This is a genomic window from Verrucomicrobiales bacterium (assembly GCA_016793885.1).
In the GTDB taxonomy this organism is placed as follows: Bacteria; Verrucomicrobiota; Verrucomicrobiia; order Limisphaerales; family UBA11320; genus UBA11320.
This window is the reverse complement of sequence record JAEUHE010000107.1, coordinates 1-57,079: the sequence shown is the minus strand read 5'-3', so window position 1 is coordinate 57,079 and position 57,079 is coordinate 1. Positions and strand designations below refer to the sequence as shown.

Sequence of the window (57,079 nt, the reverse complement as noted above, 5' to 3'; positions counted from 1 at the left end):
CATGCGGTTGCGCAGCAGGTTTTTGCGAAAACCGAGGCGTGAGGAGCGAGCGTATTGAGCGAAATACGTAAGCGACGAACAACGAAGGATTTCGCAAAAAAATCAAGCAAACGCGTGCTGAACGACTGCATGGATTGGGCTAAAGGCGGAACTCCGTACAGAAGACCAAGCCTCACTCGGAAAAAGCACACCTCTCCGCATCCCGCGACGACTTTTCGGATTGCTCCTCGGTCCGCTTCTTTTCAGGCTGTGGCTTATGGCAGCAATTGAAGTGGATGTGGCGATTATCGGCGGCGGCAGCGGAGGTTACGCGGCGGCTCGGACGGCGGTGAGCCGAGGTCTCACCACCGCAGTGGTAGACGGTGCCGCTCAGCTTGGCGGGCTCTGCATTCTTCGGGGCTGCATGCCCACCAAAGCGCTGCTTCATGCCGCGGAGGTCTATCACCAAATGCAGCGTAGCCAGGTATGGGGACTGCGCGCGGGGGAGGTAGGCTACGATTTTGCGCGGGTAATGGAGCGGAAAAATCGCCTGATCGGCGACTTCGCTGCCTATCGCCAACAACAATTGACGGAGGGGAAGTTCCGGCTGCTGCGGGCGCCCGCTCGTTTTCTGGACCCGCACACGCTGGACTTGGGACCGGCGGGCACCCTGCGCGCTCGAGCGTTTGTGATAGCCACCGGCTCTGTTCAGGCTCCGGCTCCCTTGCCGGCACTGGACCAGGCCGATTGCCTTAACAGCGATGCGGCACTCGAGCTTAAGCAGTTACCCAAGTCGATGGTGGTGTTAGGGGGGGGAGCGGTCGCCATCGAGTTTGCCCAGTTCTTTGGTCGATTCGGAGTGCAAGTGAGCGTGGTCCAGCGTTCCAGTCGCTTGCTCAAGGATTTTGACCCCGATGCGGGAGCCGTGGTCGAGTCGGTTTTCCGTAAGGAAGGCATCCAGGTTTATACCGGAACTCGGCTGTTGGACGCTGGTCAGGACGGGCAGGGGAAGTATGTGGAGTTTGAGCACGAGGGCCAGCGTCGTCGGATTCAAGCCGAGGAGATCTTCAACGGTCTGGGGCGTGCGCCCAACACGGCTCACCTCAACCTGGAAGCCGCCGGTGTGAAACTGGAACGCGGGCGCATCGTGACCAACGACACCATGCAGACCTCGGCTCCGCACATCTTTGCGGCCGGCGATTGCACCGGGCCCTACGAGCTGGTGCATCTCGCGGTGACCCAGGGAGAGGTGGCCGGAGCCAACCTGCTGGCCCCGGCACCGACGAAACGAATGGACTATCGGCTCCTGACATTCGTGGTGTTTTCAGATCCGCAGGTGGCGACCGTCGGGTTGACAGAGGAGGAGGCCCGCCGAAGTGGTATCGCCTATCTGGCGGCGAGCTATCCGTTCAATGATCACGGAAAGTCCTTGATCATGGAGGCGTTGGACGGGCACGTGAAATTGCTGGCGGATCCCAAGACCGGTGAAATCCTGGGCGGTGCCTGTGTCGGTCCGGGCGGCGGTGATTTGATCCACGAGATTGTGGTGGCCATGGCGGCCCGAATGACAGTGCAGCAGCTGGCAGCCGTGCCGCACTACCATCCGACACTCGCAGAGATCTGGACCTATCCGTCGGAAGACCTCGCCAGCCAAATCAGCGGCTAACGACTCGTAAAAAGGCGGCCCGTTCCGAGGTGGGAATTCGCGTGGTCCGTTCGCATCCCACGGGGGCGCCGAGGTCTGTCCAAGGTCCGTCGATCGAGCTGCGCTGTTGGAGCTGGTATTCCGACGCATTGCCGGTCCAGCCCAGCACCAAGGATCCCTCGTTGAGCTCGAGTTTGGTGATGCGGATCTCGGGGCTGGAGATGGAGTAGGTGAGAGTTAAGGTGGGCACCTGATCCGGCGTGGATTCCTTGGAGCCCAGTCTTCGGGCGGTAGCCCCGGCCTCCTCGCGGTTGCTCACCAGAACCCAACCGAAGTTGGAGTCGGGGCGGCAGATCCAGGACTGCACGTCCGCCACCAGGGCAGCGGTGCTCTCGATGGTGTAGTCTCCGGGGAGATCCATCTCGATGTCACTGCTGACAGCGGAGGCAAACTCGACATCATCCAGCGCGCCGCCGGGCCCACTCCAGGGTTCGCTTCCGACGCTGCGCATGGTCCAGGTGGGTTCCCCATCGGTTCCCCGGCCTCCGGTATTGCCCCCGCCTTTGGAACCCTCGATCCAATCGACCAGCACCCGGTGCAGTCCAAAACGGGAAGCGGGAGAGACGGTACCGGGAGGCGCTTTGAGCACGGTCAGTTTCAGAGTGGCGCTTTCGATCACTGCTCCATCGGGAAGCGCCCCGGAAACGTCGAAGCGGATGAGAGCCCGCGTCTTTTTGCCATTGGCGACGGACCCGGATACCAGGTTCACCATGGCGCCGGTGTTGTTGTCGGGAACAGTCTCCATCAACGAAGTGTCCCGGGAAGGGGTCAGCTGGAGGGTGGCTCCCTCGGAGATGAAAGCGACGCTGGCCAGGAGGGCTGTCACCAGGGGAACTCGGCGGAAGAGCGGGGTTGTTTTCATGGGTGTGGGGTTCTGATTGGGTGTCTGGACGTGCTCTGAGCTTTTTCTCTCTGCGCCCGCGACACGCACTGCCGGGCCGCGAGACTATCCGCCTGGGTTTTCGTGTCCCAGCGGATTTCCTCTCTACTTAAACTCTTCCTGGGCCGCGCGAGCTAGCCAAAAATTGCGGCGCCTGGGGCAGTCATGGGCTCAACGAGATTAAAACGATCAGCTCTGCCAGGCGCACATGGGCCCTCCGCCAGAGCCCATCCCCCAGAACCACCGTAGGTTTAAGGAAATCGGTTGCGCCTTTCGGCAGAATTGCCTTACGTTCGCAACACTTTGCGCATGAAAGTGTTTATCGACGGCAAATTCTACGACGAGAAGAACGCCAAGATCTCGGTGTTCGATCATGGCCTGCTCTATGGAGACGGGATTTTTGAGGGCATTCGGGCCTACAATGGGCGGGTGTTCAAACTGAAGGAACACATCGACCGCCTCTTTTGTTCCGCCAAGGCGATTCTCCTGGAGATCCCGATGTCTCATCAAGCGATGATGAAGGCTGTCGTGGATACCTGTCGACGCAACAAGCTCCGCGAGGGTTATATCCGGTTGGTGGTGACCCGGGGCGTCGGCACCCTGGGGTTGAATCCCAATCGATGCGAGCGTCCCTCCGTCATTGTCATCGCCGGTAAAATCAAGCTTTACCCCCAAGAGATGTATGACGACGGCATGGCGATCGTGACGGTGGCCACCACCCGCAATCTGCACAATGCGGTGAATCCGGCCATCAAGTCGCTGAACTACCTTAACAACATCCTGGCGAAGATTGAGGCGAACAACGCGGGTGTGGAGGAAGCGATCATGCTTAACTCCGAGGGCTATGTGGCGGAGTGCACGGGCGACAATATCTTCATCATCAAGGGCCGTCAGTTGTTGACTCCCCCGTTGTCTGCGGGCGCGCTTTATGGCATCACGCGAAATGTCGTGATGGACTTGGCGCGGCAGAGCGGATTGGAAGTGGGTGAACCGAATTTGACCCGGTACGATGTCTACAACGCCGACGAGTGCTTTCTGACCGGGACGGCTGCCGAGGTCATTCCCGTTGTAAAGGTGGACGGTCGCGTGATCGGGAAGGGCCAGCCGGGGCCTCTGACGCGGCAGCTGCTTCAACGTTTTCACGAACTTGCCAACCGGACTGGCGAGCCCTTGGCATGACTTGCCCGGGCGGCGTTTACGGGTCGCAGCGCCGACCCGAACCTCCGTCCGAAGCTGGGCTGGTGGAAATCACAGGATGGGTTATCTTATGATCGTGAGTGCCGTTGAAATTCCCCACAAACAGGGTCTTGACTCCTCCCGGCGCAGAGCCGATATACGGGTAGCTTTATGATCTGCTGCTATTGCAAAGAAAAGCAAGCGACGGTGCATCTCACTCAGATCACCGGGGACAAGATGCAGAAGGTTGATCTGTGCGAGGAATGCGCCAAGAAGAAGGGTGTCAACGACCCTACTGGCTTCTCGCTGGCCGACCTCCTCTGTGGCCTGGGCGCTTCCACGGAGATGGAGCAGGCGAGTGGCGAGGTGCGCTGCCCGCAGTGCGGCTTCACCCAGGCGGACTTCAAGAAGGCCGGGCGTCTCGGCTGTGCGGAGTGTTATCGTACCTTCGCTGAGGGCTTGGAGAGCCTGCTGGAGACCATGCACAAGGGCACTAAGCATGTCGGGAAGGTTCCCTACAGCCTGCAGCAATCCCGGGAGTTAGGCGAGAAGCTGAAGCAGCTGCAGAAGAAGCTAGATAAGGCGATCTCCGAGGAGAATTTCGAGTTGGCGGCGCAGGTCAGGGACGACATCAAGTCGACCCGCGAGAAGTTGTCTGAATTGTCCACGGTTTGATGGGCACGCTCCATGCCATGAATCTCCACGAATTTCTAATCGCTCCCGATCAAGCCGCCCGTCAGCACGGGCCGCACAGCCGGATCGTCATGTCCAGCCGTGTCCGGCTGGCTCGCAATTTGAAGGCCTTTGCCTTTCCAGGCTGGGCGAAGAAGGCTGAGCGAGTGCGCGCCTTAGAGACCATTCGTCCCGCGGTGGAAGGTCTGCCACAAATGGCGGACGTTTTCGCCCAGTCCATGGACAACCTTTCCCAGATGGACAAGCAGATCCTGGTGGAACGCCATCTGATCAGCCGCGAACATGCGGCCAAGAGCGCCGGCAGCGGAGTGGTGTTGAATCGGGAGGAAACCCTCTGCGTGATGATCAACGAGGAGGACCACCTGCGCATGCAGGCCCTGCGGCCCGGCCTCCAGCTGAAGCAGGCCTGGATGGCGATTGATCAGGTCGACTCCAAGCTGGAGCGTAAGTTGGAGTATGCCTTCAGCCCGCAGCTGGGGTATCTGACTGCCTGTCCCACGAATTTGGGAACTGGCATTCGGGTGAGCGCCATGTTGCATCTTCCGGGCTTGGTTCTGGCCGAGCAGATCAACCAAATTATCCAGGCGGTCAACAAGCTGGGGTTGGCGGTGCGTGGCCTCTACGGCGAGGGCACGGAGGCCTTGGGCAATGTGTTCCAAGTTTCTAACCAACGAACGCTCGGGGAGACCGAGGCGGAGATCGTGGAGCGTCTCAACAAGGTTTTGGCTCAGATTATCGAGCACGAGGAAAACGCCCGGGCCGGTTTGCTCGAGAAAAAGCCCAAGGTCGTGTTCAACCATATCGGCCGGGCCTACGGCATCCTGGCCAACGCGCACAGCATCTCGTCCAAGGAGACGATGAATTTGCTCTCCCTGATGCGTCTCGGAGTGGATCTGAACATGTTCCCGGACCTGGATCGCGCGCTGGTGGATGAGCTGTTCGTCATCACTCAGCCGGCGCATCTCCAGAAGCAATTTTCCGAGAAGCTGGGGGCCGATGAACGCGATTTGCTGCGGTCGGACATGCTTCGCGACCGGTTGCGAAATGTGCGGAGGCCGGTGCCCAGTCCATTGGTGCCGGCGACCCCTCCCGTAGCTGAGAAGCCCCCGGGCGGGGAGTAGCTGTCGCTGCCGTTCAGCGCCTCCACCGGCACCGGTTGGCTGTGCCTCCCTAGGACGGAGGCGCGGTGGTCGCGTTGGATCCCGGGCTGGAACTCGGAAGACAGCAAAAACAGCACGGACCTAAATTCGTGCTAAACATTCGGACGGAATTCACGATTAGATCTGCATAAGTGGGGTTCCTGAGGCCGGGTCTGCGGACGGAAGCCAAGCCGCAGTCACAGTGTCAGAGTGACTTCACTGGACAAAAAACTCTGCGGATGCATTTATTCCCTTACGTATGAGCGATGACGCCATGAACAACTTCACTCCTCGCGCCCAGCAGGTGCTCGCCTTGGCGCGCAAGGAGGCGGACCGATTCAACCACAACTTTGTAGGGACTGAGCATCTTCTTCTGGGCCTGATCAAGCTGGGCCAGGGCGTTGCGGTGAACGTTCTGCAGAAGCTAGGCTTGGATCTCGAGACGGTTCGGATGGAGGTTGAGAAGCAAGTGGGCACCGGCACCGATCAGAAGATGATCGGAAATATCCCGTACACCCCGCGGGTCAAGAAGGTCCTGGCCCTTGCGGCCAAGGAAGCCAAGCAGCTGAACCATACCTACGTCGGAACCGAACATATCTTGCTCGGCCTCCTGCGCGAGGGCGATGGTGTTGCGGCCCGAGTGCTCAAGAATCTGGATGTGGATATCGAGCAGACACGCCAGGAAATCCTCAAGGAGCTGGACCCCAATTTTGCTGCCCAGGAAGAGGCTCCCGGCGGAGCTGATCCTGCCCCCGAGAAAGGTGGCACCGAGAAGAAGAGCGACGTGAAGACGCCCGCTTTGAAGGCGTTCGGCCGTGACCTTACGGAGATTGCGCGCAAGGCCGAGATGGATCCGGTCATCGGGCGCAAGAACGAGATTGAGCGCGTCATTCAGATCCTGTGCCGACGCACCAAGAACAACCCGGTCCTCCTTGGTGAGGCTGGGGTTGGCAAGACTGCCATTGTGGAAGGTTTGGCGCAGGAGATCGCCAAAGGGAACGTGCCTGAGATCCTGCGCGAGAAGCGCGTTGTGACCCTGGATTTGGCGCTCATGGTGGCGGGGACGAAATATCGCGGACAATTCGAGGAGCGAATCAAGGCCGTGATGGATGAGATCCGACGCGCCAAGAACATCATTCTCTTCATCGATGAGCTTCATACCATCGTTGGGGCTGGATCCGCCGAAGGCACCATGGATGCCTCGAACATCATCAAGCCGGCGCTGAGCCGCGGAGAGATGCAGTGCATCGGTGCGACTACCCTCAACGAGTATCGCAAATACATCGAGAAGGATGCCGCTCTGGAACGTCGTTTCCAAAGTGTCAAGGTGGAGGCTCCGTCGATCGAGGAAGCCGTGCAGATCCTTAAAGGTCTGCGGCCGAAGTACGAGGAGCATCACAAGGCGGAGATCACGGATGCCGCCGTTGAGGCAGCCGTGAGCTATTCCGATCGCTACATCACCGACCGTTATCTGCCGGACAAAGCCATTGATTTGATGGACGAAGCGGGCTCACGGGCGCGGATTGGCGCCATGACGCGGCCTCCGGAGCTTAAAGACATCGAAGGCGAGATCGAAGAGATCAAGGTTCGCAAGGAAAAGGCGATCAAGGATCAAGACTTCGAAGCTGCCGCCTCCATGCGGGATAAGGAAAAGCAGGCGAAGGAGAAACAGGAGTCTGTTCTTGCCGCCTGGAGAGCCAGCCGCGAGGAGAAGCGGGTCAAGGTCGACGAGGAGGATATCCTCCAAGTTGTTTCCAAATGGACGGGTGTTCCCCTGAAGCGGATGGAGCAGGGCGAGGCCCAGCGTCTCCTGGATATGGAGAAGGAGATGGAGCGGGTGGTGATAGGTCAACGCGAGGGCGTGTCCGCCATCTGCCGCGCGTTGCGACGCTCCCGGGCCGACTTGAAGGACCCGCGGCGTCCGATCGGTACCTTCGCCTTGCTGGGACCGACGGGTGTCGGCAAGACCCTGCTGGCCAAATCGTTGGCGGAGTCGATGTTTGGCGATAGCAAAGCTTTGATCCAGCTGGACATGTCGGAGTACATGGAGCGGCACAACGCATCGCGCATGGTGGGCTCACCGCCGGGATATGTCGGCTACGAAGAAGGTGGCCAGCTCACGGAGCAAGTGCGGCGACGGCCGTATTCGGTGGTGCTTTTCGACGAAATCGAGAAGGCGCATCCGGATGTCATGAACATGCTGCTGCAGATCCTGGAAGAAGGCAAACTCACCGACAATATCGGTCGAGTCGTCAACTTCCGGAACACCGTCATCCTGCTCACTTCCAATGTGGGTGCGGAGACCATTAAGAAGAGCAGCATGGGTTTTGCTCCGACGAGCGACGAAGCGAATTACGAGAAGATGCGGGAGAAGATTCTGGACGAGGCCAAGAAGGCGTTTCGCCCGGAGTTCCTGAACCGTCTCGACGACGTCATTGTCTTCCGCCAGCTGACCAAGCCGGATCTTATCCAGATCTTGGATCTGGAAGTGGTGAAGGTGGTGGACCGGTTGAAAGCGAAGAACTTGAAGCTCGTTCTGGATGAGAAAGCCAAAGACTTCCTGGTCGAGAAGGGATTTGATCCCACCTATGGTGCCCGTCCGATGCGGCGCGCGGTAGAGCGTTACCTGGAAGACCCCATGGCCGAGGAGATCCTGAAAGGGACGATCCAGGGTGCTGAACCGATCAGGGTCACCGTGGAGAATGACAAGCTGAAGTTTGAACAGAGCGCCCCGGCTTCGGGAGCCCTCTCCAGCTGATTAGAGCTCCGACACCGAGTTAGTTTTCAAAAGAGGCGGCTTCGGCCGCCTCTTTTTTTGGCCCTGGGGCCGGGGAGGCCTGCCGGCTGCCCGTCGGACTCGTCCGCGACGGATGTAACGGGCTGGTATTGAAGAATTAATTCGGGGGGGGCGATCAGCGCATGCATCCATTCAGCCTTTTGTAACGTAAAGAGTGTCGATGGAGCGGTTCGACGGCGTGGAACCGTCTCTCAGGCATCATTGGCCCACGGAGGGCAGTAACTTGAATGCGAGACCACTTGTGAGATGGAATGCGGTCTGCTACACAACCGGGGCGATGATGTTTCCGAGAGGACTGGAAAGCCTCCCGGGGACGGTATCACCCGTCGCCACTTGAAATCAGATCTGGATTCGAATCGATCGGATGAGGATGTGGAGCTGCTGCGCCGAGTCGCTTTAGGGGACAAGGTTGCTTTCGCAGAGCTCTACGACCGTCTGTCTGGCGTCCTGTATTCAACGGTGATGCGAATTTTGAATGACAGCCGGGAATCCGAAGATGTGCTTCAGGAGGTTTTCCTCCAGATTTGGGACAAAGCTGGGACCTATGACAGCCAGTTAGGACGGCCTTTCAATTGGGCGCTGACGCTGACTCGCAATCGAGCCATTGACCGCCTGCGAAGCATGAGGCGTCGGTATGAGTTCGTCGCGGAGACAACTGAAACCGCGCTGTCGGCTCCCACCTATGCTCCGGATGCCGGACGTGAGGTTTACCAGCGCGAACGATCCTTGCTCGTCCGCAAAGCCCTCGAGGAGCTACCACTGGAGCAGCGTCAAGCCATCGAGATGGCCTTCCTGGGTGGCCAGACACAGAATGAAATATCCGAGCAGCTGGGTCAGCCGCTGGGAACCATTAAAGCCCGCATTCGGCGAGGAATGCTCAAGTTGAGGGAGACGCTTGGAGATTGGTTATGATTGACGAGCACCTCAAGGAACAAGCCAGTTTATATGTGGCGGGGGCACTGCCGGCCGTTGAGGCGGCTCAGTTCGAACAGGTGTTGAGATCCAATCTGGAGGTGCAGTTGCTCGTGAAGCAGCTGCGGCTTTCCGTGGATGCACTGGCGGCGGCGTTGCCCCGTCGCACTCCCCCGCCGACCTTGCGCGCCCGCCTGCTTCGGGAAGTCGAGAATCGGGCCGCCGCGGTTGTGCCTGTCGCTCCGTCATCGGGAGTTTCCTCTCTCTGGGTTCAGATGCTTCCCTGGGCGATGGCGGCTTGCTTTCTGTTTTACTGCGTGGTTTTGGCTTCGAAGAATCAGGCTCAGCGCGATCGTGTTCATCAGCTGGAAGTCGACTTGGCGGATAAGCTGAGCCGGTTGGAGCAATCGGAAAAACGGATCGAGGAGCAACGGACCGAGGCGCGCCAGCAGCGCAACGAGTTCACTCAAAAGATCCTGCAGCAGGCGGCGGATCAGTTAAAGCACCAGGCGGCCACCGAGACCCGCTATTTGGAGAGAGTGAAGCAGATCCAGCGGGAAAAGACGGAGGCGGCCGCCGCGGCGACCGGGCCTGGACGGTCAAACAGCGGCACGGTGATTGGCAACGACCCTCAAGATCCGACTCGGACGGGAGGCCTGGACACTCCGCCCGGAACTCCGGACGTTCTGCCAGGAACTGGGCTTTCTACCCTTCCCTCCACCCAAACCACCTACCTGGCGGTGCTTCGATCTCGACCCGAGTCGGGACTTTCAGCCGTTGGGGCAGTGTCCTGGGATGCACGCGATCAAAAGGGAACGGTGCTGGTCGAGCAACTCCCCGTGCCGGCCGATCGGGATTACCAATTGTGGCTTTTCACCGACGATGGTCGCGTGGTCAGCGGGGGATTACTCAAATCCGACGCTGAAGGACACGTCACCGCCACTTACCTCTGCAGCCAGCCAGTCAAAGCGGTTACTTCCTTCAAGGTCACACTGGAACGGGCGGGTGGGGTGTCGGCCCCGGGACAGGGGAGCTTGGTGATGGAGTGATGGAAGGCCAGAGCCTTCCAAGGAGGCTCGATGTCCTGCGAAGCATTGGGAATCCTAAAACGGAGAATGGGAACCACGGATCGCGCGGATGACACGGATCCGCAAAGACTTGGAAAGAAGACCCTCATCACCCTGACAGGCAGCGCGAACTCGTGCTCAAGATTGTACCAACGCCCTCTTGATCCGTGTCATCCGCGAAATCAGTGGTTAATCCAATCCCGGTTTTGGGGTAAATGGGGACGATGGTTTGGCGGCCCTCGCGGAGAGCGATTGTGCTTATTGAAGCTTCAGGCCCGAAGGGGTCGCCGGGGTTGCCGCGGGTGTGGGAGTGGACGCGGGCGCAGCCGACGCCGATCCGGCGGTGGCAGCGACATTGCCCTTATAATTCTCCGTCAGCCATTCCGCGAGCGACTTGATTTGGTCGTGGGTCAGCGGGCCCCCATGTTCAGGAGCGAACGCAGGCATGAGCGAGTTCGGTTTGCCTTCCTTGATCCAGTGGGTCCAATACTCCAGATTCGTGGGGTGCTTGAGAGTCTTCAGGTCCGTCACCATCGAAGCGCGGTGTTCGGCTTCATGACAAATTCCGCACGCATTGGCATACAGTTCTTTGCCCATCTTGCCGCGGGTGGGTTCGACGTGGCAGCGGGCGCAGTCGCCCCGGAACACGACCTGACGATCCGCCAAAGCCAACTGCATGTTCTGGGACCGGTTCATCGCTGGGTCCATGTTTGGATCTGCGGGAATGAGAGCAGCGACCAGGAGCGACTTGATCCCGGCGGTCGTGTCCACCGTGACCGTCTTGGTAAGCTTGCCGCGCTTGCCGCGCAGATCGACGGTGACCATGATCGGCCCGTTGCTTCCGGGAGCGATCCGCCAGGGCGTCTCGGGCAGTTTCGCCACGGTGCAGCCGCAGGAGGTCCTCACCGAGTTCACCAGCACCTCTTTATCGCAGACATTGGTGAGCCAAAACGTAAAATGCGCGTTGGTTTCCCCGATCTTGGCCTGATGCTCCTTCGACTCCGAATCCCACGAGAGACTGTTCGGAGGAAGCAACGGCGGGGGCGGAGTGGCGGGCACTGCGCTATAGGTGCGCGGCGGAGTCGGAGCAAGCGGAGGCTTGGGGCCAACCGTAGGACCGGAAGCGGGGAGCCCGAGATAAGGAATCGGGCCGCTACCTAACGAAGGCGCGGGCGCGGCTGGACGTGTCAAAGCCGTGCGATTGGTTCTGACCGAACTCGTGGTCGGCTGTGATCCGGCGGTCAGGAAGGGCAAGGGCGGCACTTCGGGGACCTTGGTGGTTTGACCCTCGGCCAGGTTAATACTCGCAGTCAAGCAGACGGCGAGCACCATTGCTCCTAGGACTCGGGGCGATCTGAAGCAGATACCGATGCGCAACATGGACGAAGTGTAAAGGATTTCCGGGGAAGACGCCAGTGAAAATAGACTGCCGCCGCGAAATGAGACAGTCTGGTAACGACCCCGGTCAGGGGCTCCGCGACGCGATTTTGCAATTCTCATCCCAAGCTTTTAAGGAGGCACATCGCATCTCGGAACTCATCACACCCCTTGCCCCCCTACTAGAAAAGGTTGCCGAACCGAACCTCCTCGCTATCTATGAACCCGGTGACTCGAAACAATACAACGATCGTTTGGTTCCGGACGGATCTTCGTCTCACGGATAACCCGGCAATTTATGCCGCATCCCAGCGAGGCGGTTCAGTTCTTCCCGTGTTTATCTGGGGTCCGGAAGAAGAAGGCGAGTGGCCCCTGGGGGGTGCTTCGAAATGGTGGCTGCATCAGTCCCTGGGTTCGCTCCGTCAATCCCTGGTGAGTTTGGGCACCCCCTTGATCGTGCGACGAGGCTTGGCTTTGGAAGTTCTCCGTCAACTGGTTCGGGAGACGGGCGCGACGGCGGTCGTTTGGAATCGACGGTATGAACCCGCGATCATCGCGCGCGATCGCGGGGTCAAGGAAGGGTTGAGGGCCTTGGGCATCGAAGCGGAAAGCTTTAACGGGTCGCTGCTTCGGGAACCATGGACGGTCAAGACGAAGACCGGAGGGCCGTATCAGGTCTTCACCCCCTTCTGGCGCGCATGTCGGTCGGAACTGGAACCGCCGGCGGCACTACGGCCTCCGGCCTCCCTAGTTCCCGTGGATCGGCCGGTTCAAAGCCTGACGATCACGGACCTGGGACTCGAGCCCAGGATCGATTGGGCCGCAGGTTTTACCCCCGTTTGGTCTCCAGGCGAGCGGGGGGCACAGGCGCTTCTGAACCAGTTCCTAAGTCAACGGGAGGGGGCCTACGCCCACGATCGGGACCGCCCTGACCGGGAGGGGACATCGCGCCTCTCCCCACATTTGCACTTCGGAGAAATCAGCCCGCGACAGATCTGGCTCGCTGCGGCGGCGATCGCAGCGGCGTCGGGGACTTCCTCGACGCAGTGGCAGGAATCGAGGTTTTTGACGGAGGTGGGCTGGCGCGAATTCGCGTTTCACCTGCTGTACCACTTTCCTGACACGCCCCTTGCCCCGTTGCGGCCGGAGTTCTCGCGCTTTCCCTGGCGTCCCGATGCTGCTGCGCTACGCGCGTGGCAGCGGGGCCAAACCGGCTATCCTTTGGTGGATGCCGGCATGCGTCAGCTTTGGAAGACGGGATGGATGCATAATCGCGTCCGCATGGTGGTGGCTTCTTTTCTGGTCAAGCATCTCCTGCTGCCTTGGCAGGAGGGGGCCCGCTGGTTCTGGGATACCTTGGTGGACGCCGATCTGGCGAGCAATACCCTGGGGTGGCAGTGGACGGCTGGCTGCGGCGCGGACGCCGCACCATTCTTCCGCATTTTCAATCCGGTCAGCCAGGGCGAGAAATTCGACCCTGAGGGAACTTACGTGCGGACTTGGGTTCCCGAGCTCGCTCGGCTACCGGCCCACTGGATCCATCAGCCTTGGGCCGCGCCCGCCGCCGAGCTTCGCGACCTGGGCGTGGTCTTGGGCAAGACCTACCCGCGTCCGATGGTGGAACATGCCACCGCCCGGGCTGACGCCTTGGCCGCGTATGCCGCCACCCGGGGCGGGGCCTGACCGGGGCACGGCCAGATACCACTTAAGTCGTATTGTCGGAATGGGGAAGGGTGGGCTAAGGATAGCGCGACGATCGAAATGACGATCGCTTGAGCTAAATCAACTGAGCCGACGGTATGAATCCTTCATTCAATGCTTATCCGAAAGGGCGCTGGATTACTCCCAAGCCCAGCATGCAGCCCGCAGCGGCGTCGGGGCATCACGCTTCCCTCTGCCAGCTGGTTCCGTCCCAGCCCATCGAGCCCGCGGAGGCCTCCTTGAGCGAGCTCTTCTGGAACGAGCCCGGCTTCGCTCTGTCCGAGGAGGCGCGCGCCCGAATTGAGCAGGCGTTGGAGGCAGTTCTGAAACGAGAGGTGGCGGTCTCGGTTGCGCCGTCAGAACCTCTGGTCGCTTGAGACGCTCATCCATGATTCTCTAAGGAGCGCTCCTGTGGCGGGCTGGGATTGAGCTGACTCTTTCCCGGCCTGCAGCTTCTCAGGAGCAAACAATCCACCTCGAAACCTACCAGCGGCGCGTGATGCAGCGCGCCGCTTTTCTTTTTTTACATAGCAAGGGCGGTGATCCGGCCGAAGGCTTCAGCGTCGCGTGAAGGTGCCGATAGCTTGTTCGTGGCATTGGGGACTTAAAGTTCCTCCAATTCCTTGTCGAGCTCGGCCGCACTTTGAACCATCATGCCATCCACCTTCACGCCAACTCACGCTCTCGAGCACCTGCGGGGGCGTTTGGATCACTGCGGTGACGAGTGCGCGGAGTCACTACGCGCGTTGCTCGGCTTGATTTCGCCCTCCCGACCTGATTCGGTCGAGTCCCTGGCCCACATCATTTTCGACGGTGGCATCTGGCCCCTGATGAAGCAGACGGTCAACCTGGTGGCGTACAACCCGCAAGGGACGCTGATTGATAGCCCGGAAAGCGCCGTGGCGAACGTGGGCCTGGACCGGGTCTCCCGGCTGGCTCTCTCGTTGATGGTGGAGCGGTGTTTTCGATTGCAGGTCTCCGCGTTAGCCCAGCGGGACGCGGAGGCGCTGGCGCTGGCGAGCGGGTTGCTGGTTCGCGAACTGGCGCGGCGCCAGGCGCCTTGTGATTCTGAGCTCGGAATGGTCTGCGCCATCCTCCGAAACTACAGCCGCCTGATGCTGGCCGGAATTGTTCGGGAGGACGCTGCCGAAGCGCGATCCTTGGCCGTCGCCTTGGATGACGACGAACGCTACGTGGCGATTTTCGGGCTCGCTCCTCTCGAACTGAGCCAGCACCTCTTCATCGCCGGTCGACTTCCGCGCGTCCTCAGCAGCTGTCTGTCCGAATGCCCTTCCTATCTCATCACCGCGGCCCCATTCACCTATGAGGACGAGATCATTCGGTTGACCGACTTCGCATTCAAAGTAACGGCCCTCAGCTCGGATCCCAAGGCCGATCAGGACAAGCTATCGGTTCAGATCGATCGTGTGCGGGAACTTTTGGATTTACCTCCTTCGCTGCGTGGCTGGGATGTGGAGACGATGTTAGTTACCGTCCTGCAGCAACTGACTGAATGGTGGCCGCCTGGCGGAGAAGCTGAGCGCCATTCCGCAGTCATTGACGGGCTTCGTTCGGTCTGCCACCGGGCCGTGGCTTAGTCGCGTCGCCGAATACGCGATGAGGAACCAAGACCTTGAATAGGGCTCGACGGAAAACGGAACCATAAACTTAGTCGGATCGATCCTCGATCAAGTCTCTCCCTACCGCCGTGACGAGACGCTGCGCGCGGTAGTGGGGGCATGGCTTCCCACGGCAGAGCATCGATGAGTCGGCCGTGGTGGCAACAAGGAGCCGCTTTGAGCGGCTCACCCTCCGCCATAACTCCGGCTCCGCCGGAGGTCATTGATATCCCACCGCTCCCCCAGGTTCTCTTTTTCCTCGATTACCCGTGCGCCCCGATTATGGTGCCGTCCATGCCATTTCTGCACCTGATCGCTTCCGCTGCGCGCTCTCAGAGGTCCTGGGTGTTTATTTTGCTCGGCCTGATGTCGCTGCTGCCGGAAATCGGGGCGGCGCGGGAGATCGAACTCACGCTGCAAACACGGGACCCGGAGACTGGGAAAGTTATTTTGACGCGCGAGCGGGTTGACAGCCGGCGCATCGGGGTCATCGCGGTCGACGTATGGAACTATCATTGGTGCAAGACGGCGACCATGCGCGTGGATGCAATTGTGCCGCGGATCAACCGGGCATTGGAGGCGGCCCGGTCTCTCGGGATGACCGTCATGCTCTGTCCGAGTGACGTGGTTGAGAACTATGCCGGATATGCGCAACGCGAGGCCGTTTTTGCGCTGCCCAAGGTAGTCGTTCCGAATGTCATGAATGTGACCTGTCCTCCGGTTCCGGACGCTGGCGGGTGTGCTTGTGGAAAAGAACGCTGCGCCGGGAATTACGGATGGGATGGCATGCACCCGGCTTTGAAGTTGGGCGGTGCGGATTGGATGCCTGATACGCAGGCGGAGGTGTATGCGATTTGTCAGCAGCAGGGCATCACCCATCTCATCTACGTCGGCTTTCACACCCAGGTCTGCCTGCTAGGCAAGCCCATGGGATTGCGGGCCATGAAGTCGGCCGGGCTTAAATGTGTGCTCGCTCGCGACATGACGGACGCTCACCCAGGCTATGACCCCACCCGAAATTTCACACCTGACTTGAACACCGAGCAGGTCGTGGAACACTTTGAGAAACATCTGGCGGCCACCATTCATTTCGAGCAGGAGTTGCTGGGTCTTGGTCTTTGGGATCGGGGATGGGTGCTCGATCCGGTGCGCGTCACCCCGTGGGGAACCCGGCATCGTCCGCATCTGTTCGAGCAATCTGTCACGGTGACCTTGACCACGCCACTGCAACCCGGTGCGGAGGTCCGTTACACCCTGGATGGAAGCGCGCCAGGGCCTGGCTCCACCCTTTACGAAAAGCCCTTCGTGATTTCTTCCAGCACCGAACTCCGAGCTTCTGCGTTTCGCCAAGGCAAGGCGGTCTGCTCGGAATCGGAGGCCAGCTTTGCTCACCTCGGGCCGTTTCCTCCGGCGCCCGATGTCTTGATCGGGGATCTGCAGCCGATTCGAAGTGTTGGATTTGGCCATACTTATGGGGGAACGGTTCGCTATTCAGGACAGACCAGGCCGCCCCAGAAGGACAGGTCCAACCTAGGACAGGAGCTCCGCATCAACCGCCAAGTCTACACGCGCGGAATGGGCGTGCATGCCCCGTGCGCGCTTACGTACGAATTGAAGCCGGAGTATCGGCGGTTCGTCGGGTTGGCGGGCGGGGACGAGAACTTGGTTCGTGTGAGCAACGGCTCCAACCTGGCGATGCATCAAAGCGTGGTCTTTAAGGTTTTCATCGACGGGAAGGAAGCTGCCGCCAGCCCAGTGATGCGGGTATTGTCATTGGCGTGGCGCTTCGATGTTCCCATCCCGCCTGGATCCAAGATCATTACTCTGGCCGCGATGGACGCCGGGGATGGCAGTCGGGAGGATTTTGCGAACTGGGCTGAGGCCGGATTCTTGATCAAGTGAGCGGGAACGTGTTCTCAGCATTACCTCCAAGAATGGGCGCTAGACAAGTTGCAGGGGATCCTCACGTGTTCGCGTGAGGTCCTGATGCCGAAGCCGAGAACCCTGCGGGTTCAAAGAGATGATCCGGGGCGTGGAGCGCAGCGACACCCCCGGTCTGTCGGCCCCCCAATAAACAGCACCCTGAAAGGCGTGCCACCCGTCGGCCAATGGGCTGACGAAGTGATTAGGTTCCTTGAAGCGGTTGACGCAAGTCTCAGAAGCCAGTGGCATCGCTACGCGATGCTCCGTACTTTTAACAGTTCCGGGGGTGCGAGCACCCCCGGCTAAATTTCTTTGAACCCTGCGGGTTCGGGCCTTGCCGACAAAGTGAGAAAGGCCGTCGTTGCCCAGCTTGTCTAGTCCCCATTTTTGGAGGTAAAGACGGGGACGTGTTCCCGCTCCAATCTTCCTTGTTCCCTGGATGGTAGTATGTAGCTTTTGCCTTTCACTAAACCGATCTTGTGATGGGTTCCGTCAGGGAACCTCGGCGGAGCGCCTGAAAAGCGTTGGAAATTGAATGGGAGCCGCTTAGAAACGTCGGTAACTTATGATTCGAAGCTCTCTCGTTGCTGTGTGCGCTGTCCCCCTCCTGCTCATCGATTCTCTGAGTGGGCGGTGCCGTCGCTGGATCGGGTTTGCCGCTGGGTTGCTGTTGGCCGCCGGTGCGGAGAGCGCCGTGGCTGCCGGCAAGGCTGAGCATGTCGTGGTGGTCGTGTTCGACGGGATGCGGCCTGATTTCATCACGCCTCAGTATGCGCCGAACCTCTATTCTTTGGCTACCAACGGAGTATTCTTTCGCCGCAACCACCCCGTTTTCATCAGCACCACGATTGTCAACGGAACCGCGCTGGCCACGGGCACTCACCCGGGTACGAGCGGTATTTTGGCCAACAATGACTATCGGGAGGAGCTGAACACCCAGTCGGCGGTGGCGTCGGAGGTTCTCGACACGATCCGACGCGGGGACCTGACGGCGCAAGGGAGATATGTGGATGCGGACACGTTGGCCGAGTTGATTCAGGACGCCGGCCATCACACGTTTGTGGCTGGAACAAAGAGCGTGGTTTTGCTGCATGACCGAAAGCCGAGGCGTACCGACACCCCGGCGCACAGCAACTCCGTCATTCTGGGACGTGGCCTGGTGATGCCGAGGGTGACCGGAGACCCGCTCAAGAAAGTCAACGACGACAAGGTTTTTCCGGATACCTTTACCACCCCGAACGTGGCATCGGATGGCTGGACCACCAAAGCCTTAACCAGGGGACTTTGGAAAAAGGGTGTGCCGAAATACTCGCTGCTGTGGCTGAGCGATCCTGATGTGACTCAGCATGCGAAGGGTGTGGGATCCCCGGAATCGTTGTCCGCGATCGATGCAAGCGACAAGAATCTTGGCGAGGTCATCAAAGCGCTCAAAGAAAAGGGAATTTATGAGAAGACCGATATTTTCGTCGTGTCTGACCACGGTTTCTCGGGCATCACCCGTTCGGCCGACATCGTCGTCGCGTTGAAGCGCTTCAACCTCAATGCATCTACGAAACTAGAGAATCCAGAGCCTGGGGATGTCTTGGTCGTGGGGTTGGGCGGGGCGGCGATGATCTATGTCACGGACCGCCAGCCCGATGTGGTTCGGGCGACCGCGCGAGCGTTGCAGGCCTGCGACTTTACCGGGGTCATTTTTTCGCGAACCGAGCTGGAGGGCACGTTTCCGCTCTCGAGCGTTCATTACCCGACGGAAGGCCATGGCCCCGATCTCCTGGTTTCCATGCGGTGGATGTCGGATCAGAACGAGTTCGAGGCGCCGGGCATGCTGATTGCCACCGGCGGAAGTCGTGGGGGCGGGACCCACGGATCTCTCAGCAAATTCGATATGAACAACACGCTGGTGGCCAGCGGTCCCGATCTCAAGCGAGGGATGGTGAGCGAGATCCCCAGCGGAAACATTGATGTCGCCCCCACGATCCTTCACCTGTTGGGAATTCAACCCAAGGTTCGCATGAACGGTCGAGTGTTGCGCGAAGCCCTGGTGGCCGAGGCGGGGCCCGCGCCGGAAGTGAAGGAGCGGAAGATGGAGGCCCGGTATCGATTCGGAGCTTTGGAGTGGAACCAGTACCTGCTCATCCACGAAGTCGAGGGTGCCACCTACTACACCGAGGGGAATGGCAAGATCGCTCCCGTGAAGCCTTGAACCTAAACAGGAGAATGGAAACCGCGGATTTCGCGGATGACATGGATCCGCAAAGACTTGGAAAGAAGACCCTCATCACCCTGAGACGGAGTGCGAACTCGTGCTCAAGGACAACACAAACCCTTCTTAATCCGTGCCATTCCTGAGATCCGTGGTCAATTCATTCCCGGGTTTAGGTTGAAGCTTCCCGCGTTCATCAAGTGTCGCTGCGGTCTGGACCTGCCGGCCGTCCCGCCGCGAATCGTGTGTCCGGGCTGCAATGCTGCCTATATACACGACCAGCGCACCGGGAGATGGTTTCCGTCATTCGCCTGGCCATCGTGGACGCAGGTGACTCCCGTGGTTTGTCTTACTCTCGCAGTGTCGATCTTGGCTCAATGGGGAGCCTGGCCGGCTGCTCTGGTGGCGTTCTTGATGGGGGTGAGCATCGCGCTCTGGGATCGAACCCGACGGCTCAAATTCTATAACCAAGTCACGCCCGGGCTGAGGCCCTGGTGGCTGGGCGTGGATCGGATGTTGGAAGGTTTGGACTTGATGTGGCTCGTTCTGCTGCTTGGCGCTCCGCTTGGATTATTTTTGGGCTGGCTGATCTGGAGAGCGTGGTTCGCTTAGCGGAGGCAGAAGAGGTGTTTGTCACCTCGGACAAGCAGCGTATCACCTGCGGGCACCGGCGAGGAAACCACCCGCTCGCCGAGCGGTGTTTCGCCCAGGAACTCAAACTTATCCCCTACTTTGGCGCTGAACAGAACGCCGTCCTCCCGGGCCGCGTAGAGCACTCCATTCGCGATGAGCGGGGAGGCATAGAACGGGGCTCGATCCTTCGGTAGAGCTTCGCTCCAGACCGTCTGTCCGGTGGCGGGGTTCAGGCAGACGATCTCTCCGCGATGGCGCAGGAGATAGACTCGCCCGCCGTACTCGGCAAGCGCGGTCACGAACACTCCCAGGTCATCCCGTTTCCACGCCCGGTGAGTAGCGGAGACATCTCCGGAGCCACCCAGCTTGATTCCCTGAAGCTGGGCTTGGCGCGGCCGATCGTCACGTCCGACCGGAACCACGGCGATGCCGTTGGCGATGACGGGGGTGGAGATCGCCGGCCAATAAGGCGTGGCGTCGGGATTAAATCCACCTGCGGACCAGAGCAGCTTTCCATCGGTCGCCGAGTGAGCTGTCAGATGATCGGCTCCCCAGACGAGCAGCGCTTTCGATCCCGAATGGTCGAATAGGACCGGGGTGGTGTAACCATTGTCATTCTCGTTGGGCACCTTGAAGTTACGGGGTTCCTTCCATTCCATGACGCCGGTGTCCTTATGAAAGGCTGCGATCCAGGACTCGCCTTGATGGAGTCGGGACAAAATGACGTGGGAACCGTTCAGCACGGGCGAGCTGCCTTGATCCCAAAACAGCTGCTCCGTGCCAAATTTCTCACTCAAGTTGATCTTCCATCGGATGGAGCCGTCGCGCTCAAGCGCCACCAGATGTCCGCTGCGGAAGTAAGCGAAAATCCCTTTGCCGTCCGTGACGGGCGATGAGTTGCAGCTTGATCCGAGGGTCCGATGCTTGGGCGGGCTTTCGGGGCCGACCTTGGTGAGCCATTGCTGTTGTCCCGAAGTATCGAGGCAGAGCACCGCGTCCATTCCTTCGGCCGGGGTGGTGAGGAAGATGCGACCGTCCCACACGATAGGAGAGGAGCCTCCTTTGCCGGGGAGAGCCACTTTCCAGGCCAAGGCATTGGTGCCGGTCTTGACGGGGTGTTTGCCCACGGCGGTGCTCCCATTGGAATCTGGCCCGCGCCACGCCGGCCAGTGCGCTGAGGCGGCACCCTGGAGTCCTCCGGCGAGCGAGAGCGAGAGGGCGGCGATCCCCAGGACACAGCGGAGATCGGCGAGCGAGTTGGTGAAGTGCCATCTTGGCGCCGTTGTGGAATCCAATGCATTCATAAATAGGTGGTCCTGCCACGGTGCAGACTTTGGTTGGAGTTAAGCGCTGAACTGGGCCCGAGGCAATTCAGAATGCGCTCACTCTGCGAGAATGCGATAGAATCGGATGCCGGTGGCCGGGTTGGGGTCGGACACCACAATCCCGGCACCGGTACCCTTGAGTTGAGTGGCGCCGGGAACCGGCACCCAGGGTGACGGGGACAGGATGGGTTTCGATTCGACCGTGTAGCGCAGACGGTTCAGACTGCTGAACGTCAGGGTAACACGCTGATTGGACAGGCTCAGCGAGGTGATGGTTGGCTTCACCAAAATGCGCAGTTCCGCCAGAGAGCTGGTGGCGAAACCGAATGCATTGGTCAGTCGCACCGAGTAAAGACCGCTTTGTGCCAGGGTGGGTGTCGTTAGGGTCAGTGTCGAATTCGTTGCCCCAGCGAGGGGCGTAGTCGCGTTGAAGAACCATTGGTATCTGATGGGTGCGGTGCCGCTGGCGGTTACCGTAAACGCGGCAGAATCCCCGTTGTTGATAGTGACATCCTGCGGCTGCGTCACCACGGCCACCGGAACGTTGCCATTCGCGACGGTGAGCGTCGCAGGGGAGCTATTGGTAGTCCCCACCGGGTTCGAGATCCGGACCGAATACCTGCCCGCGTTCAAGGGCTGGACATTCTGCAGTCGCAACGTGGCATTGGTGGCCCCACTCAGCGCCGTGTTCCCGTTGTAAAACCATTGATAGACGAGATCGGGAGTTCCGACGGCTTCCACCGTGAACTCTGCCGTGCCGCCGACATCGACGGTCTGGCTTCGCGGCTGGGACAGTATGGTGGGAGAGCTGAGGACCTCCAGAATGGCGGAGCTGCTACGCACCTGGCCCTGCGGGTTGGAGACCACCACGGAATAGTTTCCTTCGTCGGCGGTGTTGGCGGAGGGAATGATCAAGCTGGAATTGGTGGCATCGGGGATCAGGTTCAGCCGGTTGGCATACCACTGGTAGCTCAGGGGAGGAGCCCCCACCGCGGTGACGGAAAACTCGGCTCGGCTGCCGGCCGACACGCTGAGGTCGCGCGGTTGGGTGATGATGATGGGACTGCTGAACCGAATTCCGGTGAGCGCCAGGTCGAAACTGATATCCGAGGATTCCGGAGCTGACTGATGTATCTCCACCGCGACCCAGTTAGTCCCGTTACGAAGCAGGCTCGGATCGATGTTATTGGTGAAGAAGGTGCTCTCGTTGAGTTTGTTGACGGCGCCGCTGGCCAGCGTGCTGAAGATCACCGCTCCGGTGGGCAAATTGCTGCGGAACACCTCGGTGCCATTGAGATATACCACTCCGCCGTCGTCTCGCATCAGATGCACGGTCAGGTTGCTGAAGCCGCCGCTGTTCTCCAGAAGGAATGACTGACGGAAATAGTAGGTGATATGCTTGCGATTCGCGACGCCGCCGAACTCCAAGACCGTCGCCTCGGGCCGCCCTTCGGTGGTGTCTCCATATCCTAGTTCCGCGGGACCGGATGGCCAGGAGCCATCATCGAAATCCGGCTCCTTCCAAGCCGTGCCTTGGTCGACTCCCGTGTCTAGGTATTTCCAGACGGCTCCGGTGGAGATGAGGGTCACGTCCAGGGTAGGGGGTGCGGGCAGCGGGCGGACAAGGATGGTGGCGGGTGCGGAAAGATTGGTCGCTCCCCGGTTGTCGACGGCCAGCGCTCGAAGGGTTACGAATCCGGTCGGAGCATTGCGCCAATCGAACAGATAGGGCGGCTGCAGCACGCGCCCTAGAGCGGTGGTCCCGGCGTAGAAGTCGACAAACGCGACGCTTCCATCGGGGTCGTTCGCGGAAGCCGTGAGGCCAATGGTTTCCGTCTGGAGGAAGGTCGCTCCGTTCGTCGGGGTGAGCAGGGCGACCTCGGGTCGGAGATTCGGGGGAGGAACGACCACGCGGAGCGTGGCATTGGAGCTCCGCGTGGTGCCGAGGTTGTTCCGGACGTTCACCGAGTAAACTCCGGCACGATTGGTTCCCACGGCGGCGAAGTTGAGGCTGGCTGCGGTCGCGTTGTTGATCGCGACGCCATTGAAGAACCACTGGTAGGTGAGCGTTCCGGTTCCGACCGCGATGACTCTAAAGCTCGCGGGGTCGCCGTTCGTGACCGTCAAGGAATCGGGCTGACTCAGGATCACGGGAGGAGTGTTCAAGATCGCGGTCAATCCCAGGTCGAAGGCCAGGTCGTCACTCGTGCGACTGACTTGATGCACCTCGACCGCGAGGGTGTTGGTCCCGTTGACCAACTGCGCCGTGGCCGTCTCGTTGGTGAAGTAGCGTGTTTCGTCTCCGTCAACCACGGGGGTGGAAGCCAACAGATTGAAGGTCACACCCCCGGCGCGAAGGTTGTCGCGCACCACCCTGGTTCCATTCAGGTAAATGGCGGCGCCGTCGTCCCGAAGCAGTGCATACTCCAACCGGGAGATGCTGGCTGTATTGGTAACCACGAAGGTTCTCCGGAAGTAGTAGGTGGGATATCGGTTGTTCGGGTCGTCTCCGAAGCTCAGCACCGTGGACTCGGGACGCCCCTTCGGGGCGTTGCCGTAGCCGAGAATCGCTCGTCCTAAGGGCCAGCCTTGGTCATTGAAGTCAGCACGGCGCCAAGTATTCCCTTGGTCGACGCCGGTATCCAGGTACCTCCAGATGGAGCCGGTGCTTACCAACGAGGTGGTAAATCGCGTCGGGACGATCACGCTGACTCTGACGGGGGCGGAAGTTCCCAGCTTGCCAAAGTTGTCCGTGGCGAGTGCTGCGAGTTGATACTCACCCGGCAGGTTCGGTTGCCAGGAAACCGCATAGGGGGCATCGGTGTCGGCCGCAATTCGACTGCCACCCGCCCAGAATTCGACGCGGGTGATTTGACCGTCCCGATCGGTAGCGGTCGCCTGCAGCGAGATGGGTTGCCCCAGGTCGAAGATCGCGCCGTCAGCGGGGGCATTCAGGGTTACGACCGGCGGCTTGTTCAGCGCTGGGTCAACCACGGTCAGTACCGCGTTCGAGCTCGACACCGAGCCAAACGCGTTCGACACCACGCAACGATAGACTCCGGAGTCGGCGATGGTGACCGAATTGAGTCGGAGGGTTCGTTCGGTCTGACCCGGGAGAGGGATACCCTCCTCGCGCTGCCACTGATAGCTGAGCGGTTGGCTCCCGGTGGCGGTAACGCTGAAGAGTGCGGTGGCTCCGTTCGTGACAGTCAGATCGCGAGGTTGCTCCGTGATTTGAGGTAGCGGCAGGCGGAGGGCTTCGAGTTGCAGATCGAAGCTGAGATCGGTGCTGGTTCGGTTGACCTGATGCATCTCCACCGCCAGAACGTTGAGGCCGTTTCTAAGTGGAGCGCTGGGAAGGATGTTTACCACCAGATTCGTCTCGGCCGCGCCACCGATGGTGGTCACCGCGAGGTTTGTGAAGCTCAGGTCGCCCGCAGGCAGGTTCTCGCGGAGGATCTCCTGTCCATTGAGGTAAACAGCAGCCCCGTCATCCCGCTGCAGCGAGAGCCGAACCTCGCTCAAGGCGGAGGCGTCGGAAATCACTACCGCCCGGCGGAAATAGGCAGTTGGATGTTTCTGCGTCGCGGTGCTCCCCGATTGGATGAGGGTGGCTTCCGGACGTCCTTCAGCCGCATCCCCGTAGCCCAGCTCGGCTGGGCCCTCCGCCCAGTCGCGGTCATCGTAATCCAGCGATCTCCACTCGGTCCCCAGGTCGAGGCCTCGATCGTTGTATTTCCACACCGAGCCAAGTTTCAGAAGCCGGTAATACCCTGACGCAGCCAGGTCCACACGCACTTGGGCGACGGCGGACGTTACCGACAGGCCTTGCTCGTCGGTGGCGATGGCCCAGATCGAGTGGATTTGCGGAGTAGGATCCACCCATTCGATTTCATACGGCGGCGCCGTGAGGCTTGCGAGTACTGCGCCATCGGCCAAGAACTCGACGCGCAGAGGCTGGCCTTCTGGATCCACAGCGGAGGCGGAAATCCGGAGCGGAAGCTGATCACTGGTCACGTTCGCCTGGGGTTCCGGGCTGGTCAGCGTCACGGTAGGCGGCTGGTTCACAAAGACGGGTACGACGACGAGGCGGGCGGGGGCGCTGGTGATGGATCCGAATGCATTGGACACCACGACGGAGTAAAGCCCCGACTGATTGGTGGTTACCGCGGGCAGCGTCAGCACGGAACCGGTTGCCTGGTTGAGTCGGGTGTCTCCGCGAAAGTACCACTGGTAGCTCAGCGGGGTGGCCCCGCGTGCGCTCACGGTAAACTCGGCGGCCAGGCCGGCATCGACCGTGGTATCCTCGGGGTGGGCGAGCAGGCGAGGGGCTGGATTCCGAATCCCATTGAGCTCGAGGTCAAAGCTGATGTCGGAGCTGTTCCGGTTTTCCTGATGGATCTCGACCGCCACCAAATTGGTGCCGTCCTGCAGGAAGCCCGGGCTGGCGTTGGTGGCAAAGAATTGGGATTCCGCACTTCCGTTCACGTTCGCGGTCGAGAGCGTGAGGTAATCGACTTCCCCCTCGGGGAGATTGACCCGGTACATCTCCTGCCCATTTAGGTAGACCCGCGCGGCATCGTCGCGCATCAGTCGGAACTGCAGGTTGGTATAGGCGCCTGCGTCCGCGAGCGTAAACGTTTTTCGGAAATAGTAGGTGATGTGCTTAGAATTGGCCGCGGGGCCGAAGTTCAGCAGCGTCGCCTCCGGACGCCCTTGAGCAGCATCCCCGTATCCCAATTCGGCCGGCCCCGCAGGCCAGGACTGATCGTTGAACCCTAGAGCGGACCAATTCGTGCCCTGGTCCGACCCGTCGTCGAGGTAGCGCCAGACCGAGCCCGCGGAGACCAGGCGAAGCGCCGCTGAGGCCGGGTAGGTGACGGTGAACTGCACCGCCGCCGGCTGGCTGCTTTGGTTTCGGTCGTCCACCGCCACGGCCTCGAGGACGTGGGTGCCGGGAGTGGGATCCACCCATTCGAAACTATACGGGGAAATGGTGGATTCGGCCAAGGCGAGCCCGTTGACGGAGTAGCGCACCTTCTGGACGGTGCCATCCGCATCGTTGGCCGATGCGGATAGGATGATCGGGAGGTTAGAGGCGACGTAGGCCGCTCCGTTGAGGGGGCTTAGCAGGGAGATCGTGGGTAGCTGATTGGGCATCCTCACCTCCAGGATAGCCTGGTCGCTGACCGCTCGTCCGTATGGGTTGGTAGCCAGGAGGGAGTAGGCCCCGCTTTGGACGGAGGTGAGATTATGGAGAGTGAGCGAGGCGTTGGTGGCACCCGCAATCGGAGTATCCTCATTGAAAAACCATTGATAGTCGATTGGGGCCGACCCTTCCACGAGCGCGCTTAAAGTGACCTGGGCACCGGGATTGGTCACTGCGCCCCTGGGCTGAGTCACGAACACCGGGGGGGCAACCACCGCGAGGCTGGCCGGTGTGCTCAGAACCGTCCCATAGGGGTTGGTGATTCGCACAGTGTACGAGCCGCTATCGGCAAGCGTCACACTAGGGATGACCAGCGTGGCGCTGGTGGCACTGGGCAGGAGCTGTGCGCCGCGGAACCACTGATACGCGAGCGGAGCGGTGCCCGTCGCGAGCACCGTAAACGTCGCACTGCCACCATTGGTAGGACTCACCGACTCAGGCTGGGCAACGATGGAAGGGGGAAGCAGCACGGTCAAGGCGACGGGTGAACTCGTTGCCGCTCCGTACCGGTTGGTAGCCACGAGGGAATAGAATCCAGCGAGGTTTGGATTCACCGCGCTGAACGTCAGGGTGTCCGTGAGCGCCGCAGAGACCGGGTTGGTCGCTTGGTAAAACCACTGATAAGCCAACGGCGCCGTCCCGGTGACCGTGGCTCGGAAGCTGGCTGGATAGCCGTTGGTGGTGGTGACGGGCAGCGGTTGGCTGACGATCGCAGGTGGCGCGAAACAGGCACCTCCACCATCCAAGCACTCGATCGGACTCAAGATGAGCGACCAGCATTGGATGGTTCCGGTGTCAGGTTCCGCCACATCCCGAACTCGGAGCATCCAGGTCCCGTTCACCTGGCTTCCACTCTTGCCCTGGAAGCGGCTTAACGGACTCTGCGGCCGGAAGGTGCCAACAAAGGGAGCGGTGCCAAACACCAGCTCGTTCGAGGAGGTATCCTCGAAAACAGTTCTCGCGGAACACGACGTTCCATAATTCTGGCCGCCATTCCCATTGCGATTGGAAAGCTCGACCTCCGTCCCATCGGGGCCGATCAGACTCAAGATCAGATCCGAGACGTACGCATGCTGGAGGTGCAGGGACACCTGGACCCGCGCCAACGGCACGGTGATTCCCGAGACGCTGACCGCTGAATCGGTAACTCCTCCGTCCGGAACCGCCCGCGGGATCTCCTGAGAGGCGAATTCTTGGGCCGGCCCCGTGGCGGGAGCGGGAGAATCCAGATGCACCGTGCGGGTGACAACCCCGGCATTGCTGCTTCTGATCGAGAGTTCCAGCTCGACCCCTGAACCGCAAACGAAGGATGCACTGCTGGCGAGGGAAAACGGGGCACCATTGGTGCGGCTTTCGCTGGCTGGAATGTCCGGGAAGCTGACGGGAGCAGGATCCACCGTGACTCCCGCGGTGAGGCTTCTCAGGCTGACCTGAATGTCCCGGGCGGTCCCCCCGTTTGCTCCGATTCCGTTGCGTAACGAAATGAACAATCGATTGCACTCGTTGGCGTCCACCAGTCCATTGTTGTTTCCCTCGGACACCAGGGCGCCATCCACCAACAGCTTGGGAGGGGGCGTCGCCGCCGCCTCGATGGCGGCTGGCAGCATGACGATGCCTGCGCCGGAATCGACGTCCGGGCCTGGTGCCTCGATGTCCAAGGCCGTCTGCAGGAGAGCAGCTCGGACCTCGGTCGGGCTGAGGGAGGGATTGTAGGACCACAGCAGTGCGGCGATGGCAGCGGCATGTGGTGCGGCAGCGGAGGTGCCAAAGAAGGTTTCGAAGCCCGGCACCGAAGTCGAGACCCCGTCAGCCGCGGTGATGTCCGGCTTCTGCAGAACGATGCCGCCGCTCGAGGTGAGATTTCCCGGCGTGAGCTCCGTGCCGTCCGGATGGTAGAACATCCGTCGCGGCCCTCCTGAGCTGAAGGTTTCGACCGGGTTTACGGATCCTCCTACGAAAGGAGCCGCACCGGAGCGCACCCACGTCGCCGCGACGGAAAACGCATTGCTGGCGCCTGAGGCATTGTGGCCGAACGTGATCCCGGGAGTCGAATGGGTCAGGTAAGCCCGTCCGGCCGACAACCGGAGATACCGAGCTGCGCCGGCAAACTTCACCACAACGATACGATCCCCGGTGCCCAGCGTGCCGATGGATTCGTACGGGTCGTCATTGCCATTCTGAACATTGCTGGAACTCGCCACCACATTGCCGGCCGGATCCAGCACATAAACGTCGTAGTCGTTGCCTGATTTGCCCAGCGGATCATTCCAGTGAAGATCCACCCGGCGAAAACCTCCTCCCGGCAGGAGAGGGTTGACCGTGCTGCTCCCGAAACTGTGCAGCCTTCCGCCGCGGCCGATCGAAGCCGCCCCACCGTCCTGAAAATCCCCCTCCCAAACGCTGGAGGTGCCGTCATTTTTGTTTCCAGAATTTCCGGCGGAAGAGAAATAGAGAGTTCCCGCGGCCGAGACATCATTGACGGCTTGGGAGATGATTCCATCCTGGAAGGGGGACTCATCAAAATAGGTCACGTCGTCCACAATGATCCGACATCCAGCAGCGTGCAGACTGCGGATGTTTTCGGCGAAGGACGCGGCGCTGGCGAAAGCGGTGGCGAAGTACAGTTCGGCCCCTGGGGCCAGGTCGTGGATCAGCTCCAGCATGGCGGTTCCCTCACCGGTATCGGAGACGCCGGCTTGGCCGGGAAGGATGGTGACCGCGGGCAAATCCCCCCGAGCCTGAGACTCCGCCAGGTAAGTCACACCGTCGGAGAGCACGCCGATCTTGACGCCTTGGCCGTCGAGTTCGTAGGCCTTGCGACCAGCGGCGACCAGGTGGGTGGCGTCGGCCTGTGAGGTCACCGAACCCACGTTCGTGGTGGCCTCGGCCCCAGGCTGAATTTTGTCCACCTCTCCCAGTTCGGCCAGCGGCTCGAGGAGAGGCAGCGGGATCCACGCCCGCAAGGTTCGATGCTGGGGGTAGCTGTTGAGCACCGTGGCTCCGCCGGCGCGCAGCGCCTCGAGCAGGCGGGGGGTAACCTCGGCGCGCACGTCGGCCAGCACCCGATCTCCTTTTCGGTGGCGAACTTGCGATCGTAATTTTTCGAGCCCCGGGGCGATTCGCTCCCCGCGATGCTCACGGCAGGCGTAGAGGAATTGTGAGTCGAGTTTTTTTTGAGACAGCGTGCGGTTGGCTTTCTCCGCTTGAAGAGCCTCGATTTGGGCGTTGGCCTTCGGTGGTAGCTGAGCTGCTAAGGTCGAGCTGCAGCAGCAAAGCCAGGCCCAAAAGCAGGCAAACCAAAGGAATACGGCCCAGTCGCTGCAGCGGCTCCCAGGGTCAGCCGCCCGCCATGTTTGGTGCACAGGATGGATTCTCATAACGCGTCAGAACCTGGCTGCCCCTTGCCCTCGTCTCCCTGGGCAAAGGAGAAACGAAGACTTTTGATTCAAGGGAGTCAAAACCCGGACTGATGACTATGACACACCTTAGTCAAGCACAGGGGTAAAGACAAGGAAGCATATCGGCGCTTTTTTATCGATTTTTCCTTCCTCTCCACTACTCTAACCCTCGAATTGTCACTCCATTGCCCCTTTGCATAATTCCGGTGATAAGTCTCTGAAGAGATCTGGCTCCTCCCGCCTTGAATTGAGCTGGCGGCGGTTGAGGGCTTGCCTTGGCATCGTGGTCTTGCTGGGAGGGGTGATGAGCGAATTGTGGGCTCGCGGGAACGGGGGGGTGACGAACGAGGCGACCTGGTGGGCCTTCCGCCCCTTGACGCGGCCGCACCCTCCGCGGATCACCGGTTCCACCGGCGTGCATCCCATCGATGCCTTTATCGACGCCCGGCTTCGGGAAGCCGGGCTGCAGCCCAACTCCATCGCCACCCCCCGCGATCTCCTGCGACGCCTCAGCTACGACCTGCTGGGGTTGCCCCCGAAGGTGGAGGAGTTGGAGGCTTTTCAGAGAGAGCCGACGGACCTCCGCTGGAGACAGAGTGTCGATCGCTTTCTGTCGGCACCGCAGTACGGAGAACGGTGGGCCAGGCACTGGCTGGACGTGGTTCGCTTCGCTCAGAGCAACGGTTACGAGCGGGATCCGGAAAAGCTGTTCGCCTGGCGATATCGGGATTATGTCATCCGCAGTTTTAACCAGGACCAGCCCTATGACCAATTCGTGCGGGAGCAACTCGCTGGCGACGTCATCGCCCGGCGTGCCGCGCAGTCGGGAAAGCCGTCCTCGGAGGACTGGCAGCGGCTGTGGGTGGCCACCGGGTTCTTGCACTTGGGAGTGATGGATGATGAGCCGGACGACAAGGTTCTGGCCGAATATGACGCCCTGGATGACATTGTCGGAACCACCGGCGCCGCCTTCCTGGGGCTGACTTTGAACTGCGCCCGGTGTCACGATCACAAGTTCGATCCTCTTTCGCAGAAGGACTATTATTCGCTGCTGTCCTTCTTTCGGGGGCTGCGTTCGCCGGGGAAGCCTGGGTTGGTTCCGGACTCGGCTGTCTACGCACCGCTGGCGACACCCGAGGAGCTTGCCAGCTGGCGTCAGGGGCAGGAGAAAGTCATGGCCGGGTTGAAGCGATCGATTGCCTCGGCGGTCGACGATGCTGAGCGGCAGAAGCTGAAGGAGCGGCTCAAACAAGCCGAGGAAGCGCTTCCGCCCTTTGACCATGCCCTGGCCGCGCGCGAGCGCGACGATGCCTGGCCTGAGGTTCGGGTCCTGATGCGCGGCAATCCAAGAAGCCCGGGCGATGTGGTCCTCCCGAGTTTCCCGGCCGCCATCCGCGTTACTCAGTTGTGCGAAGCGCAACCAGGATGGAGCTCGGAGCCGTCGCTGCGACGACTCGAGTTGGCCGAATGGATCGCCAGTCCCGGAAATCCGTTGACCGCCCGGGTGATGGTGAACCGCATTTGGCATTATCATTTTGGCCAGGGTTTGGTGAAGAGCACCCTGGATTTTGGGCGCGCCGGGTTTCGAGCCAGCCATCCTGAGCTGCTGGATTGGCTGGCCTGCGAGTTCATCGACTCCGGATGGTCGATCAAGCACCTGCATCGGCTTATTTTGACCTCCCAGACCTGGCGTCGTTCGTCGCGTGGTGAAAACCCGGCCGCGTTGGCGGCGGATCCTGGGAATGAGCTGTGGTGGCGGCATCCGCTTCGCCGGCTGGATGTCGAGTCCTTGCGCGATACCCTCCTGCAAATCAGCGGCCGGCTGAACCTGGCACCGGGGGGACGCGGTTTTTTTCCGTATCTCAGCGGAGAAGTGCTGGCCGGCGGGTCTCGTCCGGGAACGGACTGGGAAGTATCCTCTGACTCCGAGTTGGCGCGTCGCAGCATCTACAGCTTTATTCGGCGGAGTTCCATGCCGCCGATCTTCGAACTCTTCGACTACAGCAATGTCAGCTCTCCCTTGGGGGAGCGCCCGACCACCACGGTCGCGCCTCAAGCGTTGCTGATGATCAACGATCGGTTTGTGCAGGAACAGGCGACGGCCTTGGCGAATCGGCTGCTTCGCGAGGACGCCGCCGGCCCCCGAGGCGGCCGCGGCCGATGGGTGGAAGAGGCTTGGCACGCGGTTGTGGGCCGGCCGCCCACCGGGTCGGAGCGCGCTAGCTCGCTTGCATTTCTGGAGCGACAGGAGGAAGTGCATCGCGAACGTGCCGCTCGGCTGCTCTTTCGCCCGGATGTCCCCGATACGCTGTCCACTGGTTACTTCAACAAACTTCCGGCGAGCAAATTCCTATTGGGTCCCGCGCTAGGGTGGAGTTACTCGAAGGGCAGCTGGCCGCGCGAGTATGAGGGAAATCGCAACATGGAACCGGGGCGGGGGCCCTTCGGCCTCTGGGAATCGCTGTCGTTTGCCGATGGGACCCTAGATTGCCTGGTTGCCCCGAAATCCGCCTGCGAGAGCTTCAGCCTGCTGACAAGGTCGAAATCGGAGGGAGGCCTGGATACGGGCTACGAACTCAAGTTCCTGCTCCGGGAGAATCGGGTGGAGCTTCGTCGTGTCAGTCCCGGACAGACCGTGGTGTTGAAGACCGCCTCCGTGGCGCTTCCCAGCGACCAGGACACCCGGCTTCACTGGGCTTGGTCCGGCGCTGCGTTTGCGGTGCGCGTCGGCGACGGGCCAAACGCCGTTGTCCTCGAGGGGCGGGATGTTGACCCTCTGAAACGGTCCGGTTTCTTCGGGGTTCGCGTTTGGGGCGCCGGCGTGGAACTGGACCAGGTTCGGGTTAAAACCGAGAGCGAAATCCGCGAGGTGCGGGAGCCCCACACGGAAACCAACCCGACGCGGCGTGCCTTGGAAAGCTTGGCGCTCCTGTTGATGAACCTGAATGAGGTGGCTTATGTCGATTGACGCGATGCACCCCGAACAGCCGTGGAAGAGGCGGCTCTGTGCCGGAAATCGGCGAGAATTTCTCTGGCAGATGGGAGCAGGTTTTGGAGGGTTGGCCCTGACTGGGCTGCTCGACGCCGATGGTTTTTTCGGATCGAGAGCGGTGGCCGCCGGGCTCCGGTCGGAACCTTTGGCCCCGCGCCCGCCGCATCGTCCGGCTCCCGCCAAAGCCTGCATCTTTCTGTTCATGTATGGCGGTCCGTCCCAGATGGACCTCTTCGACTACAAGCCTGAGTTGAATCGGCGTCACGGCCAGACCGCCAACCTTGAGCAGCGTCGAAGGGACGTGAAACCCGGGACCCTGCTAGGGTCGAAGCGCACGTTCCGGCAGTTTGGGCAATCGGGACAATGGTGCTCGGACGCTCTGCCGCTACTGTCGTCCCAGATGGACAAGCTGGCCGTGGTGAAAGCTCTCTATTCCGATTCCTTCGCCCATGGGTCGGCGATGATCCAGATGAACAGCGGGAGAGTGCTCCAAGGCTGGCCATCCCTCGGATCGTGGTTGAACTACGGACTGGGCACCACCAATCGGAATCTCCCCGGGTATGTCGTGATGCTGGATCCGCGTGGGGGGCCGATCAGCGGAGCAACGAACTGGTCAAGTGGGTTCATGCCGGCCGCCTATCAAGGCACGGTGTTTCGGGCCGCCGGCAACCCGATTCTCAATCTCGATTCCGCTGCGGGGCACACTCGGGCGATGCAGCGGGACATGGTGGACACCTTGAATCAGCTCAACGCCGAGCATTTGGCATCGCGTCCCGGCTTTAGCGAGCTGCAGGCGCGAGTCGCGAGCTACGAGTTGGCGTTCGAGCTGCAGCGCAGTGCGCCGGAGGCGCTCGATCTGAGCCAGGAAAGCCAGGAAACGCTGGATCTCTACGGGATCAACGAGCCCAAACCTCAGGACCATCCGCTGGCGCTTGGCCCGGCGCCATTCGGCCGCCAATGCCTGATCGCCCGCCGTTTGGTCGAGCGCGGCGTGCGTTTCGTTCAGATCTACCATGGCGGCGGACATCAACAGCAGAATTGGGATGCCCATTTTGGAGTCGAGGAGAACCTGAAGATTCATTGTCCCGAGATCGACCGTCCCATCACGGCACTCCTCACCGACTTAGAACGGCAGGGATTGCTCGATTCCACGGTCGTGGTTTGGGGTGGCGAATTCGGGCGTCAGGCGGTGTCCCAGGGGGAGAACGGAGGACGGGATCACAACCCCAAGGGTTTCACGTACTGGCTGGCCGGAGGCGGGGTCAAAGGAGGAACGAGCTATGGGGAGACGGATGAGTTGGGCCACGAGGCGGCGGTGGACCGTCACCACATTCGTGATCTTCACGCCACGTTACTGCACCTCATGGGTTTCGATCACCATAAGCTCAGTTATTTCCATGGCGGCCTCGATCAGAAGCTGACGGGCGTTGTCGATGCCGAGGTCATCCGCCGGATCTTGGCTTGATCCTGCCCTGGTGTTTTGAGGAACTAGGCGGATGACATCCGTCTCGACCTGGCTTCTGGTGCTCGCAGCGCTTCTCTGGTCGCGAGATCTTCAGGGGTTGGAGCGCGTTCGCTACAATCATCCCGGGCTGGTGGTCGACCTGGGCGTTGGCCTCTGGGCCTGGCCTGTTCCGGTCGATGCTGATCACGACGGAGACATGGACCTCATTGTCTCGTGTCCGGACAAACCCTATAACGGCGTGTGGCTTTTCGAAAACCCCTCGGGTGCGGTCAAGTTCCCCGTATTCAAGCCGGCTCGACGGTTGAGCTCGACCGTCCACTATGTGACACCCTCCTACATTGATGGGGAGCTGCGAGTGCTGTCGCCCGGGAGTGAACATCCCGGGTTCGTCGCCACGGGTCTGGAGCGATCGCAGAGCCTGCCGGTTACCTCGGCCGCGAAAATTCATCAGCTGCGTTTCAAGCCGGGCTCTGAGGTCTCGAAGATCCGCCATAACCAATGGAGATATGTGGATTACGACGGAGACGGTCGGCTGGATCTAACCATCGCAGTTGAGGATTGGGGACACTATGGATGGGACAACGCCTGGGACAGCTCGGGGCGCTGGACCAATGGCCCCTTGCATGGTGTGGTCTATCTTTTGCGCAATTCGGGCACCAGCAGCGACCCCCGTTACGAGCCGGCTCAACCCCTGCAGGCCGGGGGCAAACTGTTGGATGTCTTTGGCTGTCCGTCACCCAATTTTGGGGATTTCGATTCTGATGGAGATCTCGACCTGATCTGCGGTGAGTTTCTCGACGGGTTCACCTATTTTGAGAATCGCGGCACTCGAAACGCCCCGGTATACGCGGCCGGACGCCGGCTGCGGCTTTCCACGGGAGCGCCGTTGCGGATGGATCTGGAGATGATTGTTCCCGTGGCGTTTGACTGGGATTCGGATGGTGATTTGGATTTGGTCGTGGGCGATGAAGATGGGCGGGTGGCTCTGGTGGAAAACACAGGCAGATTGAAATCGGGCACGCCACTGTTTTTGGCGCCACGCTACTTTCAGCAAGAGGCGGATGAACTGAAGTGTGGCGCCCTCGCCACGCCGGTGGGCGCGGACTGGGATGCGGACGGGGATACGGATATCGTGTGCGGGAACACCGCCGGCTACCTGCAATTCTTTGAAAACTTGAGCGGACCGGGGGTGGAACGACCGAGGTTTGCCGCGCCGGTTTACTTGTCGTCGCAAGGGAAAGCCATCCGCATTATGGCTGGTGAAAACGGCTCCATTCAGGGTCCGTGCGAAGCAAAGTGGGGTTACACCACGCTGAGTGTTGCGGATTGGGATCGGGACGGCCGATTGGATCTGATCGTCAACTCGATCTGGGGAAGGGTGGTGTGGTACCGGAACGTGGGCAGCCCGCGGCGTCCGCGCCTCGACGCCTCGCAGCCCCTGCTGGTGAATTGGGGCCAAGCCCAGTCCAGTCCGCTTCTCGCCTGGGGATGGCTGCGTCCGCGGGGGGCTGAACTGTTAACCCAGTGGCGGACCACCCCTGGCGTTGTGGACTGGAACCGCGACGGATGGATGGATCTGGTCATGCTGGATACCGAGGGATACTTGTCCTGGTATGAGCGCGACGGCGGCAGGAGAAACGCCCCTCTGAATCCCGGTCGGCGTCTTTTTCAGGATGCGCGGGGCGACCTTTTACGTCTCAACGCGGGTACGGCAGGAAAAAGTGGGCGTCGCAAGCTGTGCTTCGTGGATTGGGATGGGGACGGCAAACTTGATCTGCTTCTGAACGGCGAGAACGCGAATCTGCTCCGGCAAATTGCGAAAGACGAGAGCACTCTCACGGTCAGGTTTCAGGACCTGGGCAAGCTGGCCCAACGAAATGTGGCTAGCCATGATGTGAGCCCCACCACAGTTGATTGGAACAACGATGGGGTCCCGGATCTGTTGGCCGGAGCGGAGGATGGGCATCTCTATTACCTTCGAAACAGTCGACTGCCTGCGTCGGGCGGTGCCTCGGCGACACCCTGACCATCGGGCAGTGGGGTGCGACGATCGCCTGGCGGCCCTCACGGAGTCGCCCATGGGGTATCGTGAGCCGGGGGCTCTGATGGGCTCAACGGACTCTCTCCCTACCTGGGTGACGATTTGGGATCTTGCGCTCCTCGGACAAAAACGCGACTCTAGGGAGCGTCGCACCCCGCTTCATGACTCGGTTCCAGTTCACGTCGGTGTCCAAGAGCGCAAGCCAGGTATCCATTCGTCGCCTGGCGATGAGTTTGTTTTGCGTCTGGCTCGGAAGCTTCCGGCTCGGGGCAGGCTCCAGTCCGGAGAGCAGTACCGCCATTCACTGGTCCTATGCCCCGATGGTGCCTCCAACGCTCCCGGGGGTGACCCATGTCTCCTGGCCGCGGGGAAGCATCGATCGGTTTGTGCTCGCGGGTCTGGAGTCGCGAGGGCTGACTCCTGCAGCTGAAGCGGATCGGTCCACTCTCCTGCGACGCCTCCACTTCGACCTGACCGGGCTTCCACCCACCGAGGAACAGCTGGGAGCCTTCGCCGACGACCGATCCCCTGACTCTTGGGAACGCACTGTCGACCGGCTGCTGGCCTCGCCTCGGTTCGGCGAGCAGTGGGCCCGGCATTGGATGGATGTGGCCCGCTACGCGGAATCCGTCACGTTGCGGGGCTTCGTCTTTCAGGAGGCGTGGCGCTACCGTGATTACTTGATCGATTCCTTCAACCGCGACATCCCGTTCGATCGCTTGATCCTTGAGCAGTTGGCGGGTGACCTGCTGGAGGCGAAAGGCTGGCAGGACGCAGGTCGTCAGATGATCGCGACCACCTTTCTCGCCCTGGGAAACACCAATCTAGAGGAACAGGACAAACAGCAGCTGGAAATGGATGTGGTCGATGAGCAGTTGGAGACGATCGGCAAAGCGTTCCTCGGACAGACGATCGCCTGCGCACGCTGTCACGACCACAAGCATGATCCGATCCCGACCCGCGACTATTATGCGATGGCGGGGATTCTTAAGAATGTGCGATCTCTGAAGCATGCGAACGTTTCGGAATGGATCGAGCGACCGTTGCCGCTTGACCCGGAAGTGGAGGCCTCGGTGCTTCGTCAGGAACGTGAACTTCGCGATCTCAAGGAGCTCATTCAATGCTACCGGGTAGCACTGAAAGGCTCCCCGATGAACTCCAACGCCCCCATGGCAGGGGAGATTCAAGCCCTGGAGACCGCTTACAAGCGCCTGGAGAAAGAGGGACCCAAGCGCGCCATGGTGATGTCCGTTCTGGAGCAGGCTGGGGCTAAGGATTTGGCCATTCACCAGCGCGGAAGTGTGCACTCCTTGGGGCAGGTCGTCCCGCGTGGCTTCCTTCGCCGAATTTCGGGGCCCAGCGTGTCGGCGCCAGGACCGCACCAGAGCGGTCGTAAAGAGTTGGCCGCTTGGATTGCCGACCCGGCGAATCCGTTGACCGCCCGCGTGTTTGTGAACCGAGTGTGGTATTGGCTGATGGGCGAGGGTTTGGTGAGGAGCGTCGATAATTTCGGAACGACGGGGGATGAGCCTTCTCATCCGGCGCTGTTGGATCACCTCGCGCTGCAGTTCATAGCGGAAGGATGGAGCGTGAAGCGGCTGGTGCGATCGATTGTGCTGTCACGGGTTTATCAGCTTGCCTACCGCAGTGCGACGCCGGGAGACATTGACAATCGGTATCTTTCCCATGCCCATCGGCGAAGGTTAAGGGCAGAGCAGATGCGCGATGCCATGCTGTGGGCGAGCGGAGAGCTTTGTCTGGATGGAGGTGGTCGCACCTTCCCTCGCCAGCTCTCGGCGGACTATGGATTTGTCTATCAGGATACCCTGCGGAGTGTCTACGCGCCGGTTTTTCGCAATGCGCTTCCCGAGATTTTCGAGTGTTTCGACTTTCCTCCGCCGATGATGGTTTCGGGAAGGCGAGAAAGCAGTGTGGTGCCCAGTCAGGCCTTGTTTCTCCTCAATCATTCCTTCGTTCGAGACCGCGCCGCCCGGACGGCGGAGCGGCTGTTGAAGGAGGTTCCCGACGATGACGCAACCCGGTTGCGGCGCTGTTACCGGCTGATCTTGGGGCGGGAGCCGAACGAGAGCGAGACTCGGCTGATGCTGGGTCATGCGCGTGGCCCGGGGTCCCCGGAGAGCAAGTGGACCGAGATGGTCCACGCCTTGTTTGCCAGTGTGGATTTTAGATACTTGGATTAACCGCATGGATCCGAACCTATCTCACTTTTGTAGTCCGCGCCTGTCGCGGCGGGCGGCATTACAACGCGTCGCCTGCGGCTTCGGTTCCCTCGCGTTGGCGGGATTAGCCGGGCCGAGGCTGTCCGCGGCACCGGCCGGGATGAAACCCCTGCTCGCGCATCGGGCACCGCGGGCAAAACGGATTCTGTTCCTGTTTATGCAAGGTGGGCCTAGTCAGGTGGATACCTTCGACTACAAGCCCCGGCTGGCGGCCGAGCATGGACAGCGGCGCGTTTTTGATGATGCCCGGGTTTCCGCCAACACCGGCAACCATGCCAGCGAGCAGAGAGTATTGGCTTCGCCCTGGGCCTTTCGTCGACATGGCCAGAGCGGGCGATGGGTGAGCGAGCTGTTCCCGGAGATGGCGCGGCATGTGGACAAGCTGTGTTTCGTCCACTCCCTGCACACGGAGGGTGTGGCCCATGGCCCGGCGACCCTGTTCCTGCACTGTGGTTCCTCCCTCTCGCTGCGGCCGAGCATCGGCTCTTGGATCAGCTACGGGCTGGGGACTGAGAACCGGAGCTTGCCAGGTTTTGTCACCATCAGTCCGTCCCTGGGAAATGGCGGAGTCCGGAACTATGGCAATGCGTTTTTGCCAGCCGACTCGCAGGGTGCGGCGATCGGCCTCGCGGGGGTTTCAGCCCGAGATCTGGCCATTCGGAATCTGGGGAACCCGGGTATTTCACCCTCCGCGCAACGTCGGCAGTTCGAGCTGATCGAGGCGTTGAACGCCGCACAGCATCCTCCCCTGGCGGGCGAGCCCGAGGTGGAAGCCCTGATCCGATCCTATGAACTGGCGTGGCGCATGCAGAGCGAAGTTCCTCGGGTGCTGGATCTTCACGGCGAAAGTCCCGCCACCCTGTCCCTATACGGCATTGGCCAGCCGGCCACCGACGATTTCGGCCGTCAATGCCTGATGGCCCGGCAGCTGTGCGAGTCCGGAGTCCGGTTTGTGCAAGTGACCTACGGTGACAACACGGCGAACCCTCGGTGGGATCAGCACCAGAACCTGCCTAAGCATGCGGAACATGCCGTGGCGGTGGACCGGCCCATCGCGGGCTTGTTGAGCGATCTGGAGAGCCGCGGACTGCTGGAGGACACCCTGGTGTGGTGGGGATCGGAGTTTGGCCGAACTCCCTATGCTGAGAAGGACGGTACGGGCCGTGACCACAATCCGGGCGGGTTTACGGTTTGGCTGGCGGGCGGCGGCGTGAAACCTGGCTTCGCCTTGGGGGCGACCGATGAGTATGGACATCGCGCGGTTCAGGATCGGGTTCACATGCACGACCTGCATGCTACGATGCTCCATTTGCTGGGATTGGACCATGAACGTCTGACCTACCGTTATGACGGTCGCGACTTCCGGCTCACGGACGTTGCCGGCCATGTGGTTCACGAACTGATCAGCTGATCAAACTTTACGGCCCAGCCTCGAAACAGGCCTTGTGGTCCGGAGGGGGCACTCGCTAGGCTGGTCCCAATATTGGCCATGCGAACGAAAACTGCCCACGTGGGTTCTGTCCTTCACACGATCCTGCTGCTGTGTTGTGCCGCGACGACTGCGACCGCTGCGATCAAGGATTCTCCGTTTCTTCAGGATACTTCCGTCCGGATCAGCCATGCTCCGGAACTGGCCGGCGCCCAGTTTAAAAAGCTGCGCATCGACCGCGACGGTGTGGTTTTCGTGCTGACGGACAAGGGGGTGGCTCGGCTGTTTGAGCAGCAGCTCGCCCTGGACCGGAGCTTTCGTCCGCTGAGCGATTTGAAGGCGTTGGACATCATCGATCACCAAGGCGATCTCTATTACCTCTTTGATGACCGGCTCCTCTCCAACGGTAAGGCGGGCGAGCCGTATTGGGCGTTGTCGAAGGGGGCTCACCGAGCCGCTGGCATCGCCGAGGGAAACACACTGCTCATCTTGGGACCCTCGGGGTTTCAGAGGATTTATCAGAAGCGAGTGGAGTCGGTGGAGGGGCTGACTTCGGGTGCTCTGCCCCAAATCCTGCCCTGGAAGAATGAGTTTTTCGTGGCCTCGAATGACGCCGTTTACCGGGTCTTCGGCACGAAGTCCAAAGTGTTCGCTCGCACCAACCTCCCCATCACCTGCCTGACGATTCGCGGGGTGGAGTTGCTCATCGGTACCACGGGAGGTTACTATGGAGTGCGGGCGAGTGATGCCGAGCACATGACCCCTTTGCAGACCAGGCTGCCCAGCACTCATATCACCTCCATCACTCCCGAAGGCAACGCCGGGCTCTGGATCGGCAGCACACAGGGCGTTTTCAAGGTGGGGCGCTCGGGAGAGATTTCCTACTATGCCGGCCGCCGTTGGCTGTTGGACGACGAGGTCATTGACGTGGGACTGGCTCCGGATGGTGACGTGTATGTGCTGAGCAAGACCGGGCTCAGCAAGATCGACTTCGTTCCCATGACGCTGGAGCAGAAGGCCGCCCATTTTGACCGCAAGGTGCGGCAGCGGCACAATCGATTTGGTTTTGCCGCCGAGTTGCGCCTGTCGCGACCTGGCGACATCACCAGCGCGGAGATGATCGACACTGACAACGATGGGACCTGGAGCAATTACTACATGGCGAGCCAGGCCTTCCGGTATGCCGCCACGGGTGATAGTGAGGCCCGCACCAATGCGTGGAGGACGTTTCAGGCGATGGAACGACTGGAGCAGTTGCCCAACCGAAACGGTTTTCCGGCTCGGACCTTCGAGCGCAAGGGCTTTAAATTCTCGGACGTGGATCGTTGGCGCGATGCGGCCGATGGCAACTGGGAGTGGAAAGGACATACCAGCAGCGATGAGATCGCCGCACACACGTTCGGCTGCGCGGTGATGTATGAGGTGGTGGCGAAAACCCAGGCCGAGAAGGATCGCATCTCGCGATTCTTCAAGAAGATTGTCGACCACATCATGGCTAACCGTTGGAATCTGGTGGATGTTGACGGCAAGCCCACCCTGTGGGGACGGTGGAGCCCGGAGTACGTCAACCGCTATCCCGCGTCCATTGGCGATCGTCGTCTCAACAGCGCTGAGATCATCGCGAGTCTGCAGCTGGCCCATCGAATGACCGGCAAGGAGGAGTATAAAAAGTCTGTTTACGATCTGATGGATCGGCACGGCTATCTGACTAACATCCTCATCAGCGCGACCAATACCGCCCCGACCGCCGGATTTCTCCATGAAGGGATTGATATGGGAGACACCTGGAATCACTCCGATGACCTGCTGTCCTTTATCACCTACTGGGTGTTGAACCGCTTCGCCTTGACCGAGTCCCTGCGGGTTCAGTATGCGGCCACCGTTCGTGAGCATTGGGACATAGAACGATTTGAGCGAAATCCCCTCTGGAACTTCATCTATGCTTCGACCGGGGCCAGGGACTACGATCTCGACGGAGCCATGTGGACCCTGCGGAAGTTCCCGCTGGATTTGATCACCTGGCGCATGCAGAACAGCCATCGCGGTGACGTGACCCGGTTACCGAAGAATTTCCGGCAGATGGAGCTTCAGGAACTTCTGCCTCCTGGAGAACGACAGATTACGCGATGGAACACCCAGCCCTTCATCCTGGATGGAGGAGACGGCGGAAGCACGGAATTCGCCGGTGACGAGTTCCTGCTGCCCTATTGGATGGGACGCTATCTCAAGATCATCCGTTAGAGGGCGTCGATCTCGTTGAGGTTGACCTCGCCCCGTAGGCCGAGATCCACAGCAGCGGGAAGGGGAGGAACGAAACTCCAACGTCGCCAAGCCACCACCGATAGCTCGGAACCGGTTGCCCCTGGATCACCGACTAGTGGCCGGAAGTGGCGTTGAAGAGGGGCCCGAAGACGATCCCCTAAACCTGGGCAATCGCCAGTCGGTGATCTTCACGCTCCTTACTTGGTTGTGCCGGGCTTGCCCGCTCCGAGAATGCTGGCGAGACGACTTTGGATGAGCTTTTCCATGCTTTCGAAGCGGGTAAAACCCGCGGGAGCTTCGAACACGGTAGTGTCGGGTTTCTGCAATTTGACATCGCGAAAACTCATCTCGATGATCGAATCGCCTTCCGGCAGGAGGATCTTCACTGGAAACTGTTTGAGGTCGGTGGCATTCCACACCGTGCCTTGAATCCGTTCCCCGCGACTATTGGAGACGGTGACTTGGTTCTTGATGCAAGGATGGTTATTGATGGTTTCCCGTCCGAGTTCGGTGAGCTTCACCTCATACTTGAGTGCGAAACCGGCGACGTCCTCCGGAGTCATCGGTTCCTGGGTGAATACCTTCGCAGGTGCGAAGGCGACGATGGATATCTTCCGGTCGGGTCGCAAGATGCTCACGACCTGTTCCATGCCGGCCTGTTTGAACATGGCGAGACCTTCCTCCCCCATGGCCGAGGCGGTGATCTGCTTCAGGTTGACCTCGGCCCTCACTTTTCCATCCAGGAACTGCATCTGCATGGGCATGCGAACGAGTTCCTTGTTCATGCGGTCGGTCATGCGCAAGTCGGTCGTGCCTGTAAAGGCCTTGTGCGAGCCGAAGAGCTGGAGCAGGGCTGGGTTAAAGCCTGTTTGGCCGCCGGGGATCTGGGCGGGTAGGCGCAGGCTGAAACCTAGGAGGGAAACGGCCACCATTAACGCCCAGTTGGCGACCTGGGCTCGTCGATGAGAAATCGTCATAACGAGGCGCAACCTAGCCTGGGTCGCCCTCAACTCTCCAGATTTTTGTTGAGCCAGTTGGAGCCGCGATTTACCACCCATTAATCCAGTCTCCCTTGCTGGGCCTGTGGCCCGCAGGCTTCAACACTACTTTTGACACTTCGAGACGGAAGACCATACCGAGCGGCATTGCACGCTTGGTTTCCGGAACGTCCTTGTCAAGGTGACTGCTTCACCACACTGAGTGCGCCGAGGGGTGGAGGGGCCAACTTCTGGATGTCACCCCCGGGCCAGATGATCTCGATCTCCTGGATCTGGCTGCTCGCCGGCAACCCGAAGGTTACGGGCAACTCGGACTGACTCAGATAGCTTCGCGTGGGCATCACCTGCCGCGAGAGGGTGGAAGTTTCTGTTTTCACGTGAATCCAGGCTCCAATGGCATCCCGGTTGGATTTGGAGCCGACCAGTTTTAGTCGGAACCAGGAGTTGCTGGAGGCTTGATCATTTCTCAGGAGCATCGGTGCGGCACCCACCTGGGTGATGATGACATCCTGGTCTCCATCCCCATCGATGTCGGCATAGGCCGAGCCTCGTCCCACGATCGGCCTGAAGAGGTCGGTTCCGGCACTCTCGGCCGTGACATTCACGTAGCAGGAGCCGCTGTCGGATCCGGTGTTCCAGAACAACTGAGCTGGCTGCCGGTAGTGCTGGCTCTTCTGGATTTTGTTGATCTCCTCCTCGAGGTGTCCGTTGGCCGACAGAATGTCCAGGCGCCCATCCAGATCGTAATCAAAGAAGAAGACCCCGAATTTGAGCAGGAGCCGGCTGGCGGGCCCAATCCCCTCGCTGATTGCCGCATCGGTGAACTGCGTCGGGTCGGACTGCTGGGTGTAGAGAGCGATCATCTCGTTGGCAAAGTTGCCGATCACGATGCCTAGGTTGCGGTCGTTCCGATAGCACGCGGCATCGATGCCCATGGCTCCCCGCGTGTTGCCGTAACTGTCGAACGCAATGCCTGAGATCTGACCGATCTCCTCGAAGCGTCCCGCCCCGGCGTTGGTGAAGACCAGATTGGGGGTAGTGTCGTTGGCCAGGATCAAATCGATGCGGCCGTCGTGGTTGATATCCACGGGAGCGATACCGAGGCTTTTGGCGGCTGGAACACCCGTGGCTGGGTTCTTTCGTTGGACGCCACTCCATTCCGAGATGTCGGTGAATTTTCCGTTTCCTTCGTTGCGGTAGAGGTAAGGGAAAGTTCCGGCGAAGGTCATCGGAGGTCCGTAGGCCCGGGTGGATCCGTCGATCTTGAAGCCGACTTCGAAATCGATCTCCCGCGACCAGCGGACATAGTTTGCCACGTACAAGTCGAGGTCCCCGTCATTGTCGATGTCGATCCAGGCCGCGGCTGTGCTCCAAGCCTGGGGATCGCCCGTGACTCCGGCGGAGGAAGCCACCTCCTTGAAGCGCCCGCCGCCCTCATTGTGAAAGAGGCGGTTGGCCCCCACCGCTGTGACAAACAAGTCGACCTGGCCATCATTGTCGTAGTCGCCCACCGCGGCCCCCATACCGAAAAAGCTGACGTCAAGCCCGCTCCCCACCGTCACCTCCTTGAAGCTTCCCTTGCCATCGTTTTGATAGAGAGCGGAGGTGGTGGGGGATTTGCCAGCCGGGACTTTGCCGTCCCACCAGGTCGAGTTGACCAAAAAGAGATCCTGGTCCCCATCGTTGTCGTAATCAAGGAAGGCCACTCCTCCCCCCATGGTTTCGGGAAGCAGCTTTTCTCCTTGGGCTCCGTTGTTGTGGACGAACTGAATTCCTGCGGCGGACGTGATGTCGGTGAATTTGACCCGCGGAGGTGGCGCCACGGGCTTGAGCGCGGGAGCGGGAGCGGTGATGGTGGTTATCTGGGCGGGGCCGGGAGGCTTTTTGCGCCGAGCCACTGCCAGCGTTACCGCGACTCCAATCGCTATCAACACCAAAACGCCTGCGGAGATTTTAAAGGCGCGGCCGATGACCGAGTCGTCGACTTGGGCAATTTCCTCGGGTTCAGGTTGAGGAGGGCGAGAGTTGCTCATCGGGAGGCCTGTTGTTTGATCGGGGCGGCACCATTCGAGGGGAGGCCAAAAGCTCCCGGGCGCTGCGACGGGTAGATGACTATGGCCTGTGCCGCATGGTCGGCCGCTGGATTGTTTCGTCGGGCGATCGTCACAGCGCGGTCGCGGGCATTGTCGTCCGGTCGGTACTTCTCATGCAGCCGCCGGTGTTCGGTCGCCTGAGCGGTGTTGCCGAGTTGGGCATGGATCAGGGCCAGGTTGTAGTGGGCCGTGAGGTTCTCGCTATCGAGTGCCAGAGTCGCTTGAAATCGGTCCATCGCCTGGCGAAGCAACCCTTCCCGCTGTTCCTTGCGCGCCTCCCCCCGTTCCATTTTGGCCCTCTCAAACAGGGTTTGTCCCAGCTCGTTGAGAACTTCGTAGTCTTTGGAAAAATCGAACCCGCGCTGATCGAGCTCCGGATATCGGTCTTCCAGGATGCTTTTAAATTCCGTTATGGCTTTGTCCAGGTAGCCGTTCTGCTTGTTCACCAGCCCGCTGAACCAGGCGACGGTCCATCGGGGCGGCGGCGGGTTCATTCGGCCGGCGCGTTGGAGTGCTTCCACAGCATCCTCCAATCGGCCTTCCTTGAAATAGACGCGTGCCAAGTTCACCGGGCCGTCCGCCCGCCCCAGTCTTTCGACCTGCTCAAACGCGTAGGTGGCCTGGATCAGCTCTCCCTTTTCGCTGCCCTTGTCACCCTTGTTGAGCAGCCCGATTCCATAGTCGTTCCAGCGCATCCACTCGGGGATGGACGAGGGTGGAGGAGCGGAGGCCAGGGCCGGTGCAGACTCGACGGGCAGGCTGAGGCGATCGGAGGAAATGATGCGAATGGGCAGGCTGTTGGAGATCCGGAACGGATCGCCAGCCTGGTGGTTGGTGCCCATGAAGTAGTTGACGAATAGAGTGTCGAACTTCCGGTACTTGAGTTGAACCTGGACATCCAGCGGGGCGGAAAGATCGGGAGGAACGGTGAACTCATAGTGCACCACCTGCCCGGACCCGGGGGGGATCTGGTTGTTGTAGAGCGGAGTGAAGATGTCCTGGGCGTTGCGGCGGTCGATACGGTTTCCGTCCTTGTCCAGCATGTAAACATTGACGAAGTGGGACCATTCGTCGACTTCGCCTTGCGGACCAAGCCCGCCGCTGCGGGCGATCGTGCGTCCGCCGCTGGTGGCCTGGAGATCCACCCAGATTTCGTTCGAATCGACCGTTCCCTGGGAGAAGTGATGGGCCAGGCGCGGGGTCGTCCGCAGCACGATTTCCAGCAGATACTTTTGCCCTCGTTTGAGCGTAGGCAGCGTGGGCCGCAGCGGGGCGAGGATAGGACTGTCGATCGTGCCACCTTCCTTCAGCGCAAAGATATCGACGCGGACGGTATTGGTTCCGAAGGCGTCATGCTCCTTCACGATGTCGTGATCTCCTCGCAGATAGGGCAGGGCGGTGTTCGCCGAGGGAAAGAGATGATCGTGGATGTAGCGTTGCGAGGAGTTGGTAGGGTTGAAAAAGTTGGCGGCGAAGTCCTCGGATGGCTTGAGCGGCATGTGGCAGCCATTGCAGTTCGGCTCTGATTTGGGCGGGTAGTAGAAGGAGCGCGCGCCATGGCCGGATCCGCCGCTGAGCAGATGAGAATCGTAGTGGTTTTGGCCACGCAGCCATTCCTTGTAGTGGGTGACCTCGGCCGGAAGGCTGACCTTGTGGCAGACGGAGCAGTATTCCGCCGACTTCATGAAGGGTTTCAGGAAGGTCTTTTTGTGGAAATCGGGCTTGGCCTTCACCAGCACATTATTGACCCACTGCAGGACATCATTGGTGCTGGTAGCGAAGGGATAGTGGATGGGCTCCTCGATCGTGTAGGCCGAGTTGCCGATGGTGCTGTTGATGTGGGTGATGCTATGGCAGGAGGTGCAGGTGATCCCAGCGTTCGCGGTGGGATGATTCTGCATGTCAAAATTTGGATCATCGAATGCGCCGCTGAACAGCGGGACGACATCGTGGCAACCCGCGCACCAGCGCGAGCTCCGCATGCTCCCCGTTCGCTTCATCGACACCTCGCGGGTCTCTTTGATGCTGAACAGGTAGGCAGGGTTGTTGAACGAACTGAAGTGGTGCGAGCTGTGAAACCATCCTTGGTAGGCATCCTCATGGCACTTCTTGCAATAGTCATCCATCATCAGTGTCTCGGCGGGGATAAACTTGCCCGTCGCGGTTCGCGCCTGGGAGGGTTGGAAGTATTTCTCCCCCTCCTTGGATCCGATTTCGCTTTTCTTGGGATGCTTCGAGTGCAGCGCGACACTTCCCAAAACCAATACGCCGACCGCGGCGGCCCAGCGGAGCCCGATCTGCCATTTGATCCGCGGTCCGGCCAATCGATGCAGCACATACAGCCACATGGCGATCAGGGGGGTGATGACATGGGCCCAGTAGATCGGGCTCCGGACGTTCGGGTTCTTGATCGAGAAGAAATCGAAACGCATCAGCGCCACACCGGAGACCAGGAGGATCAAGGAGCAGATGAAGAGGGAGTAACCTACCCGCACCGCTCTGCGATTGGGGCGGTCATAAGAGTTGCGAGCGTGGATGATCCCGAAGATCACCACTGGGACAATGAGGAGCAGCCCAAGCGCCAGATGCGCGCCGAACATCACCATGTAGAAGTAGTTCTGGTAGGATAGTCCTTTGAACCACTCCAGGAACGTGATGCTGGCCAAGTACACGGAGTTCGCGCCCAGAAGAGCGAACAACCCGAAGATGACACCTAACAAGAGGCGCAGACGCGGACCAACCGCTCTCACATATTTGCGCTTAGGCAGGAGTGGGTCCGAAGCGTCCGGCGGAGTGGAATGGGAATCACTGCTCATGGATCGATCATGTCATTTCGTGCCGTCTCGTCCTGCTCTGTTGAGTATCGGTCGCCCGCCAGATTTGATAAGCATCTTGCTAGCTGATTGAAATGTAGAGCTTTAGCCGGGCCTCAGGCGAGCCTGCTGGGACAGAACGGCTGATTTGAGGGGCGAACGGGCAAGAATGCTCGAATGCTTCATCCCGCCAGCACACGTTTCCGCTCAGGGTCGAGCGGGGTCTTCAAGTGCGGGGTGGCTGCGTAACGCTTGCCGGAGATCACAATTTCATATTTCCCGGATAGCAAAAAGTCGCGACTGACTTTCTCTGAGTGCTTCACGTAGCCCAGCCCCACGGCGGCGTTCAAGGAGTGGCCATACGAACCGGAGGAGGTGTAACCCACAGCCGAGCCGTTGCGTAAAATGGGCTCGCTGCCCCACAGCACCGGCTCGGGATCCTGAAGGACAAATTGCACCAATTGTCGCTTCCAACCGTTGGATTTTTGAAGCAGCAGCGCCTCGCGGCCGAGAAATCCGCCGGGTTTATCCCAGGCAACGGCGAAGCCCAGTCCCGCCTCGAGCGCGGTGTCGTCGGGCGAGAGGTCGGCGCCCCAGGCCCGATAGCCTTTTTCCAGTCGGAGCGAGTTGATGCTGTAGTGTCCGGCGTTAACAACGCCTAGGTCGCGTCCTGCGCTTATCAGGGAATCATAGACCAGCGTCGCCTGACTGACAGGAACGTGGAGTTCCCAGCCCAGTTCGCCGACGTAGGTCAAGCGGAGCGCGCGCGCAGTGGCCATGCCTATGGCGATCTCCTGGGCTCGGCCGAACGGGAAAGCCTCGTTGGAAAGATTGGCGTCGGTGAGACGCGACAGCAGTTCGCGGGATCGAGGCCCCATCACTCCGATCACGCTGTAGGCTTCGGTAATATCGGTCGCCTGGGCTTGCTCCCCGGGCAGGAGGTTCCGTCGGAACCAATCCAGATCCCGCACCGTCTGGGCCGTGCTGCCGATCAAGTAGAAGGTGTCGGCGGACAGCCGGACCGCCGTGAGATCGTTCTCGAATGTCCCGCGCCGATTGAACATGCCCGTGTAGACGGACTTCCCCACCGGCACATCCATATCCGCGGCGCAGAGCCTCTGGAGGACACCCAGAGCGTCTGCTCCGCTGACCAAGTACTTGGAAAAACCGCTCTGATCGAAAACGGCCACCGTCTCGCGGCAAGCCAAATGTTCACGGCGATGTGCGTCGAACCAGTTCTGCCGGCCAAAGGAGTAGTTCATGGTCGGCTGGGTGCCGGGGGATCCAAACCACAGAGGACGTTCCCATCCATTCCGGCTGCCGAAACAGGCGCCTTGTTGGGCAAGTCGGTCGTGGAGCGGTGTCTTTCGCAGGTTGCGGGCCGATTCGAACTCGCGATTGGGCCAGGCCATCTGGTAGTGCAGTCCAAGCACCTCGGTCACCCGTTCGCTCAGAAAGCGACGGTTGTTGGCCCAAGGAGCAAAGCGCCGGATATCTACCGACCACAGATCTAGCGTTGCTTCGCCCGCGATCATCCACTCGGCGAGATATTTTCCAGCGCCTCCGGCGCTGGCGATTCCAACCGAATTGAAGCCGGCGGCGACGAAGAGGTGGCGCAGCTCGGGGGCCTCGCCCAGGATAAAATTGTTGTCGGGCGTAAAGCTCTCGGGCCCGTTGACGAACTTCTCAAACTTGCAGTTCTGGAGAGCGGGAATGCGGTGGCGCCCGTTGGCCAGGGGGACGGCGAACTTGTCCCAGTCCGCTTCCAGGAGCTGGAACGAGAAGCGGTCCGGGATCTGGTCCACATTCCAGGCTTTGGAGTAGTCTTGGAAAGCGCCCAACATCACCCCGCCGGATTCACCGCGAAAGTAGATGCACAGGTCGGGGTCTCGTCCCACGGGCAACTCATCGAACGCACCGGGGATGGGTTCGGTTACCACATAGTGATGCTCCACCGGGTAGAGCGGAATGGTCACGCCGCAGCGGCGTCCCAGCTCCCGGGTCCACATGCCGCCGCAAAGAACCACGTACTCGGCCTTAATGGAACCCTGGTCGGTTTTGACGCCGGTTGCCCGGCCGTCGCGATGCTCCACCTCGAGCACTCGAACGTTTTCCAAAACGAGCGCGCCCCGGCTGCGGGCTCCCTTGGCGAGGGCTACGGGGATCTCTTTGGGGATGACTTTTCCGTCCAGAGGCAGCCAGGCCGCCCCCAGCACATCATCGATACGGATGAGCGGCCATTTCTCGAAAGCCGCTTCGGGGCTGATCAGATGCGCCTCCACGCCGAACAACTCCGCCATGGCCATGGTTCGCCGCAGTTGGATCATCCGGTCCTCCGACTTGGCGACGATGAGGCTGCCCACCTGCTTCCAACCGATCGAGTGTCCGGTCTCCTGTTCAAGACTGGCGTAGAGTTCGGCGGTGTACTTGTTGATGCGGGTCATGCTATTGCTGGTCCGCAGCCGGCCCACCAGCCCGGCTGCGTGCCAGGAAGTGCCACCGGCCAACTGATTCTGCTCCAGCAGGACGACGTCCCGCCAGCCGAGTTGGGTGAGATGATAGGCCACGCTCGCGCCGATGACACCGCCACCGACGACCACGACCTTGGTTTCGCGAGGGAGAGAGGTTTGAGAGGACATTATATCTTCGTAGTGTTGCGTCGGCATCGCACGGACGCGCTCTGATGGACTGCCCGACTTGACCCAGAAAAAACAGCGTTAAAAGTTCAGCAAATAGGCCCACGAAAGCAACGAGAAAACGAGGCGGGGGAGCTCTGGGGCTGTGGTTATTTCCGAGTGACGGGAGGGTATGATCGGAAGTGGCAGGCAGACTGCAGCTTCGACGTGGCAAGTCCTAGGGCTCTTGTGGGCTCGACGCAATCAGAACTCCTAAACTCAATCGAATCGCTTCCCGATTACTCCTTTGGCTCTCTAGCTTCAAACTTTCGTGCTCCCCCTGGAATCTCATACACGTTCGTCGTCCCGCGCGGCCAGCGGACTTCCAATCGGGTTGGGCTCTTCGATAAACGGGTTGCCAAGTATACCCTAGGCGAGGATTGAGAAAGATAGCCGCCACCCGCATGAACTTCGAAGGTCTGCACCGATTGTTTGTCCCGAATCACCCGCAGCCCGGCTCCAATACCCGTGGGATTTCCTGGCGCTCCACTCAGGCTGATCTCGAGGGCTGCGTTGGTGCCACGGGCCTGGTTCTCGAGTGTCAACAGGGAGGCGTTGTTCTGGGCGATCAGGACATCGGGGCGTTGATCGCTATTGACGTCCATGGTCACCATGGCTCGAGAATCTCCGGCTGCCAACAGTCCACTCGCGCGCGGCGACACCGGCTGGAATCCCCCCCGGCCATTGCCGCGCAGCACCAAGCCCATGCCCCCGTTCAAGGCTCCGATGTCCTGTTGGGAAGCGGAGAAGTTCTGGGCTAGGATGATGTCCTCGTTCCCGTCGGCATCGAAGTCGCGCACCGCGACGCCGAAGCAGGGCGCACCCTGTGCGAGGATTGGTAAGGCGGTGAATTCGAATCGGCCTTTTCGCACATTGCTCAGGACCCCAGTCTCCAAGGTGTTCATCTCCAACCGGCGTCCCTTCCTCGCGAGAGAATCGGTCAGCCACTCCGCGAGAGGGGCTCGTGCGTAGGACTCTGCATCGGCGTAGCGGTTGAGGAGGGAAGGGATCACCTGGCCTAAAGTCTCCCAGCGGCGTCGGGGCAGCAGACGATGATCCTCGAAATACGCCTCGATCCATTGCGGCGTTCCACTCCCGTCGAAGTCCCCATAAAAAGCGACGGAGGGTTCGGTGGCGGTGGCCCGGTAAGGTGTATTCAGACCGAGGTTGCCGACCACGAAGTCGATATCTCCGTCGTGATCGAAATCTCCTCCCGCGATACTGGTCCACCATCCGGTCCGACCCAGCCCGGCCGCGGCCGAGGGAACCTCCATCAGCGTCCCCTCGCGATTCGAGAACAGCCTGACCTGGCCCCATTCGTGAGTGACGAGCAGATCAAGCCATCCATCCTCATCCACATCCGACCACATGGATCCGGTGACCATGCCGGTTTCACGCAATTGCGGAGCCAAGCCATCGGTTGCATCGGCCAAGGTACCGCGCTCGTTGCGCAGGAGCCGATTGCGAGCCGCGTGGGGATACCGGCCCGGGATGCTTCTTCCTCCCACAAAAAGGTCCACGTCGCCGTCCCGATCGAAGTCAGCCGCCGAGACGGTGCTTCCGGAGTCGACATCGGGGGGCAGGGTGGTTGGTGGAGCCAACGCGAAGTCGCCCTTCCCATCATTGACGTAAAGCCGGTCGGCCAACACCGGTTCGCCCTCGGCACACTCAACTCCGCCCGATACGACGTAGAGATCCAGATCTCCATCGCTGTCGAGGTCGAAGAACAACGCTCCGAGGTCCTCACTCGGCGCCGCGGCGTGGAAGGCCGGGCAGGTGAGCTCGGTGAAGCTGTGGTTGGCGTCCTGGATCCACAGGCTTCCAGCAGAACCAGCGGCTCCGCCCAGATACATATCCTCTCGACCATCCCCATTGACGTCCCCACACGCCAGCCCGGGGCCCCAGCGGGACAAAGCCCAGGGGAGGAGTGGTTCCCGGGTGAACTCATCGAAGTCCTGTTCCCGATGCTGGGCATGGGCTAGGCGAGAGGTGTGCCGGAACCAGGACGGTCGTACCGGAGGCTCGGGGGCTGGGGGAGGACTCTCGGATGGTTCGGTGATGGTCAACCATTGGTTGGCCGCGATGTTGGCAAAGGACTGGGTATGCCCGCTGGGCCACTCCACCGTGAGTTTTTCCGCTTGGGTTTCTTCGCCTAGGCCAAACTGTGCCAGTGGTTCATTGGCTGAAATGAATCCACTGGCCAGGGTGAGCCGGCGCACTTGCTGCCCGCGACCGGTTTCGATCCGAATCGTGGCGCCGATGCCCCCGGCATTGCTCCGAGTTCCTTTGAGGCGGACTAGCAACCGCCCCCCGCTGGGACTATCGTTCCGATAAACCAAGGGTTCCTCCCCGAACGACATCACCACCAGGTCGAGGTCGCCATCCCGATCCAGGTCCGCCACCGCCGCTCCGTAAGACGCACTGGGCGCGCTCAGCCCCCAGGCTTCGGCGACTGGGGTGAACCTCAGGTCTCCTTGATTTCGAAACGCAAGATTGGGCTCCTTCAAGACCGGAGTGGACAGCCAATTTCGGTTGCCGCGATCCTTCATCCGCTTGAGCCGGTCGGTGTTGACGAAGTCCCGCGCCATACCGTTCGCGACGAACAGATCCACCCATCCATCATTGTCAAAATCGCCAAACTTGGGAGACCAGGTCCAATCCGTTCCGGAGACGCCCGCGAGCTGGCTGATCTCGAAGAGCCGGGATCCTCCTGTGCCCAGGAAAAGAGTGTTTCGAGGGTATTGTTTCGGCGTTGCCACTCGAAGGAACCAGGACTCCTTTTCATCGACGAAAATCTGCATGCGTCGGAGATGAGTGGATCCGCTCATGTCGGTGGCTAGGAAATCGAAAAGGCCATCATTATTGATGTCGGCTGAGTCTGAACCCATCGAGGACCAGGGGATGCAGGGTAGGGCCGAGATAGTGACGTCCGAAAATGTCCCATCCTTTCGGTTTTCGAAAAGTCGGTCGGAGCCTTTGTAATCATTGCTGACATATAAGTCGGGCCATCCATCGGCGTTGTAGTCCCACCAGTGGCTCGCCAGCCCGATCTCGTTGCCGATGATCCCGGCCTTTCGAGCCCCCTCTTCGAACCCACCCTGGCCATTCCCATGGTAGAGTTGATCGCGTTGTCCGGCGATGATCAGCTCGGATCGTCCTTCCCCTTTGGACATGATTTCGAACAGCTCCTTGAAGTCCGGGTTGACCTCCAGCTTTCGCCCCTCCCCGACCTGGATGACGCCGCGGGCGAAGCTGTCCTTGGAGGATCGGGGCAGCCGCGACTCGCTGGTGACGGCCAGTCGATGAGTCACCAGGTGGGCATCGATCCACCCGTCTCGGTCGTAATCCTCAAAGGCGAAGGCCACGCTGGCACCGGAAAAATCCAGGCCTCGGGCCTTCGACTCATCCTGGAAGACGCCCTTTCCCTGGTTGATGAACATCAGGTTCGGGGCGTTGAATACGGCAACCGCGAGATCCAGGTCGCCATCGTTGTCAACATCCACGGCCGTCGCTCCCGCACACCATTTTCCCGTCGCGCGCACTCCCGCCTGCTCGCCGATTTCTTCAAAGCGCCAGTTCCCGAGATTGCGATAAAGGCGGTTTCCCTGGTCATAGTTCGTGAAGAAGAGATCCGGCCAGCCATCGCCATCCATGTCTCCGACGCAAACGCCGGCGCCGCCACCCTGGTCCTGCAGGAGCTCGAAGGCTCCATGAGCTGGAAACCGGTGGACTAGCTGGATGCGAGTTTCGGCGGAGGGCAGTCGGCTGAACTGCATGGCCTGGCCGTCGCCGCTACGTGGTGACAGCGGAGCAACTTGAAGCGACCCGGGTGCGGCCAGCATTGCACTGGTGCTGGTCCAGAGGCCAAGCAGCCAGCTCGCCGTTGGGGGCGATGCTCGGAGAAGGCTCCTCACACGTCGATTTGCGCTGGTCACGAGTCGGTTCAAGATGGGTTGGCCGCAGACTACGGAGGCAAGGCTCGCGAGACAAGGTCGAGATCGATTTCTGATTCTCATGGGATTTTTCCGCTTCCCGCTTGACCCGCGCGGAAGCTCTCCATAGGTTCTCATTCCACAGACCCCAAACAGTTAAAACCCCAAGCAAAGTGTATTCTTTGTCTGGGCTCCTCGTGATTCTGCGTGCTCGTTTTACGAGGGTGGTAAGGAAATGGAACAATCAACAGTAAGGAAAGTACGTATGATAAATCATCCCCTACTTAGTACCTCCCTAAGCCTATTCCTATTCAGTGCCGGCCTTTGCCTGGCTGATCGGGCCACGCTCGACGAGACGAAGACGCAGTTTGCGCTGCCACTGGAGACGGCGCCGACGATTGACGGAGTGATCGACACAGCGGAGTGGAATCGGGCGGCCGGAGCGAACAACAACTGGCGGACCCGGATTGTGACGGTGACCGATGCCGAGGGCAACTCGGTGCAGGAGATTCGTGGAGGGAGCATTGGCGATGCGGGGACGGTTCCGGCGGACGATGCGGACTTGAGCTTCTCGATCTTCGCGGGCTATGACGCGGACTACCTGTATGTGGCGGTAAGGGTGAGGGACAGCGCGGTCGTGAGCGACAGCGCCGCCGAAGGGAGTGCGAATGGGACGACGTGGATGGACGACAGCGTTGAGGTGTTTATCGATGGGGACAACAGCAACTACCCGGTGCGGGACACCTTGGGCAGCACGCCTGGAGTGGTGGGCACGGGAGGTCAGTATGTGATCACCGCCAACAATGCCTATCGTGAGGCGGAGGCCGGCAACCCTGGTTATGGGGAAGAGGCGGATAAGGCGTGGTATGCGAAGACCACGGTGACCGCGACCGGGTATGATGCAGAGTTTCGGATCGCGTTGAAGTCGATCGGCAATCCGGCGGTGGGTGAGAACATTGGGTTCACGGTGGGGGTGAACGATGACGACGACAGCGGCGTCGGTGAGCGGCAGGTGATCTGGGTAGGAAAGCCTCACACCGAATGCAGCTATGGCAATTTGGTGCTGGGGCATCGGTCGTATACGGCGCCGAAGGTGACGGAGTCGCCGGTGGTGGATGGGGTGATCAATGCCGCGGAGTATGCCGGAGCTGAACGGATCAGCCTGGACGGAACGAGCGGGAACAGCGAGTTGGATGGTCTGGCGGATGGATTCGCCCGCGGAGACCTGAACTATCGAGCCTGGGCGGTACATGACCAGGATGCGGTGTATGTCGCGGTGGACGTGGTGGATGATCAGATCTTTACGGAGAGCGCGGCACCGGGATCGGAGGACGGGAGCACCTGGGAGGATGACAGTGTGGAGATCTTCTTTGATGCGGATCACAGCAAGGATCTGGCCCGGGGCACCAAGCTGTATGAAGGCCAGTATGTGCTGACGGCCAACGGGGCCTGGCGTGACAATGAGGCGAACAACCCGACGTTTGGCGAGGAGGGCGACTGGTATGCAGTGTCCAAGCCTTCGTTCAAGGGGTATCAGGTGGAGTTCAAGGTCAAGAAGACAGCGCTGCTGGATCCGGCCGATGGCACCGTGATGGGTTTCAACGTGGCCGTGAACGACGACGACGGCGCCAATCGCAAGTCCCAGCTCAACTGGGATGGCCGTCCGCACAGCGAGTTCACCTATGGACAGATCGTCCTTGGGGGCGGGACGGACGGAAGCACACTGCGAATCAGCGGAGTTGAGCAGTCGGGCAATAACGTCAAGTTGACGTTTATCGCCTCGAACGCGGGGGCAACGTATGCGGTCGAGACGGCCTCAAATATCGCTGCTCCACAATGGGGTGCCGTGGGAGGCGTTTCGTTTGGCGTGGGAGCGGGCGGCAGCCTTACCGCCACCTTCCCGAAGCCCACGGGCAAAGCCCAATTCTATCGGGTGAACGCTCAATAATCGAAAGGCCCTCGCGTTGGTTGAATGAGTCTCACACCCCTAGTCTGGCGCATCCAGGCTAGGGGTTTTTGTTGGGTATGGGCGGCGTTGGAGGTTGAGGCAACGGATCCAGCAACGCGGTCAATGCGGCGACTGCTAGTCGATTTAAGGTTGGGAGAGACTCTGTCGAGCCCGCGCAGGCCCAATAGTGCAAGGGTCGGATGAGCTGCGGCGAGGAGCGATAAAGAGTCATCGAAGTCAAGAGGCCTATCAGGGGAGCTTCGGTGTATGGGTGCGAGGGTGGGGCTAAGATGGCGTGAAGGAACATCGGTGTCGTGCCCTGAGCATTACCCACAAGTTCGGAGGGCTTCCTCCCTATCCCAACGGGATTGCGCCTCAAAGCCCAGGGTTGGGAGGAACGAGCTACCCTGGGGAAAACGCCATAGAATCCACAACCCCATCGTGGGTTGCGAACC

At 60.5% G+C, this 57,079-nt stretch carries 29 protein-coding genes; 20 read left to right on the top strand and 9 right to left on the bottom strand.

The window, feature by feature from the left end; genetic code table 11:
- Positions 1-256 precede the first annotated feature (256 nt).
- Positions 257-1,645 carry a dihydrolipoyl dehydrogenase gene (locus JNN07_12525; GenBank protein MBL9168560.1) on the top strand — a complete coding sequence of 463 codons (1,389 nt, stop codon included), beginning with the start codon at positions 257-259 and terminating at the stop codon, positions 1,643-1,645.
- Here JNN07_12525 and JNN07_12520 read toward each other — a convergent pair.
- A complete protein-coding gene (locus tag JNN07_12520) occupies positions 1,635-2,546 on the bottom strand; it encodes a DNRLRE domain-containing protein (GenBank protein ID MBL9168559.1) in 912 nt (303 codons plus the stop codon). The genes JNN07_12525 and JNN07_12520 overlap by 11 nt on opposite strands.
- Before the next feature lie 327 nt (positions 2,547-2,873).
- Here JNN07_12520 and ilvE point away from each other — a divergent pair, with 327 nt between their 5' ends.
- The 6 genes from ilvE (at position 2,874) to JNN07_12490 (ending at position 10,330) form a co-directional block, all read left to right on the top strand.
- Positions 2,874-3,743, top strand: coding sequence for a branched-chain-amino-acid transaminase (gene ilvE / locus JNN07_12515; protein MBL9168558.1), 870 nt, complete (start codon positions 2,874-2,876; stop codon positions 3,741-3,743).
- A 168-nt stretch (positions 3,744-3,911) separates the two neighbouring features.
- Positions 3,912-4,415: a UvrB/UvrC motif-containing protein gene (locus tag JNN07_12510; GenBank protein ID MBL9168557.1), complete on the top strand. Its 504-nt coding sequence runs from the start codon at positions 3,912-3,914 to the stop codon at positions 4,413-4,415.
- 17 nt (positions 4,416-4,432) lie between these two features.
- Positions 4,433-5,554: a protein arginine kinase gene (locus JNN07_12505; protein ID MBL9168556.1), complete on the top strand. Its 1,122-nt coding sequence runs from the start codon at positions 4,433-4,435 to the stop codon at positions 5,552-5,554.
- Positions 5,555-5,846: 292 nt separating this feature from the next.
- Positions 5,847-8,330, top strand: a complete 2,484-nt coding sequence (locus JNN07_12500) for an ATP-dependent Clp protease ATP-binding subunit (protein ID MBL9168555.1) — start codon at positions 5,847-5,849, stop codon at positions 8,328-8,330.
- Positions 8,331-8,702: 372 nt separating this feature from the next.
- Positions 8,703-9,281, top strand: coding sequence for a sigma-70 family RNA polymerase sigma factor (locus JNN07_12495; protein MBL9168554.1), 579 nt, complete (start codon positions 8,703-8,705; stop codon positions 9,279-9,281).
- Positions 9,278-10,330, top strand: a complete 1,053-nt coding sequence (locus tag JNN07_12490) for an anti-sigma factor (protein MBL9168553.1) — start codon at positions 9,278-9,280, stop codon at positions 10,328-10,330. Before JNN07_12495 ends, JNN07_12490 begins: the two co-directional genes overlap by 4 nt.
- Before the next feature lie 276 nt (positions 10,331-10,606).
- Here JNN07_12490 and JNN07_12485 read toward each other — a convergent pair whose 3' ends face one another.
- Positions 10,607-11,848 (bottom strand): DUF1573 domain-containing protein, encoded by a 1,242-nt coding sequence (locus JNN07_12485; GenBank protein ID MBL9168552.1) that lies wholly within the window; start codon positions 11,846-11,848, stop codon positions 10,607-10,609.
- Positions 11,849-11,944: 96 nt separating this feature from the next.
- Here JNN07_12485 and JNN07_12480 point away from each other — a divergent pair, with 96 nt between their 5' ends.
- The 6 genes from JNN07_12480 to JNN07_12455 all read left to right on the top strand — a co-directional run bounded on the left by JNN07_12480 (position 11,945) and on the right by JNN07_12455 (position 19,783).
- On the top strand, positions 11,945-13,408 hold the full coding sequence (locus tag JNN07_12480; protein ID MBL9168551.1) for a deoxyribodipyrimidine photo-lyase: 1,464 nt from the start codon (positions 11,945-11,947) through the stop codon (positions 13,406-13,408).
- A 116-nt stretch (positions 13,409-13,524) separates the two neighbouring features.
- Entirely contained in the window at positions 13,525-13,803 is a 279-nt protein-coding gene (locus JNN07_12475; protein MBL9168550.1) for a hypothetical protein, read from the top strand.
- Positions 13,804-14,079: 276 nt separating this feature from the next.
- Positions 14,080-15,024, top strand: a complete 945-nt coding sequence (locus JNN07_12470; protein MBL9168549.1) for an HDOD domain-containing protein — start codon at positions 14,080-14,082, stop codon at positions 15,022-15,024.
- 315 nt (positions 15,025-15,339) lie between these two features.
- A complete protein-coding gene (locus JNN07_12465; GenBank protein MBL9168548.1) occupies positions 15,340-16,947 on the top strand; it encodes an NPCBM/NEW2 domain-containing protein in 1,608 nt (535 codons plus the stop codon).
- Between the two features lie 586 nt (positions 16,948-17,533).
- Positions 17,534-19,171, top strand: a complete 1,638-nt coding sequence (locus tag JNN07_12460) for an alkaline phosphatase family protein (protein ID MBL9168547.1) — start codon at positions 17,534-17,536, stop codon at positions 19,169-19,171.
- Positions 19,172-19,261: 90 nt separating this feature from the next.
- The gene (locus JNN07_12455) at positions 19,262-19,783 is read left to right on the top strand and encodes a hypothetical protein (protein ID MBL9168546.1); all 522 of its coding nucleotides are present in this window, start codon (positions 19,262-19,264) and stop codon (positions 19,781-19,783) included.
- Here JNN07_12455 and JNN07_12450 read toward each other — a convergent pair.
- Positions 19,780-21,108, bottom strand: coding sequence for a PQQ-binding-like beta-propeller repeat protein (locus tag JNN07_12450; GenBank protein MBL9168545.1), 1,329 nt, complete (start codon positions 21,106-21,108; stop codon positions 19,780-19,782). The genes JNN07_12455 and JNN07_12450 overlap by 4 nt on opposite strands.
- Before the next feature lie 78 nt (positions 21,109-21,186).
- Positions 21,187-29,715 carry an immunoglobulin domain-containing protein gene (locus JNN07_12445; GenBank protein ID MBL9168544.1) on the bottom strand — a complete coding sequence of 2,843 codons (8,529 nt, stop codon included), beginning with the start codon at positions 29,713-29,715 and terminating at the stop codon, positions 21,187-21,189.
- Positions 29,716-30,040: 325 nt separating this feature from the next.
- Between JNN07_12445 and JNN07_12440 the strand changes: the two genes are divergently transcribed.
- From JNN07_12440 to JNN07_12415, 6 genes are all read left to right on the top strand, one after another.
- Positions 30,041-32,704 (top strand): DUF1553 domain-containing protein, encoded by a 2,664-nt coding sequence (locus tag JNN07_12440; GenBank protein MBL9168543.1) that lies wholly within the window; start codon positions 30,041-30,043, stop codon positions 32,702-32,704.
- On the top strand, positions 32,694-34,193 hold the full coding sequence (locus JNN07_12435) for a DUF1501 domain-containing protein (protein MBL9168542.1): 1,500 nt from the start codon (positions 32,694-32,696) through the stop codon (positions 34,191-34,193). Before JNN07_12440 ends, JNN07_12435 begins: the two co-directional genes overlap by 11 nt.
- Before the next feature lie 31 nt (positions 34,194-34,224).
- Positions 34,225-36,219: a VCBS repeat-containing protein gene (locus JNN07_12430; GenBank protein ID MBL9168541.1), complete on the top strand. Its 1,995-nt coding sequence runs from the start codon at positions 34,225-34,227 to the stop codon at positions 36,217-36,219.
- 176 nt (positions 36,220-36,395) lie between these two features.
- Complete coding sequence (locus JNN07_12425; GenBank protein ID MBL9168540.1) at positions 36,396-38,435, top strand: DUF1549 domain-containing protein; 2,040 nt, start codon at positions 36,396-36,398, stop codon at positions 38,433-38,435.
- Positions 38,436-38,439: 4 nt separating this feature from the next.
- Entirely contained in the window at positions 38,440-39,885 is a 1,446-nt protein-coding gene (locus JNN07_12420; GenBank protein MBL9168539.1) for a DUF1501 domain-containing protein, read from the top strand.
- A 78-nt stretch (positions 39,886-39,963) separates the two neighbouring features.
- Complete coding sequence (locus JNN07_12415; GenBank protein ID MBL9168538.1) at positions 39,964-42,144, top strand: hypothetical protein; 2,181 nt, start codon at positions 39,964-39,966, stop codon at positions 42,142-42,144.
- A 218-nt stretch (positions 42,145-42,362) separates the two neighbouring features.
- On the opposite strand, the gene JNN07_12410 is transcribed toward JNN07_12415, so the two are convergent.
- From JNN07_12410 to JNN07_12390, 5 genes are all read right to left on the bottom strand, one after another.
- Positions 42,363-43,142: a hypothetical protein gene (locus JNN07_12410; GenBank protein ID MBL9168537.1), complete on the bottom strand. Its 780-nt coding sequence runs from the start codon at positions 43,140-43,142 to the stop codon at positions 42,363-42,365.
- A gap of 197 nt (positions 43,143-43,339) precedes the next feature.
- On the bottom strand, positions 43,340-45,196 hold the full coding sequence (locus JNN07_12405; GenBank protein ID MBL9168536.1) for a CRTAC1 family protein: 1,857 nt from the start codon (positions 45,194-45,196) through the stop codon (positions 43,340-43,342).
- Entirely contained in the window at positions 45,193-48,072 is a 2,880-nt protein-coding gene (locus JNN07_12400; protein MBL9168535.1) for a tetratricopeptide repeat protein, read from the bottom strand. The genes JNN07_12405 and JNN07_12400 overlap by 4 nt, the downstream gene beginning before the upstream one ends.
- A 179-nt stretch (positions 48,073-48,251) precedes the next feature.
- Entirely contained in the window at positions 48,252-50,708 is a 2,457-nt protein-coding gene (locus JNN07_12395; protein MBL9168534.1) for an FAD-dependent oxidoreductase, read from the bottom strand.
- A 275-nt stretch (positions 50,709-50,983) separates the two neighbouring features.
- A complete protein-coding gene (locus tag JNN07_12390; protein ID MBL9168533.1) occupies positions 50,984-54,658 on the bottom strand; it encodes a VCBS repeat-containing protein in 3,675 nt (1,224 codons plus the stop codon).
- Positions 54,659-54,941: 283 nt separating this feature from the next.
- Here JNN07_12390 and JNN07_12385 point away from each other — a divergent pair, with 283 nt between their 5' ends.
- Complete coding sequence (locus JNN07_12385; GenBank protein MBL9168532.1) at positions 54,942-56,624, top strand: hypothetical protein; 1,683 nt, start codon at positions 54,942-54,944, stop codon at positions 56,622-56,624.
- Positions 56,625-57,079: the final 455 nt, after the last annotated feature.

Coding starts and splice junctions, on each gene's coding strand:
- JNN07_12525 (MBL9168560.1), top strand. CDS start 257: ATGGCAGCAATTGAAGTGGATGTGGCGATTATCGGCGGCGGCAGCGGA.
- JNN07_12520 (MBL9168559.1), bottom strand. CDS start 2,546: ATGAAAACAACCCCGCTCTTCCGCCGAGTTCCCCTGGTGACAGCCCTC.
- ilvE (MBL9168558.1), top strand. CDS start 2,874: ATGAAAGTGTTTATCGACGGCAAATTCTACGACGAGAAGAACGCCAAG.
- JNN07_12510 (MBL9168557.1), top strand. CDS start 3,912: ATGATCTGCTGCTATTGCAAAGAAAAGCAAGCGACGGTGCATCTCACT.
- JNN07_12505 (MBL9168556.1), top strand. CDS start 4,433: ATGAATCTCCACGAATTTCTAATCGCTCCCGATCAAGCCGCCCGTCAG.
- JNN07_12500 (MBL9168555.1), top strand. CDS start 5,847: ATGAACAACTTCACTCCTCGCGCCCAGCAGGTGCTCGCCTTGGCGCGC.
- JNN07_12490 (MBL9168553.1), top strand. CDS start 9,278: ATGATTGACGAGCACCTCAAGGAACAAGCCAGTTTATATGTGGCGGGG.
- JNN07_12485 (MBL9168552.1), bottom strand. CDS start 11,848: ATGAGAATTGCAAAATCGCGTCGCGGAGCCCCTGACCGGGGTCGTTAC.
- JNN07_12480 (MBL9168551.1), top strand. CDS start 11,945: ATGAACCCGGTGACTCGAAACAATACAACGATCGTTTGGTTCCGGACG.
- JNN07_12475 (MBL9168550.1), top strand. CDS start 13,525: ATGAATCCTTCATTCAATGCTTATCCGAAAGGGCGCTGGATTACTCCC.
- JNN07_12470 (MBL9168549.1), top strand. CDS start 14,080: ATGCCATCCACCTTCACGCCAACTCACGCTCTCGAGCACCTGCGGGGG.
- JNN07_12465 (MBL9168548.1), top strand. CDS start 15,340: ATGCCATTTCTGCACCTGATCGCTTCCGCTGCGCGCTCTCAGAGGTCC.
- JNN07_12460 (MBL9168547.1), top strand. CDS start 17,534: ATGATTCGAAGCTCTCTCGTTGCTGTGTGCGCTGTCCCCCTCCTGCTC.
- JNN07_12450 (MBL9168545.1), bottom strand. CDS start 21,108: ATGAATGCATTGGATTCCACAACGGCGCCAAGATGGCACTTCACCAAC.
- JNN07_12445 (MBL9168544.1), bottom strand. CDS start 29,715: ATGAGAATCCATCCTGTGCACCAAACATGGCGGGCGGCTGACCCTGGG.
- JNN07_12440 (MBL9168543.1), top strand. CDS start 30,041: ATGAGCGAATTGTGGGCTCGCGGGAACGGGGGGGTGACGAACGAGGCG.
- JNN07_12435 (MBL9168542.1), top strand. CDS start 32,694: ATGTCGATTGACGCGATGCACCCCGAACAGCCGTGGAAGAGGCGGCTC.
- JNN07_12430 (MBL9168541.1), top strand. CDS start 34,225: ATGACATCCGTCTCGACCTGGCTTCTGGTGCTCGCAGCGCTTCTCTGG.
- JNN07_12425 (MBL9168540.1), top strand. CDS start 36,396: ATGACTCGGTTCCAGTTCACGTCGGTGTCCAAGAGCGCAAGCCAGGTA.
- JNN07_12420 (MBL9168539.1), top strand. CDS start 38,440: ATGGATCCGAACCTATCTCACTTTTGTAGTCCGCGCCTGTCGCGGCGG.
- JNN07_12415 (MBL9168538.1), top strand. CDS start 39,964: ATGCGAACGAAAACTGCCCACGTGGGTTCTGTCCTTCACACGATCCTG.
- JNN07_12410 (MBL9168537.1), bottom strand. CDS start 43,142: ATGACGATTTCTCATCGACGAGCCCAGGTCGCCAACTGGGCGTTAATG.
- JNN07_12405 (MBL9168536.1), bottom strand. CDS start 45,196: ATGAGCAACTCTCGCCCTCCTCAACCTGAACCCGAGGAAATTGCCCAA.
- JNN07_12400 (MBL9168535.1), bottom strand. CDS start 48,072: ATGAGCAGTGATTCCCATTCCACTCCGCCGGACGCTTCGGACCCACTC.
- JNN07_12395 (MBL9168534.1), bottom strand. CDS start 50,708: ATGTCCTCTCAAACCTCTCTCCCTCGCGAAACCAAGGTCGTGGTCGTC.
- JNN07_12385 (MBL9168532.1), top strand. CDS start 54,942: ATGATAAATCATCCCCTACTTAGTACCTCCCTAAGCCTATTCCTATTC.